At 59.9% G+C, this 50,984-nt stretch carries 39 protein-coding genes and 3 pseudogenes; 12 read left to right on the forward strand and 30 right to left on the reverse strand.

Annotation, left to right across the window (positions count from 1 at the left end; genetic code table 11):
• On the reverse strand, positions 1-1,672 hold a 1,672-nt coding region (locus HA46_RS14690), incomplete at its 3' end, for a phosphate ABC transporter permease (RefSeq protein WP_084885088.1).
• A 151-nt stretch (positions 1,673-1,823) separates the two neighbouring features.
• Between HA46_RS14690 and ppk1 the strand changes: the two genes are divergently transcribed.
• The 5 genes from ppk1 (at position 1,824) to mgtE (ending at position 7,917) form a co-directional block, all read left to right on the forward strand.
• Positions 1,824-3,884, forward strand: coding sequence for a polyphosphate kinase 1 (gene ppk1 / locus HA46_RS14695; protein WP_084885090.1), 2,061 nt, complete (start codon positions 1,824-1,826; stop codon positions 3,882-3,884).
• Between the two features lie 3 nt (positions 3,885-3,887).
• Positions 3,888-5,414 carry an exopolyphosphatase gene (gene ppx / locus HA46_RS14700; RefSeq protein WP_084885092.1) on the forward strand — a complete coding sequence of 509 codons (1,527 nt, stop codon included), beginning with the start codon at positions 3,888-3,890 and terminating at the stop codon, positions 5,412-5,414.
• Positions 5,415-5,452: 38 nt separating this feature from the next.
• Positions 5,453-6,046 (forward strand): tellurite resistance methyltransferase TehB, encoded by a 594-nt coding sequence (gene tehB / locus HA46_RS14705; protein WP_084885094.1) that lies wholly within the window; start codon positions 5,453-5,455, stop codon positions 6,044-6,046.
• Positions 6,047-6,168: 122 nt separating this feature from the next.
• Positions 6,169-6,360: a YfgG family protein gene (locus HA46_RS14710; RefSeq protein WP_033753871.1), complete on the forward strand. Its 192-nt coding sequence runs from the start codon at positions 6,169-6,171 to the stop codon at positions 6,358-6,360.
• 123 nt (positions 6,361-6,483) lie between these two features.
• Positions 6,484-7,917, forward strand: a complete 1,434-nt coding sequence (gene mgtE, locus HA46_RS14715; RefSeq protein WP_084885096.1) for a magnesium transporter — start codon at positions 6,484-6,486, stop codon at positions 7,915-7,917.
• Here mgtE and HA46_RS14720 read toward each other — a convergent pair.
• Both HA46_RS14720 and HA46_RS14725 read right to left on the reverse strand, forming a co-directional pair.
• Complete coding sequence (locus HA46_RS14720) at positions 7,911-8,435, reverse strand: helix-turn-helix transcriptional regulator (protein WP_033791815.1); 525 nt, start codon at positions 8,433-8,435, stop codon at positions 7,911-7,913. The two genes, mgtE and HA46_RS14720, sit on opposite strands and share 7 nt — an antisense overlap.
• Positions 8,436-8,444: 9 nt before the next feature.
• Positions 8,445-8,696 carry a hypothetical protein gene (locus tag HA46_RS14725; protein ID WP_084885098.1) on the reverse strand — a complete coding sequence of 84 codons (252 nt, stop codon included), beginning with the start codon at positions 8,694-8,696 and terminating at the stop codon, positions 8,445-8,447.
• 196 nt (positions 8,697-8,892) lie between these two features.
• Between HA46_RS14725 and HA46_RS14730 the strand changes: the two genes are divergently transcribed.
• Entirely contained in the window at positions 8,893-9,072 is a 180-nt protein-coding gene (locus tag HA46_RS14730) for a hypothetical protein (protein ID WP_033753879.1), read from the forward strand.
• Between the two features lie 15 nt (positions 9,073-9,087).
• Here HA46_RS14730 and HA46_RS14735 read toward each other — a convergent pair whose 3' ends face one another.
• From HA46_RS14735 to guaB, 4 genes are all read right to left on the reverse strand, one after another.
• A complete protein-coding gene (locus tag HA46_RS14735; protein WP_084885100.1) occupies positions 9,088-9,870 on the reverse strand; it encodes a DUF3750 domain-containing protein in 783 nt (260 codons plus the stop codon).
• 228 nt (positions 9,871-10,098) lie between these two features.
• Positions 10,099-12,672 (reverse strand): hypothetical protein, encoded by a 2,574-nt coding sequence (locus HA46_RS14740; RefSeq protein WP_084885102.1) that lies wholly within the window; start codon positions 12,670-12,672, stop codon positions 10,099-10,101.
• Between the two features lie 219 nt (positions 12,673-12,891).
• Positions 12,892-14,472 carry a glutamine-hydrolyzing GMP synthase gene (gene guaA, locus HA46_RS14745; RefSeq protein WP_084885105.1) on the reverse strand — a complete coding sequence of 527 codons (1,581 nt, stop codon included), beginning with the start codon at positions 14,470-14,472 and terminating at the stop codon, positions 12,892-12,894.
• 72 nt (positions 14,473-14,544) lie between these two features.
• Positions 14,545-16,011, reverse strand: coding sequence for an IMP dehydrogenase (gene guaB, locus HA46_RS14750; RefSeq protein ID WP_084885107.1), 1,467 nt, complete (start codon positions 16,009-16,011; stop codon positions 14,545-14,547).
• A gap of 169 nt (positions 16,012-16,180) precedes the next feature.
• On the opposite strand from guaB, the gene xseA reads away from it, so the two are divergent.
• The 3 genes and pseudogenes from xseA (at position 16,181) to HA46_RS14765 (ending at position 18,956) form a co-directional block, all read left to right on the forward strand.
• Complete coding sequence (gene xseA, locus HA46_RS14755; RefSeq protein ID WP_084885109.1) at positions 16,181-17,554, forward strand: exodeoxyribonuclease VII large subunit; 1,374 nt, start codon at positions 16,181-16,183, stop codon at positions 17,552-17,554.
• Between the two features lie 47 nt (positions 17,555-17,601).
• A pseudogene (locus HA46_RS14760) lies at positions 17,602-18,615 on the forward strand (M4 family metallopeptidase).
• Complete coding sequence (locus HA46_RS14765; RefSeq protein WP_084885112.1) at positions 18,612-18,956, forward strand: protealysin inhibitor emfourin; 345 nt, start codon at positions 18,612-18,614, stop codon at positions 18,954-18,956. The pseudogene HA46_RS14760 and the gene HA46_RS14765 overlap by 4 nt, the downstream one beginning before the upstream one ends.
• 97 nt (positions 18,957-19,053) lie before the next feature.
• Here the strand turns inward: HA46_RS14765 and HA46_RS21570 are convergent, their stop codons facing one another.
• The 14 genes and pseudogenes from HA46_RS21570 to HA46_RS14835 all read right to left on the reverse strand — a co-directional run bounded on the left by HA46_RS21570 (position 19,054) and on the right by HA46_RS14835 (position 39,380).
• Entirely contained in the window at positions 19,054-19,152 is a 99-nt protein-coding gene (locus tag HA46_RS21570; protein WP_376746415.1) for a Hok/Gef family protein, read from the reverse strand.
• Positions 19,124-19,213, reverse strand: a pseudogene (locus HA46_RS21575) (hypothetical protein); the annotation flags it as partial. The pseudogene HA46_RS21575 and the gene HA46_RS21570, both read right to left, overlap by 29 nt.
• Positions 19,214-19,533: 320 nt before the next feature.
• Positions 19,534-21,966 carry a glucose/quinate/shikimate family membrane-bound PQQ-dependent dehydrogenase gene (locus tag HA46_RS14780; protein WP_084885116.1) on the reverse strand — a complete coding sequence of 811 codons (2,433 nt, stop codon included), beginning with the start codon at positions 21,964-21,966 and terminating at the stop codon, positions 19,534-19,536.
• A 396-nt stretch (positions 21,967-22,362) separates the two neighbouring features.
• Positions 22,363-23,853, reverse strand: a complete 1,491-nt coding sequence (der, locus tag HA46_RS14785; protein WP_033791825.1) for a ribosome biogenesis GTPase Der — start codon at positions 23,851-23,853, stop codon at positions 22,363-22,365.
• A 164-nt stretch (positions 23,854-24,017) separates the two neighbouring features.
• Positions 24,018-25,199 carry an outer membrane protein assembly factor BamB gene (gene bamB / locus HA46_RS14790; RefSeq protein WP_033791826.1) on the reverse strand — a complete coding sequence of 394 codons (1,182 nt, stop codon included), beginning with the start codon at positions 25,197-25,199 and terminating at the stop codon, positions 24,018-24,020.
• A gap of 19 nt (positions 25,200-25,218) precedes the next feature.
• On the reverse strand, positions 25,219-25,836 hold the full coding sequence (locus HA46_RS14795) for a YfgM family protein (protein ID WP_033791827.1): 618 nt from the start codon (positions 25,834-25,836) through the stop codon (positions 25,219-25,221).
• A 39-nt stretch (positions 25,837-25,875) separates the two neighbouring features.
• Positions 25,876-27,150, reverse strand: coding sequence for a histidine--tRNA ligase (gene hisS, locus HA46_RS14800; protein ID WP_033791828.1), 1,275 nt, complete (start codon positions 27,148-27,150; stop codon positions 25,876-25,878).
• A gap of 101 nt (positions 27,151-27,251) precedes the next feature.
• Positions 27,252-28,373: a flavodoxin-dependent (E)-4-hydroxy-3-methylbut-2-enyl-diphosphate synthase gene (gene ispG, locus HA46_RS14805; protein WP_033753912.1), complete on the reverse strand. Its 1,122-nt coding sequence runs from the start codon at positions 28,371-28,373 to the stop codon at positions 27,252-27,254.
• A 37-nt stretch (positions 28,374-28,410) separates the two neighbouring features.
• A complete protein-coding gene (gene rodZ, locus HA46_RS14810; protein ID WP_033791829.1) occupies positions 28,411-29,412 on the reverse strand; it encodes a cytoskeleton protein RodZ in 1,002 nt (333 codons plus the stop codon).
• Positions 29,402-30,133 (reverse strand): type IV pilus biogenesis/stability protein PilW, encoded by a 732-nt coding sequence (pilW, locus tag HA46_RS14815; protein WP_033791830.1) that lies wholly within the window; start codon positions 30,131-30,133, stop codon positions 29,402-29,404. The genes rodZ and pilW overlap by 11 nt, the downstream gene beginning before the upstream one ends.
• Positions 30,134-30,216: 83 nt before the next feature.
• Positions 30,217-31,386, reverse strand: coding sequence for a dual-specificity RNA methyltransferase RlmN (gene rlmN / locus HA46_RS14820; RefSeq protein WP_033753922.1), 1,170 nt, complete (start codon positions 31,384-31,386; stop codon positions 30,217-30,219).
• 186 nt (positions 31,387-31,572) lie between these two features.
• Positions 31,573-32,004, reverse strand: coding sequence for a nucleoside-diphosphate kinase (gene ndk, locus HA46_RS14825; RefSeq protein ID WP_003848684.1), 432 nt, complete (start codon positions 32,002-32,004; stop codon positions 31,573-31,575).
• A gap of 170 nt (positions 32,005-32,174) precedes the next feature.
• Positions 32,175-34,493, reverse strand: coding sequence for a peptidoglycan glycosyltransferase PbpC (gene pbpC / locus HA46_RS14830; protein WP_084885118.1), 2,319 nt, complete (start codon positions 34,491-34,493; stop codon positions 32,175-32,177).
• Positions 34,494-34,496: 3 nt separating this feature from the next.
• Positions 34,497-39,380 carry an alpha-2-macroglobulin family protein gene (locus HA46_RS14835; protein ID WP_084885121.1) on the reverse strand — a complete coding sequence of 1,628 codons (4,884 nt, stop codon included), beginning with the start codon at positions 39,378-39,380 and terminating at the stop codon, positions 34,497-34,499.
• A 141-nt stretch (positions 39,381-39,521) separates the two neighbouring features.
• On the opposite strand from HA46_RS14835, the gene sseA reads away from it, so the two are divergent.
• Positions 39,522-40,361 (forward strand): 3-mercaptopyruvate sulfurtransferase, encoded by an 840-nt coding sequence (gene sseA, locus HA46_RS14840; protein ID WP_084885123.1) that lies wholly within the window; start codon positions 39,522-39,524, stop codon positions 40,359-40,361.
• Between the two features lie 28 nt (positions 40,362-40,389).
• Here sseA and sseB read toward each other — a convergent pair whose 3' ends face one another.
• The 5 genes from sseB to trmJ form a co-directional block, all read right to left on the reverse strand.
• Positions 40,390-41,154, reverse strand: a complete 765-nt coding sequence (gene sseB, locus HA46_RS14845) for an enhanced serine sensitivity protein SseB (RefSeq protein ID WP_033791837.1) — start codon at positions 41,152-41,154, stop codon at positions 40,390-40,392.
• Between the two features lie 47 nt (positions 41,155-41,201).
• Positions 41,202-42,488 carry an aminopeptidase PepB gene (pepB, locus tag HA46_RS14850; protein WP_084885125.1) on the reverse strand — a complete coding sequence of 429 codons (1,287 nt, stop codon included), beginning with the start codon at positions 42,486-42,488 and terminating at the stop codon, positions 41,202-41,204.
• Positions 42,489-42,643: 155 nt separating this feature from the next.
• Entirely contained in the window at positions 42,644-43,810 is a 1,167-nt protein-coding gene (locus tag HA46_RS14855; protein ID WP_033791840.1) for an IscS subfamily cysteine desulfurase, read from the reverse strand.
• Between the two features lie 89 nt (positions 43,811-43,899).
• The gene (iscR, locus tag HA46_RS14860) at positions 43,900-44,397 is read right to left on the reverse strand and encodes a Fe-S cluster assembly transcriptional regulator IscR (protein ID WP_084885127.1); all 498 of its coding nucleotides are present in this window, start codon (positions 44,395-44,397) and stop codon (positions 43,900-43,902) included.
• Positions 44,398-44,505: 108 nt separating this feature from the next.
• Positions 44,506-45,243: a tRNA (cytosine(32)/uridine(32)-2'-O)-methyltransferase TrmJ gene (gene trmJ, locus HA46_RS14865; protein ID WP_084885129.1), complete on the reverse strand. Its 738-nt coding sequence runs from the start codon at positions 45,241-45,243 to the stop codon at positions 44,506-44,508.
• A gap of 122 nt (positions 45,244-45,365) precedes the next feature.
• Between trmJ and suhB the strand changes: the two genes are divergently transcribed.
• The gene (suhB, locus tag HA46_RS14870) at positions 45,366-46,169 is read left to right on the forward strand and encodes an inositol-1-monophosphatase (protein ID WP_084885131.1); all 804 of its coding nucleotides are present in this window, start codon (positions 45,366-45,368) and stop codon (positions 46,167-46,169) included.
• Between the two features lie 308 nt (positions 46,170-46,477).
• Here the strand turns inward: suhB and HA46_RS14875 are convergent, their stop codons facing one another.
• From HA46_RS14875 to HA46_RS14885, 3 genes are all read right to left on the reverse strand, one after another.
• A complete protein-coding gene (locus HA46_RS14875; RefSeq protein WP_033791844.1) occupies positions 46,478-47,491 on the reverse strand; it encodes an MFS transporter in 1,014 nt (337 codons plus the stop codon).
• A 213-nt stretch (positions 47,492-47,704) separates the two neighbouring features.
• Positions 47,705-48,688 (reverse strand): nickel/cobalt transporter, encoded by a 984-nt coding sequence (locus HA46_RS14880; RefSeq protein WP_084885133.1) that lies wholly within the window; start codon positions 48,686-48,688, stop codon positions 47,705-47,707.
• On the reverse strand, positions 48,679-49,278 hold the full coding sequence (locus HA46_RS14885; protein WP_312064701.1) for a DUF1007 family protein: 600 nt from the start codon (positions 49,276-49,278) through the stop codon (positions 48,679-48,681). Before HA46_RS14885 ends, HA46_RS14880 begins: the two co-directional genes overlap by 10 nt.
• Positions 49,279-49,462: 184 nt before the next feature.
• On the opposite strand from HA46_RS14885, the gene csiE reads away from it, so the two are divergent.
• A complete protein-coding gene (csiE, locus tag HA46_RS14890; protein WP_084885137.1) occupies positions 49,463-50,731 on the forward strand; it encodes a stationary phase inducible protein CsiE in 1,269 nt (422 codons plus the stop codon).
• On the opposite strand, the pseudogene HA46_RS14895 reads toward csiE, so the two are convergent.
• Positions 50,728-50,984 (reverse strand): annotated as a pseudogene (locus HA46_RS14895) (3-phenylpropionate MFS transporter); the annotation flags it as partial. The gene csiE and the pseudogene HA46_RS14895 overlap by 4 nt on opposite strands.

The following is a 50,984-nucleotide window of genomic DNA, read 5'->3' on the forward strand; positions in this document are numbered from 1 at the left end:
TGAAAATCAGCGGCACCAGCGCAAAGCCCATCGCCAGCCCGGCCACCAGCAGGTTGCGCTGCTCATAGTGCGGCAGCCATTCTGCGGCGTCGCGCATCAGAAAGGTCGGGACGATCAGCGTGCCCAGTGTCACGACCAGCAGCAGCGGCAGCAGCAGCATCACCTCGCGTCCCGGCTGGCGCCAGCGCGGCGGCAGATGTCGGCTAAGCGCGCCGCAGATAAGCAGCGTGGCCGCCAGCGTCAGCGGCAGCAGCAAGACCCCGAGCAGCGCCTGACTGATATGCGGCGCCAGCCAGAGTCCGGCGATAAGCCCGATCACCACGCTGGGCAGCGCGCCCATCATTTCAATCGCCGGCTTGACCCAGCGGCGCAGCCCTGGCGCCATAAACCAGGCGGTGTACATCGCGGCCGCCAGCGCCAGCGGCGTGGCGAACAGCAGCGACAGCGCCGCCGCTTTCAGCGTGCCGACGACCATCGGCATAAAGCTGAACTTAGCCTGATAGCTGTCTGCGGCGTTGGTGGACTGCCAGACCCAGTCCGGCGCGGGATAGTTTTCGTACCAGATTTTTTGCCAGAAGCTGCGCCAGCTGACGTCTGGCCAGGGATTATCGATACGCAATACCTGCCAGCTTCCGGCACGCTCCAGCAGCAGCGCGTCGCCGCGCGGCGAGAAGGCAGCGCGCGTTACGCCGGGTGCCAGCTGACGCTGCAGGATCGGGCCGGGCTGCTTGCTGGCGAACAGCTTCAGCGCGCCGTCAGGCTCCAGGGTGGCGAAGACGCGACGCTGCGGTTCCGTGATGACCGCTGCGGTCGGGCTGCTGTCGACGAAGGTGCGGATTTCATGCAGCCGCGGTCCTTCCGCGCCGGCGATAGCAAACCACTGCGTTACGCCGCGTCCATCCTGAATCAGCAAACTTCGCCCGCCCGCCAGCAGATTCAGGCTGCGCGGCGGCTGCGCCAGGGTTACGGTTTCGCGCAGGGTCGCACGCTCGTCGTCGAGCTGCCAGACGCGCAGCACATTGCCTTCGCTGGCATAAAGCAGATCCCCCTGCGGCGACAGCAGCAAATGGTCGGCATGCGCCTGCGGCAGATCGACCGTTCGCGGCGCCTGCTGAGATGCCAGCGTCAGGACGCTAACGCCCTTCTCGGTCAGCACGCCGATACGCCATTGCTTTTCATTCAGCGTCGCCAGCGCCATCGTTTTCACCGCGCCGCCAGGCAGGCTTAAAGGCGTATCCCCGAGCGGAAAGCGCCAGTCGCCCTCTGCGGGGAGCAGCAGCAGCAGCCCGCTTTGCGCGCTCAGCAACAGCGTGCGGCCATCGGCACTGCTCACCGCCTGCTGCGGCGTCGGACGCAGCATCAGCGGCGTTTCGGCGGGCTGGCCGTTAAGCGGAATAAAGCGCGCCGCACCGTCGCGTCCGATACGCCAGCCCCGATCGCCCTGATTACCGACCATCAGCGCGGGCTGGTTGTCCCATAGCTGCTGCGTGGCCTGCGTATGAAGGCCCGGCGCCGCGAATAGCGGCAGTACCACCCAAATCAACCAGAAAAAGAGCAGCAGCATCAGCAGCAGAATAGCGATGCCGCAGGACGTGACCATGCGCCGCGTAAAGCGATCGATAGCGCGGCGACGGCGGTCGCTGAAGTTGACGGGAATATGCTTTAGGCTCATGCGGCTCTGAATGAGATCGGTATTAAGCCGCTATGTTGCCCGTAGCTGGTTGATAAGACAACTATTGACGTTGGACAAGGTTGCCATACTCTCGCCATAATGATGATGGACACTGGTTCTTTAAGTCCTGCGAACGCGATATGGAGTCAGAATGGGTCAGGAAAAGCTGTATATAGAAAAAGAATTAAGCTGGTTATCCTTCAACGAGCGCGTTTTACAGGAAGCGGCCGATAAAACCAACCCGCTGATCGAACGTATGCGTTTTCTGGGGATCTATTCCAATAACCTTGATGAGTTTTACAAGGTACGCTTTGCCGACCTTAAACGCCGCATCCTGATCGGCGAGGAGCAGGGATCGCCAGGCCTGCCGCGCCATCTGCTGAAAAAAATCCAGCAGCGCGTAATGAAGTCGGAACAGGAATTCGACGGCCTCTATAACGAACTGCTGCTGGAGCTGGCGCGCAATCAAATCTTTTTGATTAACGAACGCCAGCTTTCCGCCAACCAGCAGGTGTGGCTGCGTCACTATTTCAAACACGAATTACGCCAGCACATCACGCCGATTCTGATTAATCACGACACCGATCTCACCGAGTTCCTGAAGGATGATTACACCTATCTGGCGGTGGAGATCATTCGCGGCGACGATATTCGCTATGCGCTGCTGGAGATCCCGTCTGATAAGGTTCCGCGCTTCATCAACCTGCCGGCTGAATCACCGCGCCGACGCAAGCCGATGATCCTGCTGGACAATATTCTGCGCTACTGCCTCGACGATATCTTTAAAGGCTTCTTCGATTACGACGCGCTGAACGCCTATTCGATGAAGATGACGCGCGACGCGGAATACGATCTGGTGACGGAGATGGAGTCGAGCCTGCTGGAGCTGATGTCCTCTAGCCTGAAGCAGCGTCTGACCGCGGAGCCGGTGCGCTTCGTCTATCAGCGCGATATGCCGGACGCCATGGTGGAGCTGCTGCGCAATAAGCTGACCATATCCAACTACGACTCCATCGTGCCGGGCGGCCGCTACCATAACTTCAAAGACTTTATCGGCTTCCCGGACGTCGGCAAAAGCAACCTGGTCAACCGGCCGCTGCCGCAGATCCGTCACATCGGCTTTGACGGCTTCCGCAACGGCTTCGACGCCATTCGCGACCGCGATATTCTGCTCTATTACCCCTATCACACCTTTGAGCATGTGCTGGAGCTGCTGCGTCAGGCTTCCTTCGATCCAAGCGTGCTGGCGATCAAAATCAACATCTATCGCGTGGCGAAGCGCTCGCGCATCATGGATGCGATGATACACGCCGCCTATAACGGCAAAAAAGTCACCGTGGTGGTGGAGCTGCAGGCGCGCTTCGACGAAGAGGCGAATATTTCGTGGGCCAAACGCTTAACCGAAGCGGGCGTGCACGTTATTTTCTCCGCGCCGGGGCTGAAAATTCACGCCAAGCTGTTCCTGATCTCGCGCCGGGAAGGCGACGAAGTGGTGCGCTACGCCCATATCGGCACCGGCAACTTCAATGAGAAAACCGCGCGCCTCTATACCGACTATTCGCTGCTCACCGCCGATGCGCGCATCACCAACGAAGTGCGCCGGGTGTTTAACTTTATCGAGAATCCCTATCGCCCGGTGAGCTTCGAGCACCTGATGGTCTCGCCGCAAAACTCGCGCCAGATGCTTTATCAGCTGGTTGATGCGGAAATCGCCAATGCGCAGCAGGGTCGACCGTGTGGGATTACGCTGAAAATTAACAACCTGGTGGATAACGGTCTGGTCGATCGCCTCTACGCGGCGTCGGGCGCAGGCGTGAAGGTAAATCTACTGGTGCGCGGCATGTGCTCGCTGATCCCGGACTTGCCCGGTATCAGCGAAAATATCCGCGTGATCAGTATCGTTGATCGCTATCTTGAGCACGATCGCGTCTATATTTTCGAAAATGGCGGCGACAAAAAAGTCTTCCTTTCTTCCGCTGACTGGATGACGCGCAACATCGATCATCGCATCGAAGTGGCGGTATCGATCCTCGATCCGCGCGTGAAGCAACGCATTCTGGACATTATCGCTATTCTGTTTAGTGATACGGTGAAAGCGCGTATCGTTGATAAAGAGTTGGGGAACCGCTATGTTCCGCGCGGCAATCGTCGTAAGGTCCGCTCTCAACTGGCGATTTATGATTACATCAAGAAACTGGAACAGCCTGAATAATCTATGCCCATTTCTCATAAAAGTACGCCGAGACCGCAAGAATTTGCGGCAATCGATCTTGGCTCAAACAGCTTTCATATGGTCATTGCGCGCGTGGTGGATGGCGCATTGCAGGTGCTTGGCCGTCTGAAGCAGCGCGTGCATCTGGCTGACGGTCTCGACAGCAAGAATCGCCTGAGCGAAGAGGCGATAGAGCGCGGGCTGAGCTGCCTGGCGCTGTTTGCCGAGCGGTTGCAGGGCTTCAGCGCCAGCAACGTCACCATTGTCGGCACCCACACGCTGCGTCAGGCGGTGAACGCGGAAGAGTTTCTGCGGCGCGCGGCCGAAGTGATCCCCTATCCTATTGAGGTGATTTCCGGCCATGAAGAGGCGCGCCTGATTTTTATGGGCGTCGAACATACCCAGCCGGAAAAAGGCCGCAAGCTGGTGATCGACATCGGCGGCGGATCGACCGAACTGGTGATCGGCGAGAACTTCGAACCGCAGCTGGTCGAGAGCCGCCGCATGGGCTGCGTCAGTTTCGCCCAGCTCTACTTCCCTAACGGCGAGATCAGCCGCGAAAATTTCCGCCGCGCGCGTCTGGCGGCGACGCAGAAGCTGGAGACGCTGGCGTGGCAGTATCGCCTGCACGGCTGGCAGTACGCGCTGGGCGCGTCGGGCACCATTAAGGCGGCGTGCGAAGTGCTGCTGGCGATGGGCGAGAAAGAGAAAATGATCACGCCGGAGCGGCTGGATATGCTCTACGACGAGGTGATGAAGCATAAATCTTTCAGCGCGCTGAGCCTGCCGGGTCTTTCTGAAGAGCGTAAATCGGTATTCGTGCCGGGTCTGGCCATTATCTGCGGCGTGTTCGACGCGCTGGCGATCCGCGAGCTGCGCCTCTCGGACGGCGCGCTGCGCGAAGGCGTGCTTTATGAGATGGAGGGCCGCTTCCGCCATCAGGATATTCGCAGCCGAACGGCGCAGAGCCTGGCGAACCATTATGCGATCGATAATGATCAGGCGCGTCGCGTGCTGGACACCACCGATCAGCTCTATCTGCAGTGGCGCGATCAAAATCCTAAGCTGGCGAACCCGCAGCTGGCGGCGCTGCTGAAGTGGGCGGCGATGCTGCACGAAGTGGGCCTCACCATTAACCACAGCGGCATGCAGCGCCACTCCGCCTACATCCTGCAAAACACCAATTTGCCTGGTTTTAACCAGGATCAGCAAACGCTGCTGGCGGCGCTGGTACGCTTTCATCGCAAAGCCGTCAAGGTCGAGGATCTGCCGCGCGTGACGCTGTTCAAGAAAAAACAGTTTCTGCCGCTGCTGTTCCTGCTGCGCCTTGGCACCTTGCTCAACAATCAGCGTCAGGCGACTACGCGTCCCGACTCGCTTAAGCTGACCACCGACGATGGCCACTGGACGCTGACGTTCCCGGCGGGCTATTTCAGCCAGAATAACCTGGTGCAGCTCGATCTGGAGCGTGAGCAGACCTACTGGACCGAGGTCACCGGCTGGAAGCTGACGCTGGAAGAAGAGGCCTGAGATGATGGGCGCCTGCGCCCCTCTGATAAAAGCGAACCATGATTAAAGAAAACTATTTTGCCGAAACCTATGGCCTGACGCCGACCCACTCTGAAGTGCTGGCGGCGCTGCGGCATCTGAATCCAGGCAAAGCGCTGGATCTCGGCTGCGGCAACGGCCGCAACAGCCTGTTTCTGAGCCAGAACGGCTTTGACGTCACCGCCTGGGATCACAATCCCGCCAGTCTGGCGCGTCTGGAGCAGATCGTCGCTCAGGAAGGCATTACCAATATTCATACCGAGCAGCGCGACCTCAACCAGACGCGTTTTAACGGCGGCTACACCTTCGTGCTCTCCACCGTGGTGATGATGTTCCTGCAGCCGGAGACCATTCCGCAACTGATCGCCGATATGCAGGCGAGCACGGTAAGAGACGGGCATAACCTGATTGTCGCGGCGATGAGCACCGATGATTACCCCTGTCCGCTTGCGTTCCCCTTTACCTTTAAATCGGGCGAGCTGAGCCACTACTACCGCAACTGGCACATCCTGAAATATAACGAACACGTCGGCCAGCTCCATAAGCGCGACGAACAGGGCAACCGTATCAGCTGCCGCTTTGCCACGCTGCTGGCGCAAAAAGCGAGCCTGTAAAGCCGGGGCTGCGCACGCGGCCCCTTTAACCTGCTCTTTTTTTAATCATTGATTGATTTCGACGCAGCGTTATGACTAAATGTTGCCATCGCCCAAAAGGGTCATTACAGGAAACACCTCGCGTGAACAGCGCCATCCCTTCCCGAAGACGAGCCAAAACCAGTTCCTTTACCCGGATCGTTTTACTGATTAGCTTTATTATTCTTTTCAGCCGCCTGATTTTTATCCTGCCTGCCGCTTTTGAACATCATCAGCAAAAAAAAGCTGCGCCGGACGCCGCCCCGCTGAGCACCGCTATCCGCGACAGCCGTTAACCTTTTATGTCCTTTGCCTCTTCCAGCTCAACGCTGTCTGAATAACCGCGTCTTTTTTTGCGTCCTTTTGCGAGGCGAAACGCTACACTTCGTGCTGTAACTTTCAGACACAAAGGACTCGTTATGTCTGCCTCGCATACTCAACGTTTAAGTGAAATTCGTCATCGCATTCTGACGCTGCTGCTCAGTGAGCCGGATCTGGTGGACGCGCTGCTGGAGAAATCCGGCGATCGCAGCCCTGAACAGCAACGTGAAAATGCGGCGCGCCAGGCTGCGCTGGAGCAGGATATCGCTCAGCTGCACGCAGCGGATTTAGCCGATATCCTCGAAGCGCTGCCCGAAGAGGCGCGCCAGGCGCTGTGGCGTCTGGTGCCCGTCGCGAAACGCGGCCATGTGCTGGTCGAAGCGTCGGAAACCGTCTGGGCCAGCCTGACGGAAGAGATGAGCGACCGCGACATCCTGCGCGCCATCGAGCCGCTCGATATTGACGATCAGGTGTGGCTGGCGCGCTATTTGCCGCGCGATCTGACTGGCCGTCTGCTCGCCTCGCTGGAGCCTGGCCAGCGCGCACGCGTGCTCAGCGTGGTCGATTTCGATCGCGATCGCGTCGGGCGCATTATGGATTTCAATATCCTGACGGTGCGCGCCGACGTCACCCTGGCGACGGTGCAGCGCTATCTGCGCCACCGAAAAAGCATGCCGAACGGCACAGACAAGATTTTCATCACCGATGATGACAACCTGCTGCTGGGCGAACTCTCACTGACCGATATTCTGCTCAATAAGCCGAAAAAGCGCGTCGAGAAGGTGATGAACACCTCGCCCACCACCTTTCAGCTCAACGACAAAGCCGAAGACGCGGCGGGCGCCTTTGAGCGCTATAACCTTATCTCCGCCGCGGTCATCGACGCCAAAGGCAAGCTGATTGGACGCGTCACCATTGAGGACGTGGTCGACCTGGTCAACGAAGAGAATGAGAGCAATATTCGCCGCATGGGCGGCATCAGTCAGGAAGAGGATGTGTTCGCGCCGGTGCGCAAAGCGGTGCGCCGCCGCTGGGCCTGGCTGGCGATCAATCTCTGCACCGCCTTTATCGCGTCGCGCGTTATCGGGTTGTTTGAAGATACCATCTCGCAGCTGGTGGCGCTGGCAACGCTGATGCCGATTGTCGCCGGCATCGGCGGGAATACCGGCAACCAGACCATTACCATGATTGTGCGCGCGCTGGCGCTGCATCAGGTTGAACCGGGCAACTTCTCTTTTTTGATTGCGCGCGAGCTGGGCGTGGCGCTGCTTAACGGCCTGTTCTGGGGCGGTACCATGGGGCTGATCACCTGGCTGATGTATGACAACCTGGAGCTGGGCGGCGTCATGATGCTGGCGATGGTGCTTAATCTGCTGCTGGCGGCGCTAATGGGGGTCTTGATCCCGCTGATTATGACCAAACTGAAGCGCGACCCGGCGGTAGGCTCCAGCGTGCTGATTACCGCCATTACCGATACCGGCGGCTTCTTTATTTTCCTTGGTCTGGCGACGCTGTTTCTGCTCCATCACTGATTGCCGACGTCAGCGGCGGAGGCGAGGCAGTGCGCATAGCGCTGCATCGCCTGCTGCAGGTTGAGCCGCAGCGTTACCTGCGCCAGGTCGCGCGTCCCGGCGGGAATAGCATAGCTGCCGCGCTGCGCCAGCCATTCCAGCAGGTCCGCCAGATGCCAGAGCGCGGTTTTGCCGTCGTGCACCGGCTGCGGAAAGTGCGGGCTGTGGCTCAGCATCAGCTTGCGCATATTCTGGCGAGAAACGCCGATGATGTCGGCTACGTCGGTCAGGCCGACAAAATCGGGCGCCGCTTCGATAAGCTGCGCGTCTGGTACCGCGCTCTGCACATGCTGGATGGCGCTCAGCACCGCCCGCTTCGCGCTGGATGACTCGCGGGTAAACTCCAGCGCCACTTTTCCCGGCACGCCCAGCCCCACCAGCGCGTCGTCGCACCCTGCTTCAACAAGCCGTTGCAGCAGCGCCTCTTCCGGTAAAGCAGGTTTTGGCAGCTGAAAACGCAGCGTAAAAATATATTCCATGATTGCTCCTTAGTGCAGTTTGCGCACCGCGATACATCTGTCGACCACCCGGCGCAGCGCACGCGCATGGTTAAATGCATTTCGCGGCGTGCTCCAGATCACGCTGATGCAAAACTCTCCGCAGCGGCATGCCGCCGAATGCGTAGAACAATACATTTTGCCCCAGCCATGATGTCCCATCGTTACTATCTGCCAGCCGTAGGCTTCAGCATGGCGCAGCGCCGCCTCGATCCCTTTATCTGGATGCCGTCTTCTTTCCATTTGCCTGTACCTTAAGCCGACTTTATTTTGTTGTCAAATGACAACCTGACCGGAAAAATATTGCCTGTAGCGCAGCATGCCTGAAGCGATTTTATTCGGGAAATTTCAGGGAAAAGCATGGAAGAGGCGCCGCAAAAAATGTTATGCAGAGGCGCGTGGCGCGCCCTACACTTCCTTAAAACCCAAGGAGAAAAGCATGTTTAAACCCGATGATTTTGTGCAGTCTAAAACCGGCGGCCCGAAGATGCTGGTGCTGCGCGTGGAAGGCGAGACGTTGTGGTGCGCGCGCGTCGATGACGCGACGAAAAAAGAGATTGAGGTCAAGGCCGACAGCGTCAACCTCTACCATGAAGAGGGCGATTTCGGCGTTTGCTGACGCCTGCGCCGGGCGTCAGCCCGGCGGATTGTCCTGCTGCACGTTGTCGCCGCCGATGCCGCCGATAAACGGCAGACGCAGGCGCAGCGGCGTAAAATCCACGCCCATGTTCAGACCCAGCACGTTCAGCTCAAAGCCCTCTTCCGCGCCGAGCGTCACGCCGGCGACCCCCAGTACGGAAACCTGAATGCCGCGCCCCGACGGCGGCAAGCCAATCGGACGCCACAGCGGCCGGTAATCTTTGCCGAGCGCGTTGGCAGGCATGTCGAGTTTCAATGCGGGCACTTCACGTCCGATATGGGCGAGAAAGGTGTTGCTGTTCGGTCCTGGCCAGGCGTGATAGGTATTCGGCCAGGGATAGGAGCGGATCGCCGCCTCGATGCGCGGGATCATCGCCTCCGCCGCCTCGCCGCGATGCTCCACCAGCAGGCGCGGTTTCGCGCCATACCAGTAGCCGTCCGGCAGATTGCTGTTGCGCCGCACTTTATCGCCGCTGCCCCAGCTAATCACCTCATAGCGGCTGTAGCGCGTCTCGCCTGCACGTTTGAAGATAATCCACGGATGCACCGCTACCGCGCCTTTCCAGCCGTAGGTGGGCGCGGCGTAGACCTGCACGATCGCCTGCGAAGCAAAGCGCTGCGGATTGGGCGCCAGGCCGGCGGAGTCGCGCCGCGCCGACCACCAGCCGCCCTGCCCGCCGGAAAGGTCGCCGTGGCGCGTCGCCTGCGCCAGGCTGGCGCCCAGCGACAGCAGGATCACCAGCAGAATGCAGAGGCTCACGGCCTTGAGTGACAGCATAGATATTTCCTGGAGTGAAAAGCGGAAAGAAAATCGCCAGCCTCTCTGACGACAGACGGGCGAGGAAGTAAACAACGCGCTTCAGTGTAAGCGGAAATTATGTCTGATGATCCACAGCTCCAAACAAGAAGACATTAAGATGGGGCATCTTAACTGCCCGAAGATTATTTGCGTCCATTCCACATTTATTACGATTCGATAAAGAGGGCGTGGCGCTGACAAACCAGGCTAATCGTTCCGCATGACACACAGACGCAATTCGCTATCTTCTTTCACTGGCTCCGGAATCGGGGCTTTCTTTTTGCCTGACAGTTTCACACATTCAGGACAAAAACCCGCTCCCCGACCTTTCGCGCGGTTAAAGTAGTAGTCTTTAGTGGCCTCTAACGCAGCATGTCCGGGAACGCCACAGCAAAACTTAAGGTATGTTTTGGTTGTGCTGATTTCCTCTTTGTCAGATATCGGCTCATGCAAAAACTGCACCGTTGGAGGACGCAATCCATCGGGAAGCTGAGCATGGCGAGCGATTTCATCTCGCATTACATGCATCAGGGCCACCAGATCGTCCAGATTTTTGCCGCTTTTGACAACCTGCCCTTTTTCCAGGCCACATGCCACACACAAGTGCGTTGCTGGCGAGCGCCTGGCCGCCTTCTGCATGTTTCGGTAACTTATCCGCACAGGTGAATGAGGCGTTCCATCAGCGTGGGTATTGCCACAGGCATAGATTTCCTCTCCCTGTCCTTTCGAATCGAAGCCCTCAATATAGCTCGCTCGTGGGTACATGCCGCGGAGAACGTACAGCCGATGGAAAATCGTAGCACGCTTTATAGTGCTGACAACCTCTTCGTCCGGATAACAACATGCCTGGCAAGCCGAAGGAACAATCTTGCGGTCGTTCAAGCACTTATTATTAACCATCGCGCTCGCCTCGCTGCGCGTCACCTCAAACTCATGCATACCCTTGTCACATCTAACCAAGGCCGTTGCCTGTCCGTCTTTTGGCGGTTTAAACTCAATCACCGACAGCCCAAGCTTGTTGAGATTGTCCCTCAACGAATTATTTCCCTGACGTTGCTGCGCCACAGAACTTGCCTTTACCCCCAGCTTTTTCGCTTCGCATTCAGGACAAATAAAGGCTCCGTCGATTATGTGGTGCCAAGCAAATGTCAGATCGTGCACGACAATGACATGGTTAGCATCCTGCTCGCAGACATAGCGAATGCCAGCGCTGTTACTATTAGCCTTTATGTTAGCGATAAAATCTGCAGGCATGCCGAGCGAATCGCCCCACGCATCCAGCGAATCATGTCTTCTTTTCCTGCCGGCGAGTTTATTCTTACAGCCTGGACAGCCTTGTCGCAGAGGACCTTCATTTAAAGTTTTGCCAGTTGTTTTGTGTTCATTTCCGCAATTACTACATTTGTAATGAACCTGCGTTTTCTTACCAATTTTTTCTTTTACAGGGGATATAAGCTGGTGTGCGTTTAGCTTTTCCATAACTTTATTTTGGAATTTGGCGAGTGGATTTTCGCACCATACATTCCACTTTTCCCAAATCGCATCCACAGACAAAGAAAGATCTGTAGGTATTCGACCGTGCCGGGCACAAATTTCGAGAATATGTTCAAGAAAGGCTTGCGGATCCAGCTCCATCTCGGGAATAACAAGCAGCGTAATCTGGCAATCCGCGCATACTTTGACCTTGAAGGCATCCCTTTTCTGAATGTCTGCCAGCGTCAGTTTGGCTCCGGTATCATCGTCACGGGAATGGTAGTGATGGTCGCCCTGATATTCGAAAGCCAGTTTTAGCGCATCTGAATAACCGTCGAGCTCAAGTCGTGATGGTTCCTTACCGGCGGCATTATAGGTCAGGAACAGGGGCCGACTGTTCGACCGCCAGTCATTTGAGGGGAAAAGCAGATCTAAAATGATTGCGCAAAGGCTCTCGCCTTTGCGCATTTTGGTTTGCCCCCAATTCGTCTCTCTTGCACGTTCCCTGCTATCCAACCGATCGAGCCCAAACCTGTTCTTATATCGAATCCTGACGCCAGTTTTTGTGGAGTGCTCGTAACCAATGATCGTGGCGCCGAACCGTTGTGCTTCTAATCGCAATGACTCATCCTGTCTACGATCCTTGCGCTCCTGCTTGCAAATCGCCAGCGCGCCTGTGGCAGCCATATAAGACTCCGCGATCGGCGAACGCATACATCGTGCGGCATTGACTGTGAAAAACGGTCCCGGACTTTTCAAGCCCGGCTTTTCCTTACCGACATATCGGATGCTGGCTTCGCTTCCGAACACATCAGTCCATTCCCGGTATACTTTGACGACAATATTATACGAGACATCCTGCTCCCTTCCCGGGTGTTTTTTGCGCCCGAGTCCTTGCACGATTGTCGCGCGTATCAACGGAGTAAAGCTCCACCCCACCGAATCTGGAAGAGGATTATCACTGGGCACCATCTGATACCTGATATCTTCGAGCTGCGGCGCGTTCTTTGTTGTAGGCAGCATCACGAGCCGATAGTCTGGCCACTTGGCTGCAGCCGCATCGATCAGTTGATTAACACTGGCGCATACAGGGCAGCCTTTTCCATAGTGAACGTTATGGATCAACATCCACCAGCCGCCCTCGCGGCCAGCATCGCAGTCCAGGCAGTAAAACTCCTGCTTCTTCTTCGCAAGGCATGTCGCTGGCCCCTGCTGTAGCAAACGGAGCCTGCCGTAACGCTCGGGACAGCGGTCATAACAGGCCAGTTCAATATTCCGCTCATCATAAGTCTTGCTACGTGCACCCATTCTCGAATCCTTCAGGTTTGTCGGGAGGAAGACCTCACAGGGAAGACCCTTTCTTCACATTGAATGGTCAAAATAACTTGCTGGCGTGACGAAAAAGAGGGCCTGGACAGGCTTAAGGTTATCAGTCACTCTCATACCAGAAGACAAAAAAGCCCGCAAGATCGCGGGCTCAATGGTGCTATTTTGTCTGGTGGGGCTATCCTTTACCCCGCCTGGGGATTATTCCCACTCGATGGTCGCCGGCGGCTTGCCGCTGATATCGTATACCACGCGGGAGATGCCGTTGACTTCGTTGATGATGCGGTTAGAGACGCGGCCGAGGAAATCATACGGCAGATGCGCCCAGTGCGCGGTCATAAAGTCGATGGTCTCGACTGCGCGCAGCGAGACGACCCAGTCATATTTACGACCGTCGCCCATTACGCCCACGGAACGCACCGGCAGGAACACGGTGAACGCCTGGCTCACTTTGTTGTAGAGATCCGCCTTGCGCAGCTCTTCGATAAAGATCGCATCGGCGCGACGCAGCAGATCGCAATACTCTTTCTTCACTTCGCCCAGCACGCGCACGCCGAGACCCGGGCCCGGGAACGGATGGCGATAGAGCATATCGTACGGCAGGCCCAGCTCCAGGCCGATCTTGCGCACTTCATCTTTGAACAGCTCTTTCAGCGGCTCGACCAGGCCCAGCTTCATCTCTTTCGGCAGGCCGCCCACGTTGTGGTGGGATTTGATCACGTGCGCTTTGCCTGTCGCGGAGGCGGCAGACTCGATCACGTCAGGATAAATGGTGCCCTGCGCCAGCCATTTCACGTCGGTCAGCTTGCTCGCCTCTTCGTCGAACACTTCGACGAACACGCGGCCGATAATTTTACGCTTGGCTTCCGGATCGTTTTCGCCCGCCAGCGCGTCGAGGAAGCGCATCTCAGCCGGAACGTGAACGATATTGAGGCCGAAGTGATCGCCGAACATATCCAGCACCTGCTCCGCCTCGTTCAGACGCAGCAGACCGTTGTCGACGAAGACGCAGATCAGGCGATCGCCGATGGCGCGGTGCAGCAGCATCGCGGTCACGGAAGAGTCCACGCCGCCTGACAGGCCGAGAATAACCTTATCGTTGCCGATTTGCTCGCGCAGACGTTCGACCGCATCTTCGATAATTTTCGCCGGCGTCCACAGCGCTTCGCATTCGCAGATATCGATCACGAAACGCTCCAGCATGCGCAGACCCTGGCGAGTATGCGTGACTTCCGGATGGAACTGCACGCCGTAAAAACGCTTCTCTTCGTTAGCCATAATGGCGAACGGACAGGTTTCGGTGCTGGCGACGGTAACGAAGTCGGACGGGATCGCGGTCACTTTATCGCCGTGGCTCATCCAGACGTCGAGCAGCGGTTTGCCTGCGGCGCTGATGGCGTCTTCGATGTCGCGGATCAGCGCGCTCGGCGTCAGCACTTCCACCTGCGCATAACCGAACTCGCGCTCGTTAGAACCTTCGACTTTGCCGCCCAGCTGCATCGCCATGGTCTGCATGCCGTAGCAGACGCCGAGCACCGGTACGCCCGCATTGAAGACATACTCTGGCGCGCGCGGGCTGTTGAGTTCGGTGGTGCTTTCCGGGCCGCCGGAAAGGATGATGCCGTTCGGGTTGAACTGGCGGATCTGCTCTTCGGTGACATCCCATGCCCAGAGTTCGCAGTACACGCCCAGCTCGCGTACGCGGCGCGCGACCAGCTGCGTGTATTGAGAACCAAAATCGAGAATCAGAATGCGATGCTTATGAATATTTTCCGTCGTCATTGAGGCGTTTCCAGAGCGGGTAACTTGATAATGAAAGCGCCCGGCTTATGCCGGGCGATAAATCTTACGGGATCAGGATCCCATACGGTAGTTCGGCGACTCTTTAGTGATGGTCACATCGTGCACGTGGCTTTCGTTGATGCCGGCGCCGCTGATGCGGACGAACTCCGCTTTGGTGCGCAGATCGTCGATGGTCTGGCAGCCGGTCAGGCCCATACAGGAGCGCAAGCCGCCCATCTGCTGGTGAACGATCTCTTTCAGGCGACCTTTATAGGCGACGCGGCCTTCGATGCCTTCCGGCACCAGTTTGTCAGCGGCGTTATCGCTCTGGAAGTAGCGGTCGGAAGAGCCTTTGGACATCGCGCCCAGCGAACCCATGCCGCGGTAAGATTTGAAAGAGCGGCCCTGATACAGTTCGATTTCGCCCGGCGACTCTTCCGTACCGGCCAGCATGGAGCCGACCATGACGGCTGCCGCGCCAGCGGCGATCGCTTTGGCGATGTCGCCGGAGAAACGGATACCGCCGTCGGCGATAACCGGGATGCCGGTGCCTTCCAGCGCTTCGACCGCGTCGGAAACGGCGGTGATCTGCGGCACGCCCACGCCGGTGACGATACGGGTCGTACAGATAGAGCCGGGGCCGATACCGACTTTCACTGCGCTCACGCCCGCTTCCGCCAGCGCCAGCGCGCCTGCGCCGGTCGCGACGTTTCCGCCGATAATCTCCAGGTCAGGATATTTTGCGCGAGTCTCGCGGATGCGCTGCAGCACGCCTTCTGAGTGACCGTGCGACGAGTCGATCAGCAGCACGTCGACGCCAGCGGCGACCAGCGCGTCAACGCGCTCTTCGTTGCCCGCGCCCGCGCCCACCGCCGCGCCAACGCGCAGACGGCCCTGCGCATCTTTACAGGCGTTCGGCTTACGTTCGGCTTTCTGGAAGTCTTTAACGGTGATCATGCCGAGCAGATGGAAGCTGTCGTCCACCACCAGCGCTTTCTCAACGCGTTTTTCGTGCATTCTCTGCAGCACGACGTCACGCGCCTCGCCCTCTTTCACCGTAACCAGACGTTCTTTCGGCGTCATGACCGCGGTAACCGGCTGCGTCAGATCGGTAACGAAGCGCACGTCGCGGCCGGTGATGATGCCGACCAGCTCGTTGCTTTCATTCACGACCGGATAACCGGCAAAGCCGTTGCGCTCGGTCAGGGCTTTGACTTCCGCCAGCGTCGTGGTCGGCAGGACGGTTTGCGGTTCGGTTACCACGCCGCTTTCATGTTTCTTCACCTTGCGAACTTCATCCGCCTGGCGCTCAATCGACATGTTTTTGTGGATAAAGCCCAGACCGCCTTCCTGCGCCAGCGCGATAGCCAGTCCCGCTTCGGTTACGGTATCCATAGCAGCGGAGAGCATCGGGATGTTCAGACGAATCTTTTTCGTCAGCTGAGTGCTGAGATCGGCCGTGTTAGGCAGAACGGTGGAGTGAGCAGGAACGAGCAGAACGTCGTCGAAAGTAAGGGCTTCTTTAGCGATTCTTAGCATGGCAATATCTCAACCTGGGGTGAATGAGAACAGATAAAATATTGCCGCGGCATTATACAGGCCGTAATCGTTTGCCTCCAGCATTATTTTAGAAAAAGTCTTGATCCTCTCCAGCAGCCATGTAGTATCGGTTAATTAACCCTCTGATTTACTATTTGATCTCCATCACATGTCGCTACCGCCAGTCGCCAATGTTTTTACCGTCAGCCGCCTGAATACGACGGTGCGTCAGCTCCTTGAACAGGAGATGGGATCGGTGTGGCTGAGCGCGGAGATCTCCAACTTTTCTCAGCCCGCGTCGGGCCACTGGTACTTCACGCTGAAGGATGACGGCGCGCAGGTGCGCTGCGCGATGTTCCGCAACAGCAACCGCCGCGTCACCTTCCGGCCGCAGCACGGCCAGCAGATTCTGGTGCGCGCCACTATTACGCTTTATGAGCCGCGCGGCGACTATCAGCTGATTATCGAAAGCATGCATCCGGCGGGCGAAGGCGCGCTGCAGCAGCAGTTCGAGCTGCTGAAGGCGAAGCTGGCGAGCGAAGGCCTGTTCGACCAGCAGCATAAACAGCCGCTGCCCGAGCCGGCGAAACAGGTCGGCGTGATCACCTCGGCGACCGGCGCGGCGCTGCATGACGTGCTGCGCGTGCTGCACCGCCGCGATCCTTCGCTGCCGGTGATTATCTATCCTACCCCGGTCCAGGGCGCCGAGGCGCCGGCCGCTATCGTGCACGCGATTGAGCTGGCGAACCAGCGCGCAGAGTGCGACGTGCTAATCGTCGGCCGCGGCGGCGGATCGCTGGAAGATCTCTGGAGCTTCAACGAAGAGCGCGTCGCGCGCGCCATTTTCGCCAGCCGTATTCCGGTGGTGAGCGCCGTCGGCCACGAAACCGACGTCACCATCGCCGATTTCGTCGCCGACCTGCGCGCGCCGACGCCGTCCGCCGCTGCTGAAATTGTGAGCAGAAATCAGACGGAGCTGCTGCGACAGTTGCTTTCGCAGCAACAACGGCTGGAAATGGCGATGGATTACTATCTGGCGCAGCAACAACGCCGCTTCTCCCGTCTCGATCATCGCCTGCAGCAGCAGCATCCGCAGCTCCGCCTGGCACGGCAGCAGACCGCCCTGTTCCGCCTGCAGCAGCGGCTGAACGAGGCGATGGAAAACCGGCTGCGTCAGAGCCTGCGGCAGCAGGATCGGCTTTCTCAGCGTCTTGCCGCGCATCAGCCGCAGCCGCGTCTGTTTCAGGCGCAGCGCCAGCTGGAGCAGATGCGCTATCGTCTGCAGCAGAGCATGGAAAAGATGCTTAACCGCGACAGGCAGCGCTTTGCAACGCTTGCCGCGCAGCTGGAAGGCGTCAGCCCGCTGGCGACGCTGGCGCGCGGCTTCAGCGTGACGACCGATAGCGCCGGCCAGGTGGTGAAAAAAACCGCCCAGCTGCAGAGCGGCGATACCCTGCGCACGCGTCTCGACGACGGCTGGGTGGAAAGCCAGGTAACCAGTCTCCTGCCGGAAAAAAAACGCCGCCGTAAAACTGCCCCCTGAACAAAGACTATACTTTTTGGCACATTACTTGTGCCAAGGAGTCGGGTATGTCTTACAGCGTTATTCCTCCCTATATCTTGCGTAACATTGTGACCCACGGTTCCAGTCATCAGCAGGACTACGCGCGCCGTACGCTGCTGCACGTTCAGCATCTGATGGCGGAAAACTGGCAAAAGCCGGTCGCGCCGCAGACGGCGACGGGCGGTCATGTCGAGCGTGAAATTTACGATGCGAAAAACAGCCAGAACCTGCCAGGCGAGCTGCTACGCAGCGAAGGTCAGCCTGATACCGGCGATGTCGCCGCCCGAGAAGCCTAGGATTATCTTGGCGTCACCTACGACTTCTTCTGGCAAAACTATCAGCGCAACTCACTCGACAATCAGGGGCTGAAGCTACTCGGCACCGTCCACTACGGCAAGGCGTATCAAAACGCCTTCTGGAACGGACAGCAGATGGTGTTCGGCGACGGCGACGGCGAAATTTTTAATCGCTTTACTATCGCCATCGACGTGGTGGCGCACGAACTGGCGCACGGCGTGACCGAGACAGAAGCCGGACTGATCTATTTCGAGCAGGCAGGGGCGCTAAACGAATCGCTGTCTGACGTCTTTGGCTCACTGGTAAAACAGTTCCATCTCAAGCAGAGCGCCGACAAAGCCGACTGGATTATCGGCGAAGGCCTGCTGGCGAACGGTATTAACGGACGCGGACTGCGATCGATGGCGGAGCCGGGCACCGCCTATGACGATCCGATGCTGGGCAAGGATCCGCAGCCTGCGCATATGGATCACTATATCAAGACGCGTGAAGACAACGGCGGCGTGCATCTGAATTCCGGCATACCCAACCGCGCCTTTTACCTGGCGGCGAAAGCGCTGGGCGGCTATGCCTGGGAACAGGCGGGCCAGGCCTGGTACGACACGGTGTGCGACAAATCGCTGCCGCAGGACGCCGATTTCAGCACCTTCGCGCAGTTAACCATTCAGCACGGCGAACGCCGATTTGACCGTTCTGTGGCGCAGTCGATCGAACAGGCGTGGAAGGAGGTTGGCGTGCTATGAGTTCCTTTCCTGAACTGACCGACGATGCGGTCATCGAAGTCGAACGCGAAGGCGGACTGGCCTTTATTCCCGGCCTGCGCGGCGCGCGGCGTTTCGCGCTGGCTCAGCTGCCGCAGCCGCAAAAGCAGCGCGTCTGTCAGATTCTGGAACGGGCGCTGCCGCTGGGCGAACCTGAAGAGAAAGCGCCGGAAATCGGGCGTAGCGATCAGCGTTACTTCCGCATACAGATCAGCTATGCCACGCATCGCGAAGTCGGCACTATCGTCTTGTTGATTCCGGAGCAGGTCGCGCCGCCGGAGCTGGAGGCGCTCTGGCGCGACGGCGACGATCCGGCGCAATAAAAAAGGCCGCCACAGAGAGGGCGGCCTTATGAAGGCGCTTCAGGCCTGTCCAGCCAACAGCCGGTAAAGGCGGGGATCGCTCCCCGCCTTCCGGTTGCTACTTACCAGATTCGTAAGCCATCAAAGCAGCCACCTCGCGCTGGTTGTCCCGGTAGCGGATTTCGCACAGCGATTTCCGCGTCAGCCAGGTAAAGATTAAAAGTGTGAGACACACCAGTAATACGCAAAAAAACCAGCGTTAGCTGTGGCAATTTCATGGTCACTCCTCCTTGCGCAGAGCGCGGTAAGAGGCTACCCTGCTGTTGTTCGGACAGTGGGGCAGCCTCGTGGGTTAATGAAAATTAACTACGGGGCTTTCTCTTTTCTGCCTCACAATCAGCTTGCCGATCGCTCAAGGCAGAAACCTCAAGCGCCGTCGCGATTATACCCGCTTCTCTTTCCTGCCCAACCGGCACGCCGCTACTTAGCGACCCGCTTCCCATACGCTTCTGCAATTGCCGCCACGCTTACACTTTATTGTGCGCCAAATAAAAAACCCCGCGCCGGAGCGCAGGGTTTTGTTGATAACGCTTTGCCGTTACGGCAGCGCGTAGGCAATCACGTAATCGCCGCGATCCGGCGACTGACGCGCGCCGCCTGCGGAGATCAGGATGTACTGTTTGCCGTTTTTCGGTGAAACATAGCTGATCGGACCGCCCTGGCTACCGACCGGCAGACGGGCTTTCCATACTTCCTTACCAGTAGAGCTGTCGAAGGCGCGCAGGTAGTAGTCCTGCGTACCGGCAATAAACACCAGCCCGCCCTGCGTTGCCAGGGTACCGCCGAGGGTCGGCATGCCTATCGGCATCTGCGCGCGCATTTTAATACCGAACGGACCGGTATCCTGCACCGTACCGACCGGAACCTGCCAGACGATTTTACGCGTCTTCATATCGATCGCCGACAGCGTGCCGAAAGGCGGCGCCTGGCAAGGAATGCCCAGCGGCGACATAAAGCGGTTTTTGTTAACCGCGTACGGCGTGCCTTTTAGCGGCACCGCGCCCATGCCGGTATTGATCGCTTCGCCGCCGTTGCTGCCGCGAGAGATGCTGTTGGTGTCAGCCGGGATCATCTGCACCCACAGGCCGAGACGCATATCGTTGACGAACATGTACTGGTTGTTCGGATCGAACGACATGCTGCCCCAGTTCATGCCGCCAAGGGAACCCGGGAAGCTGAGCGACTTGTCGGTATCCGGCACGGTGAACAGGCCGTTGTAACGCATCGATTTAAAGGCGATGCGGCACGCCAGCTGATCGAACGGCGTTGCGCCCCACATGTCTGACTCGGTCAGCGTCTGGTTGCCGATCTGCGGCATCTCGGTCGAATGCGGCTGCGTTTTTGTGTATTGCTCGTTCGGGATATGGCCCTGCGGCATCGGCAGCTCTTCGACTTTCGTCAGCGGCTTGCCGGTTTCGCGATCCAGCACGAAGATCATGCCGGTTTTCCCGCCGATCACCACCGCAGGTTTGGTGGTGCCGTCCTTCATCGGGAAATCGACCAGGCTCGGCTGCATCGGCAGATCGAAGTCCCACAGATCGTTATGCACGGTCTGGTAGACCCACTTCTCTTTGCCCGTGGTCGCATCCAGCGCCAGAACGGACGCGCCATATTTATGGTCCAGCTCGGTGCGGTTCGCGCCCCACAGATCCACCGAGGAGCTGCCCATCGGGATGAATACCGTGTTCATCGCCGGATCGTAGGACATCGGCGCCCAGGAGTTCGGGGTGCTGCGTTTGTAGTTCTGGCCCGGCATCAGCACGGCGTTCGGATCGACGTTGCCCGGGTCAAACGCCCAGCGCTGCTTGCCGGTGATCACATCGAAACCGCGCAGCACGCCGCCCGGCATATCCGTCTGGACGTTATCCGCGACGCGACCGCCTACTACCACCGTGGTGCCCGCCATCGTTGGCGCTGACGTCAGCTGGTATTTCGGATCCTGCGCTTCGCCCAGGCCCTCTTTCAGGTTAACGATACCGTGGTCGCCGAAGTTTTCGCAGAACTCGCCGTTGTCGGCGTTGATCGCGATCAGACGCGCGTCGATGGTATTCATCAGAATACGACGCTGGCAGGTGTCGCCCGCCGCCAGGCTGACTGCCGGTACCGGCGTCGAGCCGGGCTTGCTCGGCTGCGCCAGCGGTTTAGTGGCGTCAAAATAGGCCAGACCGCGGCAGCGCGGCCAGACTTCTGCCTGCGCGTTGATTTCGCGTTTCCAGATCTGCTTGCCGCTGTCCGCTTCCACCGCAATCACGTTGTTGTGCGGCGTACAGAGATAGAGCGTGTTGCCAATCTGCAGCGGCGTTTGCTGATCTTCCGCTCCGTTGCCGGTCGGGCTGATCGGCGTATCGCCAGTGTGGAAGGTCCAGGCCACTTTAAGATCTTTCACGTTGTCACGGGTGATCTGGTCGATGGCGGCAAAACGGTCGCCGCCCGGCGTGCGGCCATAGTTATTCCAGTCCTGCTGCGGTTTGCTCTTATCGACCGGGATCAGCGGCAGCGCTTTGCCGGTAAAGGCCACGGTGGGATGCGGCTGGAACATCTGCACCAGCGTGCCGACCATGCCGACGGCGATGATGGCGGAAAGCGCATAAGAGACTTTCGCCAGCGAGGATTTGCCTTCGCGCTTGCGCAGCGCAGGCCAGGTCAGAAATGCCAGCAGCATCAGACCCGACGGCACCATCAGGCGCGATACCAGCGGCCAGAACGACCAGCCCGCGTCCGCCAGCGCCCAAATCAGCGTGCCGACGAAGACCAGAATAAACAGCACAACGGCTGAGGACTTGCGGCGGAAGAACTGGATCGCCGACAGCAGCGTCACAATGCCAGCAATCAGGAAATACCAGCTACCGCCCAGCGAGACCAGCTTGCCGCCGCCAATAGCAAAGAACAGGCCGATTGCCAGCAGCACCAGCCCCAGCAAAATCGACCAGATACCCAACCCTTTGCCGGATCGGGAAGATGTTTCAGCCATAACACTTACTCTCCTGAAAAAATAAAGCCACCGCGCCTCAGCCTTCTGAAGCGTGACGACGTCTGATGCGTCGGATATCGCTTTATTTCAATTCGTAATGGTACGGACCCATGTCCGGGATGCAGGCATTGTGAGCAAGGAGGCACTGAGGCGTGGTCGCTCCCGTCGCAATACGGGGCAGGATTGTACCACCTGGTACATTATGAGGTGAACATCTATAACGTGAAGTACACGTGGCAATAGCATTTTTGCTACAAACTCAGCGCTAAGCCGCTCAATTTTTATGCTCCGTGGCGCAGGCCTGAGGTTAACCGCAAAAGTAGGCAAATGCGTTAACAGTACGTTCTCTCTTGTCCGCACCTGAAAATAAAAAAGGGACCTTTCGGTCCCTTTTGTTTAACGCTTGTTCTTCTTCAGATGCGAAAGCAGACGCTTACGCTTACGCTGCTGCGTCGGCGTCAGCAAGTTGCGCTTGCCTGCAAAGGGGTTATCGCCCTCTTTGAACTGAATGCGGATCGGCGTGCCCATCACGTTAAGCGAACGACGGAAGTAGTTCATCAGATAGCGCTTGTAGGAGTCAGGCAAATCTTTCACCTGGTTGCCGTGGATCACCACGATCGGCGGGTTGTAACCGCCGGCATGCGCATACTTCAGCTTCACGCGGCGACCGCGCACCAGCGGCGGCTGGTGGTCTTCGGCGGCCATGTTCATGATGCGCGTCAGCATAGAGGTGTTAACGCGTTTGGTCGAACAGTCGTAGGCTTCGGTGACCGATTCGAACAGGTTGCCGACGCCGCTGCCGTGCAGCGCAGAGATAAAGTGTACGCGGGCAAAGTCGATAAAGCCGAGACGATAGTCCAGCGTCTCTTTGACCTCGTCCTTGATCTCCTGCGTCAGTCCGTCCCACTTATTCACCACGATCACCAGCGAACGACCGCTGTTGAGGATGAAGCCGAGCAGCGACAGATCCTGATCGGAGATGCCTTCGCGCGCGTCGATCACCAGTAATACCACGTTGGCGTCTTCAATCGCCTGCAGGGTTTTAATGACCGAGAATTTTTCCACCGTATCGGTGATTTTGCCGCGCTTACGCACGCCCGCGGTATCAATCAGGATATATTCGCGGTCGTCGCGCTGCATCGGAATGTAGATGCTGTCGCGCGTGGTGCCCGGCATATCGTAAACCACGACGCGATCTTCGCCGAGAATACGGTTGGTCAGCGTGGATTTGCCGACGTTAGGACGACCGACGATAGCCAGCTTAATCGGCAGACCGGTGGGATCGAACGCCTCTTCTTCCTCTTCTTCCGGCGCTTCGCCGCTCTCTTCCGCCGCCAGCGCCGCCCAGTAGGCTTCGTTCTCGTCTTCTTCAGTGACTTCACGCGGATCGACTTCGTCCATCCACGGCAGCAAAGCGGTTTCCAGCAGGCTGGTTACGCCGCGACCATGGGACGCTGCGATAGCGTGAATCTCTCCCAGACCGAGCGAGTAGAAGTCGAGTACCGCGGAATCGGGATCGAGGCCGTCGGTTTTATTCGCCACCAGGAACGTCGGCTTCTGGCGCGAGCGAATATGGTTAGCGATCTGCTTGTCCGCCGGCATCACGCCCGCGCGCGCATCCACCATAAACAGCACCACATCCGCCTCTTCAATCGCCAGCAGCGACTGTTCAGCCATACGCGTTTCGACGCCCTCTTCAGTGCCGTCGATACCGCCGGTATCAATAACAATAAATTCGCGCCCTTCCACTTCGGCGCGACCATATTTGCGATCGCGAGTCAGTCCAGGAAAATCCGCCACCAGCGCATCACGAGTGCGCGTTAAGCGGTTAAACAGCGTGGATTTCCCCACATTGGGACGCCCAACCAGCGCGACCACAGGTATCATAACAGTGCCTCAATAAAAAAATTAATCGCCCGAATGGCGTGATTATAACGGTTTTAACCGCCGGGTTCAGGCTGAAGGCGCTAAGAATATCATGCCTGACTAAAAACGAAACGGCTCCTGACGCGTCAGGAGCCGTTATACGGAAGGCAAATCCCGGTGGCGCGTTAACGCGTAATCGCGTAAACCTCGCCGCCTTTGGCCTGAATGATCAGCTTATCGCTGGCGACGACCGGCTCGGTCTGGAAGCCATCGCTGTCGACTTTCTGCTGCGCCACGAAACGACCGTCCGTGGTATTGAGCCAGTGCAGATAGCCTTCGCTGTCGCCTACCACCAGATAGCCGTTATAGAGCACCGGCGCAGTCAGGTTGCGGTGCAGCAGATCGCTTTGACGCCAGATGGCGACGCCGCCGTCGGCATTCAGCGCGATGACGCGGTCATCCTGATCCACCAGATAGATGCGGCCGGCATCGACGATCAGATCTTTCACGCCGCCGATTTCACGCTTCCACAGGATCTGGCCAGAACGCAGATCGAGCGCGGTCAGGTTGCCGTTATACGCCAGCGCGTAAACCACGCCGTTGACGATAACCGGCGTCGTATCGACGTCGTTCAGGCGATCGATTTCGGTCGCGCCGCTCGGCTGTGAGATACGCTGCTGCCAGATAAGCTGACCCTGATTCATAATGACCGCGCTGACGCGGCCGTTATCGCCGCCGACAATTGCGCCGCCGAACGCGGTCGCTGGCGCGGATTCGCCGCGCAGCGACAGCGCAGGCATGTCGAGGTTAACGCTCCACTTCACCGCGCCGCTGCTCTGATCCAGTCCCTGCAGCATGCCGTTGCTGGTATGCACCAGCACCAGGCCGTCGCTCACCACCGGACGCGACAGCGCTTCGCCAGCTACTTTGGTCTGCCAGGCGATGCTGCCGTCGCTGCTGTTCAAGGCGAACAGCTGACCGCGCTCGCTGCCGATATAAAGGCGATCGCCCGCAGCGGTCACGCCGCCTGAGAGCAGAGCTGAGATGTTTTTCGAGAAGAAGCCGGTTTTCTCAGAGAGATCGACTTTCCATTTTTCTTTGCCGTTGGAGGCGTCCAGCGCTTTTACCACGCCGAAACGATCCGCCGCAAATACGGTATCGTCCTGCCATGCCGGATGCAGGTTAGAGTAGAAATCGCCAATGCCGTCGCCGACCGACGTGCTCCACACTTCCTGGGGATTAAACTGGTTTTCCACCTTTGGCAGCGGGGCCATTTTCACTACATCTTCTTCGCCGCTGAACAGCGAACAACCGCTGAGCAAAGTGACTGAAATCAGTCCTGGCAGCAGGTATTTACGTAATTCCATGCGCTCTCTCTTGACTGGCTTAGCTTAAGTTATTCATCTTCATCTGCATCATTTGCTTCAGCGCCGGAGAAGCGTCTGATTCGACACCTTTGCTCCACGCCTCGCGCGCGCCCTGCTTATCGCCTTTGCTCAGCAGCGCTTCGCCGCGAATATCCGCCACAATGGCTGTCCAGCCATCGCCCTTGACAGCATCAAGGGTTTTAAGGGCGGCGTCCGCCTGATTCTGTTGCAGTTGAATGCGCGCCAGCCGCAGGTTAATAACCGCCTGCAGATTGGCATCTTTGGTATTCTTCAGACCGTTTTCCAGCAGGGAAGACGCTTTATCAAGCTGGTTGGCGTCGACATACTGCTTCGCCGCGTCCATCGCCGCCAGCGCACCGTAGGTATTGCTGTTTTCGCTGACGAATTTCGCCACCGCATCCAGCGTGGCCGGCTGATCGGCTTTCATAGCGGTCGTCACTTGCTGGTACTGGGCTGAAAGCGCTTTCGACGAACCCTCTTCGTGACTGGCCCAATAGCGCCAGCCGCCGAGTGCGGCAATACCGATAATCACGCCGACCGCCAGCGCCTTGCCGTTACTGGCAAAAAAGCGGCGTAGCGCGTCAACCTGCTCGTTTTCGTTGCTATAAACTTCCACGCGATCCCTCTCCTTTCTCTGGTTGGTGCCGTGCCACGCTTACTTTAACAGCGTGCGCAATGCAGCAGCAGCCTCAGTCTGCGCCAGCGTTTGCTGATCGCCGCTGCGCAGATCTTTAATCACTACCTGACCGGCTTTTACTTCGTCTTCGCCAACTACCAGCGCAACGCGAGCGCCCCACTTGTCGGCGCGAGCAAACTGCTTCTTGAAGTTGCCGCCGCCGAAGTTGGTCATCAGCTTCAGTTCCGGCGCTTCGTCGCGCAGTTTTTCCGCCAGCTGCATCGCAGCGGACTGAACGCCCTGGCCCGAAGCGATAACATAGACATCAACAACGCGCGTCGGTTCAAATTCAGGATTCACCGCCTGAACCAGCAGCACCAGACGCTCCAGGCCCATGGCGAAACCGACCGCCGGCGTTGCGCGGCCGCCCAGCTGCTCGACCAGGCCGTCGTAGCGGCCGCCGCCGCACACCGTGCCCTGCGCGCCGAGGCTCTCGGTCACCCATTCGAAAACGGTGCGGTTGTAGTAGTCGAGGCCGCGCACCAGACGCTGATTGACGCGATAGGCGATGCCCGCGTCGTCCAGCAGGGCGCACAGTCCCTGGAAATGTTCGCGCGATTCGTCATCGAGATGATCCATCAGCTGCGGCGCGTCGTTAAGCAGCGTCTGCACCTCGGGATTTTTGCTGTCGAGCACGCGCAGCGGATTGGTGTACATACGGCGCTTGCTGTCTTCGTCCAGCGTCTCTTTATGCTGCTCGAGGAAAGCCACCAGCGCTTCGCGATAGTTGGCGCGCGCCTCCAGCGAACCGATGGAGTTGAGCTCCAGACGCACGTGATCGGCGATGCCCAGCGCTTTCCACCAGCGAGCGGTCAGCATAATCAGCTCGGCGTCCACGTCCGGACCCTGCAGGCCGAACACCTCGGCGCCCAGCTGGTGGAACTGACGATAGCGCCCTTTCTGCGGACGCTCGTAGCGGAACATCGGTCCCATATACCACAGACGCTGTTCCTGATTGTAGAGCAGGCCATGTTCGATGCCGGCGCGCACGCAGCCTGCGGTGCCTTCGGGACGCAGCGTCAGGCTTTCGCCGTTGCGGTCGTCAAAGGTGTACATCTCTTTTTCGACCACATCGGTGACTTCACCGATGGCGCGTTTAAACAGCGGAGTCTGCTCGACGATCGGCATGCGAATTTCGCTATAGCCGTAGCTGGCCAGCACCTGCTTGAGCGTACCTTCAATGCGTTGCCAGATAGCCGTATCCGCCGGCAGGTAATCGTTCATGCCGCGGATAGCTTGAATATTCTTCGCCACGTTAAAATCTCTTAATGCAAAAAAACCTGTCCGGCATCATACCTTATGAGGATGAAACCGCACAGGTTCATTGAACAAAGTCGCGCTGGCCGCGCCGACGCTTAGTTTTCCAGCTGCTGAACGTTGATGCGACGATTTTCGTCCAGCATGGTCGCTTTGGCGCGGATGCGCGCTTCCAGCTGATCGATCATATCGTCGTTGTCGAGACGATCGCGCTGGCGCACGCCATCTTCATAGAAGCCGCTTTTCTTGTTGCCGCCGGTGACGCCCAGCGTCGACACCGTGGCTTCGCCAGGGCCGTTAACCACGCAGCCGATGATCGAGACGTCCATCGGCGTGATGATATCTTCCAGCCGCTGCTCAAGGGCGTTGACCGTGCCGATAACGTCGAATTCCTGACGCGAACAGGTCGGGCAGGCGATAAAGTTGATGCCGCGCGCGCGAATGCGCAGCGACTTCAGGATGTCGAAGCCGACCTTCACCTCTTCAATCGGGTCCGCCGCCAGCGAAATACGCAGCGTATCGCCGATGCCCTCTGAGAGCAGCAGCCCCAGACCGATCGCCGATTTCACCGCGCCGGCGCGCGCGCCGCCCGCCTCGGTAATGCCGAGATGCAGCGGCTGATCGATCTGCTTCGCCAGCAGGCGATAAGATTCGACGGCCAGGAAGACGTCCGACGCTTTGACGCTCACCTTGAACTGATCGAAGTTGAGGCGATCGAGATGATCGACGTGGCGCATCGCTGACTCCAGCAGCGCCTGCGGCGTCGGCTCGCCGTACTTTTCCTGCAAATCTTTTTCCAGCGAACCGGCATTCACGCCGATACGGATCGGAATATTATGGTCGCGCGCGCAGTCCACCACCTGGCGGATACGCTCGTTGTTGCCGATGTTGCCTGGGTTGATACGCAGGCAGTCGACGCCATATTCGGCGACTTTTAGCGCGATGCGGTAGTCAAAATGGATATCCGCCACCAGCGGCACGTTGACGCGCTGCTTGATCAGTTTGAAAGCTTCGGCGGCATCCATGGTCGGCACGGAGACGCGGACGATATCGACGCCGACGCGCTCAAGCGCTTTGATCTGGTTGACCGTGGCGTCTACGTCGGTTGTGCGGGTATTGGTCATCGACTGGACGGCGATAGGCGCGCCGTCGCCGACCGGCACCTTGCCGACATAAATCCGGGTCGATTTACGACGGATAATGGGTGCTTCGTTATGCATATTCTTTCTCCACAATTGCCCCGGGCGCGATGCAGCGTTATTGCGCACCCAACGTCAGGCGAGCAACCTGGTTATTACGGATAAAACGACTTAAATCAACCGGCTGGTTCTGATATTGCACCTGCACCGCCGAGGGTGCGCCGATTTTCAGGCGATAGGGCGCAGTGCCGGAAAGGCTGAGTTTACCACCGCTGCGTTGCATTCCGCTGAAGAGTTTTTTACCGGTAGCGTCGCTCACTTCCAGCCAGCAGTCGGCGTTGAAGTTCATGACCACGGTATTAGGATCGGCGGCCGCTTCGCCAACGGCAGCGCCGCTGGTCGGCAGCTGACCGGCAGTGGCGGATGGGCTGGCCGCGTTATCGACCGGCGCCTGGCTGGGCGATACTACGGCGCTGTTCGCCGAAGAGGCGGCCGGCGCGGCGCTGTTGCCGACGCTCTGCGCGGGCGCGGTGCTGGACGGCTGACTGGCAGCAGGTGCCGCCGGGGTGGCGTCCGCACTATTGGTTTCGTCCGGCGCGGCAGGCGCCGCCGTCTCGTCGCTGGCGCCGCCGTCGAGCGGAATAGACTGGCTCGCGTCGCCGCTGCTGCCGTTTTGATCGGCCATAGAAACCAGATCCTCCTGCGACGCCTTATGGTTTTGCCACCACCATGCGCCGGTCAGGCCCACTACCACGAAGAGCACCAGCCAGGTGAAGATCATCAGCCAGCCGTCGCGTTTCTTGCGGCGTTTGCCCAGCGAGAAGTGCTGCATCGGTTCGATTTTGGCCGCACGCACCGGCGTCTGCTTCGCCATCATCGGCAGCAATTCCTCTTCAGGAATGTGCACCAGGCGCGCATAGGAGCGAATATATCCACGCAAAAAGGTCGACGCCAGATCGGCAGGCGCTTTGTCCTCTTCGATATCGCGTACGGTCGTAAGTTTCAGGCACAGGCGTTCAGCCACGTTTTGCTGAGTCAGCCCCATTTGCTCACGGGCCAGACGCAGGCGTTCGCCTGTGGAATGTACTGCAGAGTTGTCTTGAGTGGCTTCAGTATTCATTAGCTAAATAACGCTGGTACTGTATCGATTGTGGAAAACTTCGCGCCAACCGGTCGCCATAACGTGTAACGTCAGCAGCGTTTCCCTGTTGCGCGGCGAAACGTATCTGTAACTCTAAGCTGCGCGCCGTAGCAGGCAGATATTGCTGATAAAGCTCTGTTAACAGTAGAGCACGCGCCGGAGAGAGAAGACGTTGTTTTTCCGCCTCATCCAGCAGAGCGTCGCCTTTCGCGCGATCCGCCTCCAGCGCCCGACTCAGCGCCGCTCGCGCGGCCAGCGTCTCGTCTGCCTGAAGATAGCAATATCCCGACAGTTCCCACGCATCGATGCGCGCTTCATTTTCCGATGCGCTCATCGCCTGCTTAAACTGTTGATGCGCTTCGTCATACTGCCCTAAAGCGCAGAGAAACGCACCGTAATTGTTAGCGACAAAGCCATTTGACGGCGCCAGCCGCTGCGCCTGTTGGTAGCTGCGCGCCGCCTCATCGCGACGGCCCTGTTTCTCCGCCAGGCGCGCCAGCGCCAGGGCCATTCGATAGTCGCGCGGCGCGGCGGCCTGCGCCCGCTGGAAGTTGCGGCGCGCGTTGGCGTAATCCTCCGCCGCCAGATAGTGCATTCCCAACGCCAGACGCGTTTCCGCCGCGCCGGAATGCGGCGGCTGGCTGACACACCCGGTTACAACAATCAGGGCCAGCAGGCTGGCCGGTAATCCTTTACCCATTTCGTTCTCCTGGCCGCAAGAGAGATTGCGTGGCAGCAGCCTGCCACGCGTCGCGACCCGCTCAAACCGATCTCTTCCCGGTTTCAGAGCGCCTTCACAGATATGGCTTCGCCCGCCATTTTTTTGCGCATAGTACGCTTGGTGCGGTCAATCACGTCGCCCGCCAGCTGGCCGCAGGCCGCATCGATATCGTCGCCGCGCGTTTTACGCACGATAGTGGTAAATCCGTATTCCATCAAGACTTTAGCGAAGCGGTCAACGCGGCTGTTAGAGCTACGGCCGTAAGGCGCGCCCGGGAAGGGATTCCAGGGGATCAGGTTGATCTTGCTCGGCGTATCTTTCAACAGGGCCGCCAGCTCGTGCGCATCGTCGGTGCTGTCGTTCACGTGGTCCAGCATCACATATTCGATGGTAACGCGCCCCTGATTGGCGTTCGACTTCGCCAGATAGCGCTTCACCGCGCCGAGGAACATCTCGATATTGTACTTTTTGTTAATCGGCACGATATCGTCACGCAGCTTGTCGTTCGGCGCATGCAGCGAAATCGCCAGCGCAACGTCGATCATATCGCCGAGCTTATCCAGCGCCGGCACCACGCCTGAGGTCGACAGGGTAACGCGACGCTTCGAGAGGCCGAAACCGAAGTCGTCCAGCATGATCTCCATTGCCGGCACCACGTTGTTGAGGTTAAGCAGCGGCTCGCCCATGCCCATCATCACCACGTTGGTGATAGGACGCTGGCCGGTGACTTTAGCGGCGCCGATAATTTTCGCCGCGCGCCATACCTGGCCGATGATCTCGGAGACGCGCAGGTTGCGGTTGAAGCCCTGCTGCGCCGTCGAGCAGAATTTGCACTCCAGCGCGCAGCCCACCTGCGAGGATACGCAGAGCGTGGCGCGGTCGTCTTCCGGGATATAGACGGTTTCCACCAGCTGATCGCCGACGCGGATCGCCCATTTAATGGTGCCGTCGCTAGAGCGCATCTCTTCCGCCACTTCCGGCGCGCGGATTTCCGCGATCTGGCTCAGCTTGCCGCGCAGCACCTTGTTGATGTCGGTCATCTGCTCGAAATCGTCGCAGCAGTAGTGATACATCCACTTCATCACCTGATCGGCGCGAAACGGCTTTTCGCCCATCGAGAGAAAGAGTTCGCGCATCTGCTGGCGGTTGAGATCGAGCAGGTTAATTTTTTCGCTTTTGGGGGCAACAGCAACGGGGGAAGCGGACGACGGCGTCACAATCAGTTCGGACATAATGTTCTCTGGCCTCGTTATTACACGTTATGGCTCTGGTTAAGGATAGAAAAAAAAGACGCCCTTGCTGAGACAAGCTCAACAAGGGCGCGATATTGTACAACATCTGCGGTGTGATGCCAGGGTAGAGGGCGACGCGTTAGCGAGAAATTTGTAAAGCGCGCGCTCCGGCTGGCCTCGACGCGATTAACGCGTGCGCGGGCAGATCTCGTTTTCGCCGAAGAAGTAGGCGATTTCACGCGCGGCAGACTCAGCGGAGTCAGAACCGTGGGTGGCGTTTTCGGTGAAGCTGTCGGCGTAGTCAGCGCGCAGCGTGCCAGCCAGCGCGTTCGCCGGGTTGGTCGCGCCCATCAGATCGCGGTGACGCTGAACGGCGTTTTCGCCTTCCAGCACAGATACCACAACCGGACCAGAAGTCATGAACTCTACCAGACCGTCGAAGAACGGTTTGCCCTGGTGCTCAGCGTAGAAACCTTCAGCCTGCTCTTTGCTCAGCTGCAGCATTTTAGCGCCAACGATTTTGAAGCCAGCGCTTTCAAAACGGTTGTAGATGGCGCCAATCACGTTTTTAGCAACGGCGTTTGGTTTAATGATGGAGAAGGTACGTTCGATTGCCATGTTGACCTCTGTCTTTAGCATCCTGAAGAAACCGGGAACCCGCTCCCGGTAAGAAAACGCGCCGATTATAGGGAGATCAACGGGCGTTGCCTATTAGCTATCGTATGATTTATTGAAAATTATTGATATTTGTCGATGCAGGCAGGCAAATAATGTGCATTGCGCCGCTTTCAGTCGCGGATAAAGGAAACGGCGGCCAGCTCTCCCACCTCATCCATCACCACCAGCTGACAGGGGCCGGCATCGCGCAACGCCAGCTCTACGCGGCTGTTCTCCTCGCCCTGCTCTACCGGCTCGCCGTTTAAAAACCACCAGCGACGCTCGCCCTGACCGCCCTGCACCGCCACCGGCACGATCAGCACGGCTTTGCCGGGCAGCGGCTGCAGATGCTGGCCGTTGATGACGCCGGTTATCACCATCGGCGCCGCATTGCCCTGGCGCAGCGGCGGACAGGCGGCGTCGACCGGCGGCAAACGCTGCGCGCGCTGTTCGCTCCTGGGCAGCCAGGGCTCCAGCGGCAGCGGCCACAGCAGCCGTTCGCGGTTCTGGGCGCCGGGACAGTCCGCCGCCACCCGCCTCCCCTGCGCGTTTTGCCAGTAGCGCAGCCGCAGTCCGTTTACCCCCTCCTGTCCCGGCGCCAGCAGCGTCGGCGGCAGGGTCTGATTCAGCACCCAGCTTTGTCGGCGCTGGCGACAATTCTCATCCCCAGCAGGCAGCGGCTGGCCGCCGGGCCAGCAGATGCTCTGCGCGCTGACCGAGGCGGGACGCGGATCGCGCGGCGTGCCGCCGATCGGCATATGGCCCGCCAGCAGATTCGCCACCTGATGCATCACCGGCACCGCGGAGGCGAAGCCGACCTGCCCTGCGACCGGGGTGGCGTCCGGTCTGCCGACCCAGACGCCGATGAGATAGCGCGGCGTGACGCCGATGGTCCAGGCGTCGCGGTAGCCATAGCTGGTGCCGGTTTTCCACGCCAGCGGCACGATGTCGCTCGTCGCGCCGCTGGCGGCGGGCTGCGCATCGCCCGCCAGCATGCGCCGCACGATCCAGGCCGCGCCCGGCGACAGCAGGCGACGCTGCCGCAGCGGCTGATCCGCGAGGTAGCGCAGCTGCGCGGCGTTGCCCTGGCGCGCGAAGGCGCTATAGGCTGCCACCAGCTCGTCCAGCCGCGCGCCGGTTCCGCCTAACGCCAGTGACAGGTTTGGCTCTGCGCCTGCCGGGAAGCGCAAATTCAGGCCCACGTTGCGCAGCCGCGCCGTCACGCTTTTTGGGCCAAGCGCGTCCAGCAGCTGAACGGCCGGCAGATTGAGCGAGCGTTTCAGCGCTTCGCTGGCGCTGACAGGCCCGTGGAAGCCGCTGTCGAAATTGCCGGGCCGGTAGTCGCCAAAGCGGCGCGGCACGTCCTGCAGCAGCGATTCGCCGTGGATCAGGCCGTCGTCCAGCGCCATGCCGTAGATAAAGGGTTTCAGCACCGAGCCGGGCGATCGCACGCTGGCGACCATATCCACATGACCGAAGCGCCTGTCGTCGCGAAAATCCACCGAGCCGACATAGCCGCGTACTTTCATATCGGTGTGATCCGCCACCAGGATCGCCAGCGAGGTGCGCGGCGGCAGCTGCGGCTTAAGGGCGGCGGCGAGATTCTCCAGCTCGCGCTGCAGCGACAGATCCAGCGTCGAGACGATTTTCGCGTCGGCAGAAAGCAGCAGCAGACGGCGCGCCAGCAGCGGCGCGGTCTGCGGCATCTGACGCGGCGGCAGCCAGACCGGCTCTTGCAGGATCTCGTCGACCTCCTGCTGCGGCCAGACGCGGTGTTCCGCCAGCCGCCGCAACACCTTATTGCGCGCCGCCTCGGCGCGCTGCGGCCAGCGATCCGGGCGCAGGCGGCCAGGCGCCTGCGGCAGCACCGCCAGCAGCGCAGCCTCGCCTTTCGTCAGCTGCGAAGGCGGCTTACCGAGCCAGATCCAGCTTGCCGCGCCCACCCCCTCGACCGTGCCGCCAAAGGGGGCACGATTAAGATAGAGCGTCAGAATGTCGCGCTTCGACAGGTGCCACTCCAGCTGCAACGCCCGCCACGCCTGCACCGCCTTGCCGGAGAAGGTGCGCGGCTGCGGATCGATCAGGCGCGCCACCTGCATGGTCAGCGTGCTGCCGCCGGAAACGATGGCGCCAGCGCGCAGATTCTGCCCCGCCGCGCGCAGGACGGCGATCGGATTGATGCCGGGATGGCGCCAGAACCAGCGATCTTCGTAGTTGAGTAGCGCATCAAGATAGGCGGGCGCGACCTCCGCTATCGTGACCGGATAGCGCCAGACGCCCTGCTTATCAGCGAAGCGCCAGAGCGGCGTGCCATCTTCCGCAACCACCACGCGCGCCGGCTGCACTTCGCGCAGCGGCAGCGGAAACAGCCGGTCGAGTCCGAAAAGCGCCAGCGCTAAAAAAACAAGCGGCGGCCAGAGCCACCGCTTTTGCCAGCCTTTCAGCTTCATGCCTTAACGTACACTGATTTTCTCCGGCGTCGCGCCCACGGCGCGCCACTCCGGCACGTACATCGACTCGACCTGCGGCGGCGGCAGGCGATAGCTGCCTGGCGTCACCGCGCGCGCCAGATAGAGCAGCGTCTCGGTTTTGTAGCCGCTCAGCGCCAGCGCAGCGACAAAGCGATCGTCGCGGAACTCGATATGGCGGATATCCGCCTGCTGCATATCCATCATGCTCTCCTTCAGCGCATCCGCGCCGTCGCCGAGGCTGGCACTGCTGTCGCTAAGGTTCTGGTTTTCCAGCTCCAGACCGGCGGGCAGCAGATCGACCACCAGCGCGTCGCTGACGCGCTTGCTGGAAGAGACCTTGAGCCGCACCACCAGCAGCTGGCCACTGCTGAGGTTATCCAGATCCGCCGGTTTGCCGTCGAGCGTGAAGTATTCGCGCGTCACGTTAAGCACGTTGTGCATCGGCTTCGGCGCGGCAAGCGGATAGCCCGTGACGCTGAGCGCGCCGTAGAGCGGCGCCTGGCCGCGGTTTGTCAGCGTGACGCCATGCAGCAGCTGGCTTTCGTTCATGCCCCGCGTCAGCGGGCCGCTGCCCTCTAGCGGCTGGGCGTCGCCCGCCAGCGCGGCCTGCCAGGCTTCGCCTTTATGCTGCTGCAGCGTACGCGCCGCCAGGAACAGAGCGTTATTCTCCTGGGTAGAGAACCAGGCCTGGCCGTACGCCGCCTTCGCCAGTTCCGGCAGCAGCGCCTGCTGCGCCTCCGGCAGCAGCTGGTTTTCCGCCAGCAGCGCCACCGTCAGCGCGCCATCGCGCAGCGCGCTGCCGTAATCGCCCAGCCAGCCGTCCGCGTCGCGCGTCAGGCCGACGCCTTGCGCCAGCGCCAGCTGCGCGCGCTGCGGATCGCCCATCAGCTTCAGCGCCACGCCGAGCTGCACCAGCGCCAGTCCCGATTTGGCCTTGTCGCGTTTCTCATAGAGCGCGCGCAGCGCGCCGAGCGGCGCCTGCTGCTGACGCGCCAGCACCATGCCCGCATAGGCCTGCACGCTAAAGCGCATCGCCTCCTCGTTGCTGCTCCAGCGCGTTTCGATCTGCGCCGGATCCTGCAGATAGCGCAGCAGGCGCTCGTCGGCGCGCGCGATCGTCTCCGTCGGCACGCTGTAGCCCGCCTCGCTGGCGCGCAGCAGGAAATCGGTAACATAGGCGGTCAGCCAGAACTCCTCTTCGCTCTCTTTGCTCCAGAGGCCAAAGCTGCCGTTGCCGCGCTGCATACCCGCCAGGCGCGCGATGCCGGTATCGACGGCGGCGCGCCGCGCCTCGTCGCTGCTGGTTTTGATGCCCATCGCGGCGAGCTGCGCCTGGCTGGTGAAAATCGACGGCCAGATGCCGCTGGCGGTCTGCTCGAGGCAGCCGTACGGATAGGCGTAAAGCGTGCTGATGTAGCGGCCGATATTCAGCGGCGGCTGATTGCTGAGCGAGAGCTGTCCGCTTAGCGTTTCAGGCTGCAGCCCGCTAAGGGCGGCGGCCTGAACCTGCCAGCTCTGCCCGGCCTGCATCACGCCGTCAAAGCTCAGCGTTTGTGCCGGATAAGCCGGGCGCACGCCGATTTTCCAGCTGCGCTGGCTGTCGGCCAGCGCTTCGCCCGCGACCGCCAGGCCGGAGACCCGCACCTGCACCGCGCCTTCGCCGAAACCGCCCTGCGCCTTTACCGGAATATGCAGGGTGGCGCGCGCGCCTTTCGCCAGCTGAACGCGGTGCGAGGCGCCGCCGCTCAGCGCGATCTGGCCCTGGGTCTGCACGTCGACCTTCAGCGCCTGAGGCTGCTCCGTGAGATTAGTTAGATCGAGCGCCAGCATCGCCTGATCGCCGCTCGCCATAAAGCGCGGCGTCGCCAGCTCGCTGATCAGCGGCGCGGCCACCACCACTTTTCGATCCGTCGAACCGAAGCTGTCGGCGCTCCACGCCTGCGCCATCAGGCGCAGCTCGCCGTTGAACTGCGGGATCGGCAGCTCCAGCGTGCCCTCGCCGTTTTTATCCAGCGTCACCGGCTGAAGCTGCTGCGCCACGATATTGACCTCGGTGAGCGGCTTTTTGCCGCCGCGCGACGACGCTTCGTCATCGCCGTCACCGCCGAAACGCAGCGTCGCCAGCCGTCCGCCGCCCTCGATAAGCTGGCCGAAAACGTCATACTGATCGGCGTTGTAGCGCTTGCGGCCAAAGAACCCTTCCCAGGGATCGGGGGTTTTGTAGTCGTTGATATTCAGTACGCCGCTGTCTACCGCCGACAGCAGCACCTGGACATTCTGCGGCAGCTCGCCGCCGCGGCTGGCTTTGACCTTCACCTTCAGCGTCTGCTCAGGACGAATTTTCAGCGGCGCGTCCAGCGTCAGATCGAGGCGCCGCGCGTCGGTCGCCATCGGCAACGGCAGCAGGCCGACGGCGCGCTTCGGCGTGGCGCCGCTGGCTTTATCGCCGTCGCGCACCACGATAGCGCTGAGATAGAGATCGTGGCGCTTCCAGCTGGCGTCAAGCGGCACATCGATAGTCGCGCCGCCCGCAGGCACGTCGATCGGCTGCCGCCACAGGGTGCCGCTGCTCGACTCCACCATCAGATAGCCTTTGCCCGCCGCTGGCGACTCCACCTGAACGCGGGCGGTCTCGCCGGGCCGCAGCACGGTTTTATCCAGTTTGAGCTTCACCTGATCGGGCCGCAGCGCGCCGGTGCCGTTGGTGTTGTCCTCCCACCAGTAGCCCGCGCGGAACTGCACGCTGGAGATAATCTTCTCGCCGGCCTGCACTTCGAGACGATAGGCGCCCCACTCTACCGGGAAACTCACCTTTCGGCTGCTGCCGGCGGCCAGCGAAATACGCTGCGCGTCCTCCTGCAGATCCTTCTCGTCGTGGCGCATCTGCCAGCCTTCGCTGTCGGAGAAGCTCCAGTAGTAGTCGCGCCGCTCGTGGATCAGGCGCACCTCGAGATCCTTCGCCGCCAGCTTTTCGCCTTTGCTGTTGGCATAGACGATATCGAAGTCGGCAATGCTGTTCTCCGGCACCGTCGGCTGCTGGGTGTAACGATCGTAGCGGTAGTCATAGACCGATTCGCTGTTGAACAGCGGCCGGATGCCGGGCAGCGCGGGCGCAGGCCAGATCGCCTGCGTGACGCGGCGCGTGACCGGCCGCCCGCCCGTCTCCAGCAGGCTCGCCTGCAGGATAAGGTTAAGCGGCGAGTGGATCTGCGCCCATTCGCTCTCTACCGTCAGCTGCAGTTTGCCCTCTTCGTCCAGCGTGTCGTCGATATCGTCCAGGTTGCGTTTGCTCTCCTGCTCCATCACGTCGCCGAACTGATAGCCCGGCAGCGCGGCGACCGCTTCGCGCGACGGCCGCAGCATCAGCTGCGCCTGCAGTTCGTTGCCCGCCGCGGGCGCGCCGTAGAGGTAGCGGCCCTCGATATTGAAAACGACGTCGTCGTCAGGCGACAACGGGCTGTCGCTGTTTTGCAACGTCAGCGCCATGCGCTCCGGCAGGAAATCCTCTACGTGAAAGGTCCAGCTGCGCGGCTGGCTGTCGCCGCTGTTCAGGCGCAGCGTCCAGTCGCCGGTCATCGCTGAGGAAGGCAGCGCAAAGCGCTGCTGGTAGAAGCCGCTCTCCGGCTGCCAGAGAAAGCTTTGCGCCACTTCGCCGTTGGGCTGCACCACTTCCGCCTTCAGCGGCTGCGCGGGCAGCGGCTTGCCGTCGGCATCGCGCAGCAGCGCGTTGACGATGACCGTTTCGCCGGGACGATAGAGATCGCGCGGGCCGAAAACGAATAGCTGCTTGTCGTAGCCCTGAGGGCCGCCGACGGGAAACTCCGCCAGATCCAGCGCCGGCAGATTAAGATCGATCAGCGAGGTCTCTTCTTTTTGCGTGGCGATTAACACTTTTCCTTTCGCCTGCGTCGGCAGACGCAAATAGCCGCTGTCGTCGCTGACGCCGCTGGCGAGCTGTTTTCCCTTTTCATCCAGAAGCTGCACGCTGACGCCAGCCAGCGGCGCGCCGCTCGCCAGGCTCTGCGTAAAGAGCGTCATTTCGCGGGGGAAACGATGCAGCGACAGCCCGATATCGCTCAGGGTAAACAGCGTGGCGGGCAGCGTATAATTATAGGAACCCGCCTGTTTCATTACCGCCAGATAGACGCCCGGCTGTTTCAGCGGCGCCACATCCGCCAGCGGCAGCTGCAGTTTCTCTCGCGTGTTGCGCGCCGGGTTCAGGTCGAAGCGCCCGGTGTAGACGAGGTCGGCGTGATTAAGCAGTTCGCGCGACGACCAGTAAGAGAGATTGTTGCCGTAGTTCCACTGGGCGAGAAAATCGTTTATCGAGGCGGCTTTGACGCGAAAGAAATCGACGTCGACGCGCGCAACGTTGAGCGCCAGTACCGGCAGCCCCTGGGCCAGACGCAGCGGAAGCAGCGAGCCGCGGCTGGCGAAACCAACCATCGGCTGAATATCGCGCGTGGTCAGCGACTGGCTAAAGGGCGTGGCTAAGGTGGTGCCGTTGGCGGCGCGCAGCCCGGCTTCTACGCTGACCGTCAGCTTGCGCGAGGGCTCCGGATGGCGAAAGCGCAGCGACTTGCCGTTCTGCGCCAGCTCCCAGCCGCCGTCGACCTTGCCGCTTTTGTCGTCGATAAGCGCGACGCGTGCGGCAAAATCTTGTTTGTCGTCGAGCGGCGTATTAAAGGTAAGCACCAGCGCGGCCGCGCCGTCCAGCTGCAGCTCGGAGAAGTCGATAACCGAGAGCGCTTTCGCCGCCGGCTGCGTCGCGGCAGGCTCTGCGGCGGCCAGCATAAAGGTACCGCCGCCCAGCAGCGCTGCGCCCAGCGCGACGCCAGCGAGCAGACGTTTGATAACTCTTTCCATGGTAAATCCCTCGCCCGTCCCGGATGGGTTAATTTCGCTGCGCAATTTCACCGCAAACCCGCGATTTTAGCAATGCCGCCCTTGAGATAGCCTTCACATTCCCCGACACTGGGCTTTTCCCGACGATAAGAAGAGGTTGCAATGACAGCCATATTTGTCTCCGCTGACTGGTTAAATGAACACTACGCCGACGAGAATGTGCAGGTGCTGGACGTCCGCATGCTGCCGCCGGGCCAGGAGGCCGTGCGCAATATCACGGCGGAGTATCTGGCAGGCCACCTGCCGGGCGCGCCTTTCTTCGATATTGAAGCGCTTTCCGACCATACCAGCCCTTATCCTCATATGATGCCGCGCGCCGAACGTTTCGCCGTGGCGATGCGCGAACTAGGCGTTCATAGCGACAAACATCTGGTGGTTTACGACGAGGGCAACCTCTTCTCTGCGCCGCGCGCCTGGTGGATGCTGCGCGCGTTCGGCGTTACGCAGGTGTCGATCCTGGCGGGCGGCCTGCAGGGCTGGAAAGCGGCGGGTCTGCCGCTGGCGACCGGCCAGGTCGCGCTGCCTGAAGGCGAGTTCGAGGCGACCTTCGATGAGGCGCAGGTCCGGCGCCTGACCGATGTGCTGCTGATCAGTCATGAGGGCGGCGCGCAGATCGTCGACGCGCGCGCAGCGAACCGCTTCAAGGCCGAAGTCGATGAGCCGCGTCCCGGCCTGCATCGCGGCCATATTCCCCGCAGCCTGAACGTCCCCTGGAACGATCTGGTGGCGAATGGCGCCCTGAAGCCGGAAGCCGAACTGCGCGCGGTTTTTGCCCGAGCGGGCGTGAAGCTGGATGAGCCGGTGGTGGCGAGTTGCGGTTCAGGCGTGACCGCCGTGGTGGTGATCCTGGCGCTGACCGTGCTGGGCGCGCGCAACGTCACGCTCTATGACGGCTCCTGGAGCGAATGGGGCAGTCGGGACGATCTGCCGATCGAGAAGTAACCCGGGTGCGGCATCGCGCCGCACCCGATTAGATAATGCGCGGGCTGCCTTTGAAGTCGCGCAGGAAACTGCCCCAGCGACGCTCGTAAAAAGGCGTAATGTGGGCGGTGAAAAAGTGGCTGATGCCCTTCTCGTCCGCCACGACTTCGCAGATATCGATCGGCGCATCGTCCGGCAGCGTGTCAGTCGCAACGCTGCCTGCCGCCTGAATAATTGCTTCAATATCGCTTTCCGCTTCGATGCCGATCAGCAGATTCGGCTGCTCCTCCGCGCTTTCGCGAATGCTGGCGATAAAGGCGCGGCGCACCTGTTTGTATTTGCTGAACAGCTGCGTCAGCGAGTCGATCATCTGCGCGGGCGGCGTCTCTACCTCCGACAGCAGCAGCGCGTGGCCGCCTTCCAGCACGGTTTGCTGGCTTAGCGCGTCGCCCTCTTCGCCCAGCAGATGGGCGATCTCCGCCGGAGAGAACTCTTTGCCGGCGGGCAGTTTGGGATTCAGGAACAGCGTTTCGCCGCGCGTCATCTCAAACAGCGTGCGTACCGGCAGGCGCAGATAAGCCTGCTCGCCCGCGATCGCTTCGCTCATTGCCTCCTGCGAGGTAAAAAACGGAATGACGCTGCGGCCATCCTCTTTTTCCCAGTGCTGCAGATCGACCGGCGTATCCGCCGCGAACTGCGTCTCGGTACTTTCGCCCGGCACCCAGACGTCGGCGGCCAGCAACAGCTGAAAAAATTCCGGACGGTGCGCCGGCTCGGTTGCCGCCAGCTTCAGCACCTCTTCAAGACGGTTCATGTTTTGCCTTTCTCACTAAGGCGACGGGCACGCCGTCGCCGGATCCTTTACTTGAGCAGCAGATTCGCCAGGGTGCGCACGCCGATGCCGGTAGCCCCTGCCGACCACTGATCCACCGCGCCTTTACGGTAGGTCGCCGAACAGTCGATGTGCAACCAGCCTTCCTGATAGCGGGTGACGAAGTGCGACAGAAACGCCGCCGCGCTGCTTGCGCCCGCCGAATGCGCCGCGCTGGCGATATTATTGAGGTCGGCGAAATTCGAAGGCAGGTGGTTGCGGTGGAACTCCGCCAGCGGCAGACGCCAGAACGGCTCGTTCTCGCTGGTGGCGCTACCCATCAGCGACTGCGCCAGCACGTCGTCGAAGGTGAAGAGCGCGTGATAGTCGTTGCCCAGCGCGGTTTTCGCCGCGCCGGTCAGCGTCGCGGCGTCAATCAGCAGCGTCGGCTGCTGTTCGCTGGCGTCGATCAGGCCGTCGGCCAGCACCAGGCGCCCTTCCGCATCGGTGTTCATCACTTCGACCGATTTGCCGTTGCGGTAGCGGATGATGTCGCCGAGGCGGAAAGCGTTGCCGCTGACCATATTGTCGGCGCAGCAGAGGAACAGCTTGACGCGCTGCGTCAGGCCGCGCGAAATGGCCAGCGCCAGCGCGCCGGTCAGGGTCGCCGCGCCGCCCATATCGGACTTCATCGAGTCCATAAAGGCGCTCTGCTTCAGGCTGTAGCCGCCGGTATCGAAGGTGATGCCTTTGCCGACCAGGCAGGCGTACACCGGCGCGCTGTCGTCGCCGGTCGGATTGTAGTCCAGCGCCAGCAGCACCGGTGGGCGGGTGGAGCCGCGTCCAACGGTATGCAGGCCGAGATAGCCCTGCGCGCGCAGATCGTCGCCGCGCGTAACGCGATAGCTTACCGCGTCGCCGCCGACCTCCCTGATGAGATCGATAGCGCCGTGCGCCAGATCCTCCGGACCCAGCTCTTCCGCCGGCAGGTTAATGGTGTCGCGCACCCAGTCGATAATGCGCAGACGGCGGGAAAACTCCGCCTGATCCTGTTCGTTCAGGGTCGGCCAGACGACGTTGCGCTCCCCTTTTGGACTGCGATAGCCCTGCCAGAACGCCCAGCACGGCTCCAGATCCCAGCCTTCGCCGCTCAGCGCGACGTTACGAATGCCCTGCCCGTCAATCTTGCGCGCCGCGCGCTGGATAGTATTGAGCTGATCCGCGCCGTGCAGGTGAATGGTCATGCCGCCGTCGTTGCTGGTCAGAATCGCTTTTTCGCCCCAGCGCGCATCAGCGGGCTGGTGGCTCAGCGTAATGTTCATCGGTTGTGTTGTCATCGCGAAACTCCATATGCGTTATAAGTATCATCCAGCCAGAAGCGCAGGCTTTAGCCGTTAAACGTCAGACCTGATAACAGATATTGCCGGGTGACGCCAGCGGATCCAGCTGGAGGCGCGCCGTTTCCGGATTTCCCCGGAACAGGGCGCAGCCGTTAACGTGAGGCGGACACCGGCGCGCGCAGGCGAGCGACCACCTTTTGCACCAGCGCAATGGCGTAGTCGATCTCTTCTTCGGTGGTGAAGCGGCCGAGCGAAAAGCGCAGCGAACTGTGTGCCAGCGCCTCATCAAGGCCGATGGCGCGCAGCACGTAGGAGGGTTCCATGCTGGCGGAAGTGCAGGCCGAACCCGACGAGAGCGCCAGGTCTTTCAGCGCCATAATCAGCGACTCGCCGTCGACGCCAGCAAAGCTGATATTGAGAATATTGGGCGCGCTCTGCGCCAGATCGCCGTTAAGCTGCACGCCGTCCAGCGCGCTCAGCCCCTGCCACAGTCGCGCGCGCAGCGCGGCCAGGCGCGCCATCTCGCTTTCCTGCGCCTCGCGCGCGAGGTGAAAAGCTTCGCCCATACCGACGATTTGGTGCACCGGCAGCGTACCGGAACGCATGCCGCGCTCGTGTCCGCCGCCGTGCATCTGCGCGTCGATGGTGACTTTGGGTTTGCGTCGCACGTAAAGCGCGCCGATGCCTTTCGGGCCGTAGAGTTTATGAGCGGAGAACGACATCAGATCGACCTTGAGCTCGCTCAGGTCAATCGGCAGCTTGCCGACGCTCTGGGTGGCGTCGACATGGAAAAGGATGTCGCGAGCGCGGCACAGCTCGCCGATGGCGGCGATATCCTGAATCACGCCGATTTCGTTATTCACATGCATCAGCGACACCAGCACGGTGTCGTCGCGCAGCGCGGCGCGCACGGCGTCCGGCGTAATAATGCCGTTGGCGGGCGGCGTCAGGTAAGTCACCGTAAAGCCTTCGCTTTCCAGCTGTTTGCAGCTGTCGAGCACCGCTTTGTGTTCGGTCTGGCTGGTGATGATATGTTGACCGCGCGCGCGCTGGGCATGCGCGGCACCTTTCAGGGCGAGGTTGTCCGATTCGGTCGCGCCGGAGGTGAAGATGATTTCACGCGGGTCGGCGTTGACCAGCTCCGCCACCTGATTGCGCGCCACGTCGACCGCCTCTTCCGCCTGCCAGCCGAAACGGTGCGAGCGCGAAGCCGGATTACCAAAGGTGCCGTCCAGCGTCAGGAACTGCATCATTTTGCTGGCCACACGCGGATCGGCCGGCGTCGTCGCGGCGTAATCCAGGTAAATCGGTAATTTCATTGCGCTAAAGCTCCGTATCAAAAATCATACGTCTTTATAGCAGATTCGGCCCCCACCGCGTTAGCAGTAAGGGCCGCGCAGAAAGGGGATCAGGAGGCGCGCAGATTGACGTTGATTTCCTGAACGCGGTTGTTCTGGAAACGACGATTGTCCTGTGAATTTTGACGGTCCGCCACGTCGAGGATTTCTTGATTGTTCACCAGCTCGGCCAGCGTGATGTTGTTCAGGAAATCGCTGATGCGCACGCTAAGATCGCGCCACAGCACATGGGTCAGGCAGCGTTCGCCGCCCTGGCAGCCCTCTTTGCCCTGGCACCTGGTGGCGTCGACGGACTCATCCACGGCGGTAATGACCTCGCCTACCGCAATCGCGCTGGACGCTTTGCCCAGCAGATAACCGCCGCCCGGGCCGCGCACGCTGGCGACCAGACCATGTTTACGCAGACGCGAGAATAACTGCTCCAGATAGGAGAGCGAAATGCCCTGACGCTCGGAAATGTCAGCCAGCGGAACCGGCCCCTGGTGAGAATGCAGGGCAACGTCCAGCATCGCGGTAACGGCGTAACGTCCTTTGGATGTCAGTCTCATAGCGTACTACCTCAATAGCGTCCGGTTATCGGAGGATTAGCAAAAGATAGCCGAAGTCTGACATTCCCGAGTATTTTGGTCAACTATTTAACCAAGTAATTTACTCAACTACTCTTTTTCGCCTTTACGCTTCTCAAACGAGGCGAGCATGCCGCGCAGAATATTCAGCTCGTCGCGCTCTGGACGGGCGCGCGTGTAGAGGCGGCGCAGCTTACTCATTACCTGTCCCGGATTGCCTTCGCGGATAAAGCCGCTGGTCAGCATCATCTGTTCCATGTGCTGATAGAAGCGCTCCAGATCGTCCACCAGCGGATAAGGCGATTCGGCGTACACCGGTGCGGGCTGCGCTTTTTCCTGCGCCGCCAGCCACGCCATACGCACCTCGTAGGCAATGATCTGCACCGCCATCGCCAGGTTGAGCGAACTGTATTCCGGGTTCGCCTGAATGGCGACATGGTAGTGGCATTTCTGCAGCTCTTCGTTGGTCAGTCCTACGCGTTCGCGGCCGAAGACCAGCGCCACCGGCTCCTGCTGCCCCTCTTCCACGCTTTTTACGCCGCATTCGCGCGCGTCTAGCATCGGCCAGGGCAGCGAGCGCGAGCGGGCGCTGGTGCCGACCACCAGGCTGCAGCCGGCGATGGCGTCGTCGAGCGTGTCGACAATCTGCGCGTCGCCGATCACGTCGCTGGCGCCCGCCGCCAGCGAGATCGCCTGCGAGTCAGGCTTCACCAGCGGATTAACCAGATAGAGATTGCTTAAGCCCATGGTTTTCATGGCGCGGGCCACGGAGCCCATATTGCCGGTGTGAGAGGTTTCCACCAGTACGATTCGAATATTTTGCAGCATTAGGTTGGCGTCAGTGAGGAAATGATGGGCAGCATGCTAACATAAGTCGAGACATTTAAAGAATGCGCTGCTATACTCCGCGCCGTTTTTCCTCGTTCTTTAACATCCAGTGAGAGATACCGATGCATCCGATGCTCAACATCGCCGTGCGCGCTGCGCGCAAGGCCGGCAACCTGATTGCCAAAAATTATGAAACCCCGGACGCGGTCGAAGCGAACCAGAAAGGCAGCAACGACTTTGTTACCAATGTTGACCGTGATGCAGAACGACTGATTATCGAAGTGATTCGCAAATCCTACCCGCAGCACTCCATCATTACTGAAGAGAGTGGCGAACTGGCGGGCGACGATCAGGATATTCAATGGGTTATCGATCCGCTGGATGGCACGACCAACTTTATCAAACGCCTGCCGCATTTCTCTGTTTCAATCGCCGTGCGCATTAAAGGCCGTACCGAAGTGGCGGTGGTTTACGATCCGATGCGCAATGAGCTCTTTACCGCCGTGCGCGGTCAGGGCGCGCAGCTTAACGGTTACCGTCTGCGCGGCAGCACCGCTCGCGATCTTGACGGCACCATTCTCGCCACTGGCTTCCCGTTCAAAACCAAGCAGCACGCCCCGGCCTTCATGAATGTGGTCACGAAGCTGTTTACCCAGTGCGCCGACTTCCGCCGCACCGGCTCCGCTGCGCTGGACCTGGCCTACGTGGCCGCCGGCCGCGTTGACGGCTATTTTGAAATCGGCCTGAAGCCGTGGGATTTCGCAGCCGGCGAACTGCTGGTGCGTGAAGCGGGCGGTCTGGTCACGGACTTTACCGGCGGTCACGGTTATATGCACTCGGGCAACATCGTGGCGGGCAACCCGCGCGTGGTGAAATCGCTGCTCTCCAGCATGCGTGACGAGCTGAGCGAAGCGCTGAAGCGCTAAGATGAGAAAGGCGGCTTTAAGCCGCCTTTTTCTCGGGCAGATTTCGTGCCCACGGGGTTGGCATAAACCGATCGCAAAGTCGCTTGAGTCATCCCTGACCGCTCGGCCCGCGCAGTTACGCACCTCTTCCCTGAGGCGCGCCCGTAAGCGGGCAACGCGTTGCGTTGTTCAAAAACGCTCCCGGCGTTTTTGTCCATGCCGCGGGACGCTTTGCTCTTCGGTTTATGCCTACCCCGTTTCAGAATCGGTGCGTATTTGCATAAAAAAAGCGGCTTTTCAGCCGCTTTTTTATTAGCTCAATCTCACACTTAACGACGTTCGTGGCTCAGCACCTGACGCGGTTGAGTGCGACGACCGATGCGGCCCATCACGCCAGCCAGCACCGCTTCAATCAGCAGCATAAAGAAGGCGTACCAGCTCGCTTTCGCGGTAGCCGCAGCAGCCTGCTCAGCCGCCTCGCGCGCTTTCTGTTCTGCCTGCTGCTTCAGCTGTTGATACTGCTGCATCGCTTTCTGATAGCTCTGTTCGGTCTGGCTAACGATCTGCTCAACTTCCTGATCGCTTTTACCGGTGCGCGCCTTGATGATATTTTTCAGCGCGTCGCGGTCAGCCGCCTGCAGGGTATCGGCATGACGATTCATTACGCCGCTAATCCAGTTGGTAATATCGGTATCGGCGTTCTGCGGATTTTGCGCGGTATTTTTCGCCTGGTTTTCGGCATTATTCGCTTCGCTATTCGCGTCCTGCTGTAAATTTTCCGGCTGCAGTTCAGGTTTGCCGGTCTGACGCAGCGTGGTGGTCAGTTCATTCTGCAAGTCGTCGAGGTTGATATTATTCTCCTGCAGCTTCTGTTTCGCATAATCGGTCACAGAAGGGGCCGCTGCGGAAATACCGTTGCCTGCCGCCTGAAAGCCTGCGCCAATAATATTAAATGCGCCACCGATCAGGCTGCTGGCAAGAGAAACGGCCAGCCAGATAGTAAATAAGGTGCTGAGACCAAACATCAGCAGACCATGCAGCGCGCCTTCACGCTGCGCCAGACGGCCCGCCAGATAGCTACCTACCGCCATGGCGATCAACATGCTTAGACCGGTCCAGACCAGGGCGCCGGTGCCAAGATGCTGCAGCGGATTTTGCTCCTGCTGCGGATCGACGGTAGTGGCGCCAATCGCGGTTCCGAGCAGCGTCAGTAAAATATGCACAATCAGCGCGCCAATTACGCCAGCGAATACGGCGCTCCATGAAATACGCTTTAACGGTAATCCCGCGTGCGTTTCAGTAATGGTCTCTGTTGGGCCATTATTAATCCGGGTTTCGTGCATGGTGGTTCTCCTCGCAACAGACAACGTTAAATAATCAATATTAATAAAGCGACAATACATGTGGTTGTTGTTATTTAGCGTAGACGAGAAAACTATTTTCACCACAGTAAGCAGCAATATATTGCAGTTAGCGAAGCGTGAATATTTGAGATAAGCAAAGCGGAATAAAGCAAGGACGCAAGCTACTATTTTTTGCGTCCCCTGTTGCGGTTGTTATCCGAACGGACGAAGACCGCCGCCCACGCCCGGCGCAGCGCTTTGCCATAGCGCCAGCCCCGCCGCGATCAGCAGCGCGCTGCCGATGAGCGCCAGCAAAGGCATCGCCATCGCCGCCGTCGTGGCCGCGCGGCTTTCATCGCCCAACCGCAGCGCTAGCGCTCGCGAACGCTGCACCAGCAGGCCGATGGCGGAAATGGTTAACGCGGTACCCAGCGCCATTACGATGGCCGACAGGACGCCCCAGAGATAAACGCCGATAACGCGCGAAAAGAGCAGCATCATGATCGCGCCCGAACAGGGACGCAGCCCCATCGACGCCACCAGCAGCAGCTGGGTTTTCACGCTGACCGCTTCAGCAACCTGCTGCGCGTCCGGCAGATGCGCATGGCCGCAGCCGCAGTGCGCATGGTGCTGATGAGCGGCGTGCAAGGCGCGGATCTTCATCGGCGCACGCGGCCGCATCTGACGTCGCAGCGTCTTCAGGGCCCGCACGCCGATCCATATTCCTAACCCGATCACCAGCAGATAGCTGCCCTTCTCCAGCCAGTAGCTGCTGAGATGCAGCTGGCGCGATGAGGTTTGCAGCACCACCAGCATCAGCGTCACCAGAACAATGGCGACGCTGCCCTGCAGCAGCGATGCCAGCAGCGTCAGCCTGAGGGTGATATTAAGGCGCGTCGGATGAGTCGCGAGGAAGGTGGTGATGACCACTTTGCCATGGCCGGGCCCCAGCGCATGCAGCACGCCATAGGCCAGGCTGAAGAGCACCAGCAGGCCACCAGCCTGCCCGGGCGAAGTTTTAACCTGCTGCAGCAGCTGGGTCATCTGTTGATGAAGCCCTTTCTGCCAGAGGGCGCTTTGCAGCATAATTTGCGGCCAGTATTGCCACAGCGCCAACGCGCCCGCCGCCAGCGCAAGGGCCAGCAGCCACAGCGGCCAGGCGCGACGTGCGCGCAGTTGAGAAAGCGTCAATGACATGTCAGCGTCACCTTTTGCGCAAACTGACGCCCCAAATCCATCTGCTCAGGCGGCGCGTCGGCTTTATCAAGCGACAGCGCGTACTGCTTCAGCGAGCTATCGGGTTTCGGCGTCTGCAGCGCCACCTCACAGCGATCCTGCAGCGAGGCTGACAGGCGCAGGTCGCGGGCGTCGCTATAGGTCATATCGACGAAATAGGTGGGATCGAACGTCAGGATATCGAAGCGCTGCCCGGCCAGCTGCGGCGGCTCTGCCAGCAGCAATACAAACTCCAGCACCGCTTTGTTGCCGCTGCGCGACAGCGCGTAGGACTTTGGCAGATTAAGGAATTTCACGCGCTGGCCGTTATGCCAGATCTCGGAAAAGTAGTGCTGGCCCAGCACGTTCGCCATCACCTCCGCCGCCAGCTTTTTCCAGGTTTCACTCCCGGGCTTCGCATCGCCAGCATCGTAAAGCAGATCGGCCGAGGTAATCTCGTCCATGGTCCAGCGCATTTTCAGCCCGGTTAGCGCATCGCCGTCGGCAAGCAGTTCGGTTTGCATATCGATAAAGCTGTGCGGATGCGCATAGCTAGCAGCGCTCAGGGCCATCAGTAAGGTAAAAAGCGCGCTTCTTGTGAGGTTAAAAAGAGACATGCCAGGTTAAATGCTCCGATGAATGACAAAAAAATTGTGACCCGTCCTGAAGCATTGCACAAAAAACCAGCCGAAAGCCGCGGCCTTATTCGCCATTGGCTATTCTTAGCGCAATACCGGACCGCTGGAATCTAGACTGATGAGTTCTGCTCCCTCTTCGGCACCACTCTTCACCCGTTCACAGCGTCGTTGTCATCTGCTGCTGTTACTGTATTTGCCTACTCCCGCGCTTACGCTCGAAAAACTCTGTCAGCTGAACGGGGTCGAGGCCGCTGTCGCCCGACAGGATATCGAAGATGTCAGGGATGAGATACAGCGTTATCACCAGCTGGAACTGCATCATATGGTGGACGGCAGCTTTCGCATTCACGGCACCGAGCTGGATCGGCGACTTTGCCTGCTGCACTGGCTGCGGCGCGGGCTGCGCTTGTCGGAAAACTTCGTGCGCGACCACTTCGCCGCACCGCTGCGCCAGCGGCTGAAAGCCATGAAAATAGAAAAAGCGCTCTATGACGAAACCAATCTGCAGGCGCTGATCCAGCACTGCAGCCTGAAGCTTTGTCGCGACTTCAGCGCGCGCGATCGCCTGTTCCTGCAAATCTTTATGAAATATGGCCTGATGCAGCGTCAGCCCGCGCTGTTCAACGAACGTCAGCTTGCCTGGCTGCAGCAAAAGTATGAGCGCGAGGCGGCGATGGACGTCGTTCTGCACTGGCAAAAGCGCTGCCACCTGGCGCCGCATATCAGCGAAGCGGAATTCTGGACGCTGCTGTTTAGCCTAATCCACGCGCCAGCGCCTGACGCGCTCGACCATCCCTCCAGCCAGCGGCTGATGCAGGCCACCAGGCAGCTGGTGGCCGCCTTCGAACAGCTCGCCGAACTGCGCTTTGACGAGCCCGAGGAACTGACGGAGCAGCTTTATACCCATCTGGCGCAGGCGCTGGATCGCGCTCATTTCGGCATCGGTATCGATAACAGCGTGGCGCTGGAGGTGACCAGGCTTTATCCGCGCCTGTTGCGCACCACGCAGCAGGCGCTGAGCGATTTCGAAACCGCGTACGGTTTGCGTTTTAGTCAGGAAGAGGTGGGCCTGATTGCGGTGATCTTCGGCGCCTGGCTGATGCAGGAGAACGCGCTGCAGGAGAAACAGGTGCTACTGCTGACGGGCGATAACGCCTGGCTTGAGCAGCAGATTGAGCAGCAGATCCGCGAAATCTCGCTGCTGCCGATAAATATCAAATACCAGGAAATGAGCGACTTTCAGCGCGAGGGCGCGCCGCGCGAAATCGCGCTGGTGATCTCGCCTTACGCTACCTCGCTGCCGCTCTATTCGCCGCCGCTGATCCACGCCGAGCTGCCGCTTAGCGCACATCAGCAGCAGCGTATCCGGGCGCTGCTGGAGGCTTAAACCGCGCGCGGCCGCAGGAAGAGCGCCGGCAGCGCCACCAGCGCCATTACCCAGAAAAGATGGCCCTGCAGATGCGCGAACAGCACGCCGCAAATCATGGTCATGACCGCGATGCCGCCGCCCATCGCCAGCGCTGAATAGATCGACTGCAGCCGAATCACGTCCGGGCCGCGGCGCGCGGCGATGAAACGCATCGCCGCCAGATGGCAGACGGTAAAGCTGCCGCAGTGCAGGATCTGTCCCACAATAAGCC

It is taken from the genome of Pantoea septica (assembly GCF_002095575.1).
Classification (GTDB): Bacteria; Pseudomonadota; Gammaproteobacteria; order Enterobacterales; family Enterobacteriaceae; genus Pantoea; species Pantoea septica.

Coding starts and splice junctions, on each gene's coding strand:
- HA46_RS14725 (WP_084885098.1), bottom strand. CDS start 8,696: ATGGAAAGAAGACGGCATCCAGATAAAGGGATCGAGGCGGCGCTGCGC.
- HA46_RS14765 (WP_084885112.1), top strand. CDS start 18,612: ATGAGTTCCTTTCCTGAACTGACCGACGATGCGGTCATCGAAGTCGAA.
- HA46_RS14875 (WP_033791844.1), bottom strand. CDS start 47,491: ATGCACGAAACCCGGATTAATAATGGCCCAACAGAGACCATTACTGAA.
- guaB (WP_084885107.1), bottom strand. CDS start 16,011: ATGCTAAGAATCGCTAAAGAAGCCCTTACTTTCGACGACGTTCTGCTC.
- sseA (WP_084885123.1), top strand. CDS start 39,522: ATGACAGCCATATTTGTCTCCGCTGACTGGTTAAATGAACACTACGCC.
- trmJ (WP_084885129.1), bottom strand. CDS start 45,243: ATGCTGCAAAATATTCGAATCGTACTGGTGGAAACCTCTCACACCGGC.
- rodZ (WP_033791829.1), bottom strand. CDS start 29,412: ATGAATACTGAAGCCACTCAAGACAACTCTGCAGTACATTCCACAGGC.
- ispG (WP_033753912.1), bottom strand. CDS start 28,373: ATGCATAACGAAGCACCCATTATCCGTCGTAAATCGACCCGGATTTAT.
- HA46_RS14780 (WP_084885116.1), bottom strand. CDS start 21,966: ATGGCTGAAACATCTTCCCGATCCGGCAAAGGGTTGGGTATCTGGTCG.
- HA46_RS14835 (WP_084885121.1), bottom strand. CDS start 39,380: ATGGAAAGAGTTATCAAACGTCTGCTCGCTGGCGTCGCGCTGGGCGCA.
- der (WP_033791825.1), bottom strand. CDS start 23,853: ATGATACCTGTGGTCGCGCTGGTTGGGCGTCCCAATGTGGGGAAATCC.
- HA46_RS14730 (WP_033753879.1), top strand. CDS start 8,893: ATGTTTAAACCCGATGATTTTGTGCAGTCTAAAACCGGCGGCCCGAAG.
- ndk (WP_003848684.1), bottom strand. CDS start 32,004: ATGGCAATCGAACGTACCTTCTCCATCATTAAACCAAACGCCGTTGCT.
- guaA (WP_084885105.1), bottom strand. CDS start 14,472: ATGACGACGGAAAATATTCATAAGCATCGCATTCTGATTCTCGATTTT.
- suhB (WP_084885131.1), top strand. CDS start 45,366: ATGCATCCGATGCTCAACATCGCCGTGCGCGCTGCGCGCAAGGCCGGC.
- sseB (WP_033791837.1), bottom strand. CDS start 41,154: ATGAACCGTCTTGAAGAGGTGCTGAAGCTGGCGGCAACCGAGCCGGCG.
- csiE (WP_084885137.1), top strand. CDS start 49,463: ATGAGTTCTGCTCCCTCTTCGGCACCACTCTTCACCCGTTCACAGCGT.
- HA46_RS14735 (WP_084885100.1), bottom strand. CDS start 9,870: ATGCTGTCACTCAAGGCCGTGAGCCTCTGCATTCTGCTGGTGATCCTG.
- pepB (WP_084885125.1), bottom strand. CDS start 42,488: ATGACAACACAACCGATGAACATTACGCTGAGCCACCAGCCCGCTGAT.
- HA46_RS14720 (WP_033791815.1), bottom strand. CDS start 8,435: ATGGAATATATTTTTACGCTGCGTTTTCAGCTGCCAAAACCTGCTTTA.
- ppx (WP_084885092.1), top strand. CDS start 3,888: ATGCCCATTTCTCATAAAAGTACGCCGAGACCGCAAGAATTTGCGGCA.
- xseA (WP_084885109.1), top strand. CDS start 16,181: ATGTCGCTACCGCCAGTCGCCAATGTTTTTACCGTCAGCCGCCTGAAT.
- pilW (WP_033791830.1), bottom strand. CDS start 30,133: ATGGGTAAAGGATTACCGGCCAGCCTGCTGGCCCTGATTGTTGTAACC.
- mgtE (WP_084885096.1), top strand. CDS start 6,484: ATGTCTGCCTCGCATACTCAACGTTTAAGTGAAATTCGTCATCGCATT.
- rlmN (WP_033753922.1), bottom strand. CDS start 31,386: ATGTCCGAACTGATTGTGACGCCGTCGTCCGCTTCCCCCGTTGCTGTT.
- tehB (WP_084885094.1), top strand. CDS start 5,453: ATGATTAAAGAAAACTATTTTGCCGAAACCTATGGCCTGACGCCGACC.
- HA46_RS14880 (WP_084885133.1), bottom strand. CDS start 48,688: ATGTCATTGACGCTTTCTCAACTGCGCGCACGTCGCGCCTGGCCGCTG.
- pbpC (WP_084885118.1), bottom strand. CDS start 34,493: ATGAAGCTGAAAGGCTGGCAAAAGCGGTGGCTCTGGCCGCCGCTTGTT.
- bamB (WP_033791826.1), bottom strand. CDS start 25,199: ATGGAATTACGTAAATACCTGCTGCCAGGACTGATTTCAGTCACTTTG.
- iscR (WP_084885127.1), bottom strand. CDS start 44,397: ATGAGACTGACATCCAAAGGACGTTACGCCGTTACCGCGATGCTGGAC.
- ppk1 (WP_084885090.1), top strand. CDS start 1,824: ATGGGTCAGGAAAAGCTGTATATAGAAAAAGAATTAAGCTGGTTATCC.
- HA46_RS14740 (WP_084885102.1), bottom strand. CDS start 12,672: ATGGGTGCACGTAGCAAGACTTATGATGAGCGGAATATTGAACTGGCC.
- HA46_RS14855 (WP_033791840.1), bottom strand. CDS start 43,810: ATGAAATTACCGATTTACCTGGATTACGCCGCGACGACGCCGGCCGAT.
- HA46_RS14885 (WP_312064701.1), bottom strand. CDS start 49,278: ATGGCCCTGAGCGCTGCTAGCTATGCGCATCCGCACAGCTTTATCGAT.